The 56,979-nt window shown below is 58.6% G+C and carries 55 protein-coding genes, 1 tRNA gene and 4 pseudogenes (1 of these 60 running past the window's edge); 14 read left to right on the top strand and 46 right to left on the bottom strand.

Going from position 1 to position 56,979, the window contains the following annotated elements; translation table 11 throughout:
• From MN186_RS10405 to MN186_RS10275, 27 genes and pseudogenes are all read right to left on the bottom strand, one after another.
• Positions 1-175, bottom strand: partial view of a hypothetical protein gene (locus MN186_RS10405; RefSeq protein ID WP_242114297.1) — the 5' end (the start) only. The gene continues 257 nt to the left of window position 1, outside the view; 175 of the gene's 432 nt are visible here — the first part of the coding sequence; the start codon lies at positions 173-175; the stop codon falls past the left edge of the window.
• Positions 168-1,396, bottom strand: a pseudogene (locus MN186_RS10400) (IS3 family transposase). The gene MN186_RS10405 and the pseudogene MN186_RS10400 overlap by 8 nt, the downstream one beginning before the upstream one ends.
• A 166-nt stretch (positions 1,397-1,562) precedes the next feature.
• Positions 1,563-2,279: a phosphatase PAP2 family protein gene (locus tag MN186_RS10395; protein ID WP_242114296.1), complete on the bottom strand. Its 717-nt coding sequence runs from the start codon at positions 2,277-2,279 to the stop codon at positions 1,563-1,565.
• Positions 2,267-3,799 carry a phospholipase D family protein gene (locus tag MN186_RS10390; protein ID WP_242114295.1) on the bottom strand — a complete coding sequence of 511 codons (1,533 nt, stop codon included), beginning with the start codon at positions 3,797-3,799 and terminating at the stop codon, positions 2,267-2,269. The genes MN186_RS10395 and MN186_RS10390 overlap by 13 nt, the downstream gene beginning before the upstream one ends.
• A gap of 192 nt (positions 3,800-3,991) precedes the next feature.
• Positions 3,992-5,251 (bottom strand): TRAP transporter large permease, encoded by a 1,260-nt coding sequence (locus MN186_RS10385; RefSeq protein ID WP_242114294.1) that lies wholly within the window; start codon positions 5,249-5,251, stop codon positions 3,992-3,994.
• A 3-nt stretch (positions 5,252-5,254) separates the two neighbouring features.
• Positions 5,255-5,794 carry a TRAP transporter small permease gene (locus MN186_RS10380; protein WP_242114293.1) on the bottom strand — a complete coding sequence of 180 codons (540 nt, stop codon included), beginning with the start codon at positions 5,792-5,794 and terminating at the stop codon, positions 5,255-5,257.
• A gap of 121 nt (positions 5,795-5,915) precedes the next feature.
• Positions 5,916-6,899, bottom strand: a complete 984-nt coding sequence (locus MN186_RS10375) for a TRAP transporter substrate-binding protein (protein WP_242114292.1) — start codon at positions 6,897-6,899, stop codon at positions 5,916-5,918.
• 368 nt (positions 6,900-7,267) lie between these two features.
• Entirely contained in the window at positions 7,268-8,761 is a 1,494-nt protein-coding gene (locus MN186_RS10370) for a tripartite tricarboxylate transporter permease (protein ID WP_242114291.1), read from the bottom strand.
• Positions 8,762-8,765: 4 nt separating this feature from the next.
• On the bottom strand, positions 8,766-9,272 hold the full coding sequence (locus MN186_RS10365; RefSeq protein WP_242114290.1) for a tripartite tricarboxylate transporter TctB family protein: 507 nt from the start codon (positions 9,270-9,272) through the stop codon (positions 8,766-8,768).
• Between the two features lie 66 nt (positions 9,273-9,338).
• Positions 9,339-10,331, bottom strand: a complete 993-nt coding sequence (locus tag MN186_RS10360) for a Bug family tripartite tricarboxylate transporter substrate binding protein (RefSeq protein ID WP_242114289.1) — start codon at positions 10,329-10,331, stop codon at positions 9,339-9,341.
• A gap of 164 nt (positions 10,332-10,495) precedes the next feature.
• Positions 10,496-11,422 carry an electron transfer flavoprotein subunit alpha/FixB family protein gene (locus tag MN186_RS10355; RefSeq protein WP_242114288.1) on the bottom strand — a complete coding sequence of 309 codons (927 nt, stop codon included), beginning with the start codon at positions 11,420-11,422 and terminating at the stop codon, positions 10,496-10,498.
• Positions 11,422-12,180, bottom strand: a complete 759-nt coding sequence (locus tag MN186_RS10350; protein ID WP_242114287.1) for an electron transfer flavoprotein subunit beta/FixA family protein — start codon at positions 12,178-12,180, stop codon at positions 11,422-11,424. Before MN186_RS10350 ends, MN186_RS10355 begins: the two co-directional genes overlap by 1 nt.
• A gap of 102 nt (positions 12,181-12,282) precedes the next feature.
• Positions 12,283-13,215, bottom strand: coding sequence for a phosphate acyltransferase (locus MN186_RS10345; protein ID WP_242114286.1), 933 nt, complete (start codon positions 13,213-13,215; stop codon positions 12,283-12,285).
• Positions 13,212-14,312: a butyrate kinase gene (gene buk, locus MN186_RS10340; protein WP_242114285.1), complete on the bottom strand. Its 1,101-nt coding sequence runs from the start codon at positions 14,310-14,312 to the stop codon at positions 13,212-13,214. The genes MN186_RS10345 and buk overlap by 4 nt, the downstream gene beginning before the upstream one ends.
• A gap of 5 nt (positions 14,313-14,317) precedes the next feature.
• Positions 14,318-15,760, bottom strand: a complete 1,443-nt coding sequence (locus tag MN186_RS10335; RefSeq protein WP_242114284.1) for an aldehyde dehydrogenase family protein — start codon at positions 15,758-15,760, stop codon at positions 14,318-14,320.
• Positions 15,761-15,850: 90 nt separating this feature from the next.
• On the bottom strand, positions 15,851-17,062 hold the full coding sequence (locus MN186_RS10330; protein WP_242114283.1) for an acyl-CoA dehydrogenase: 1,212 nt from the start codon (positions 17,060-17,062) through the stop codon (positions 15,851-15,853).
• Between the two features lie 17 nt (positions 17,063-17,079).
• Positions 17,080-17,901 carry a ferredoxin--NADP reductase gene (locus MN186_RS10325; RefSeq protein ID WP_242114282.1) on the bottom strand — a complete coding sequence of 274 codons (822 nt, stop codon included), beginning with the start codon at positions 17,899-17,901 and terminating at the stop codon, positions 17,080-17,082.
• Between the two features lie 29 nt (positions 17,902-17,930).
• Entirely contained in the window at positions 17,931-18,260 is a 330-nt protein-coding gene (fdxA, locus tag MN186_RS10320; RefSeq protein ID WP_242114281.1) for a ferredoxin FdxA, read from the bottom strand.
• Between the two features lie 239 nt (positions 18,261-18,499).
• Positions 18,500-18,823, bottom strand: coding sequence for an antibiotic biosynthesis monooxygenase family protein (locus MN186_RS10315; protein WP_242114280.1), 324 nt, complete (start codon positions 18,821-18,823; stop codon positions 18,500-18,502).
• Positions 18,824-18,860: 37 nt separating this feature from the next.
• Entirely contained in the window at positions 18,861-20,504 is a 1,644-nt protein-coding gene (locus MN186_RS10310) for an electron transfer flavoprotein-ubiquinone oxidoreductase (protein WP_242114279.1), read from the bottom strand.
• Positions 20,505-20,530: 26 nt separating this feature from the next.
• Positions 20,531-21,115 (bottom strand): amino acid synthesis family protein, encoded by a 585-nt coding sequence (locus MN186_RS10305; RefSeq protein WP_242114278.1) that lies wholly within the window; start codon positions 21,113-21,115, stop codon positions 20,531-20,533.
• Entirely contained in the window at positions 21,112-21,693 is a 582-nt protein-coding gene (locus tag MN186_RS10300; RefSeq protein WP_242114277.1) for an amino acid synthesis family protein, read from the bottom strand. The genes MN186_RS10305 and MN186_RS10300 overlap by 4 nt, the downstream gene beginning before the upstream one ends.
• Complete coding sequence (locus MN186_RS10295; RefSeq protein ID WP_242114276.1) at positions 21,686-22,564, bottom strand: UPF0280 family protein; 879 nt, start codon at positions 22,562-22,564, stop codon at positions 21,686-21,688. The genes MN186_RS10300 and MN186_RS10295 overlap by 8 nt, the downstream gene beginning before the upstream one ends.
• A gap of 6 nt (positions 22,565-22,570) precedes the next feature.
• Positions 22,571-24,061 carry a 6-hydroxynicotinate reductase gene (locus MN186_RS10290; protein WP_242114275.1) on the bottom strand — a complete coding sequence of 497 codons (1,491 nt, stop codon included), beginning with the start codon at positions 24,059-24,061 and terminating at the stop codon, positions 22,571-22,573.
• Positions 24,054-26,795, bottom strand: coding sequence for a molybdopterin-dependent oxidoreductase (locus MN186_RS10285; RefSeq protein ID WP_242114274.1), 2,742 nt, complete (start codon positions 26,793-26,795; stop codon positions 24,054-24,056). Before MN186_RS10285 ends, MN186_RS10290 begins: the two co-directional genes overlap by 8 nt.
• A 3-nt stretch (positions 26,796-26,798) precedes the next feature.
• Positions 26,799-27,638 (bottom strand): FAD binding domain-containing protein, encoded by an 840-nt coding sequence (locus MN186_RS10280; protein WP_242114273.1) that lies wholly within the window; start codon positions 27,636-27,638, stop codon positions 26,799-26,801.
• A gap of 183 nt (positions 27,639-27,821) precedes the next feature.
• Positions 27,822-28,250, bottom strand: a complete 429-nt coding sequence (locus tag MN186_RS10275) for a MarR family winged helix-turn-helix transcriptional regulator (RefSeq protein ID WP_242114272.1) — start codon at positions 28,248-28,250, stop codon at positions 27,822-27,824.
• A 236-nt stretch (positions 28,251-28,486) separates the two neighbouring features.
• On the opposite strand from MN186_RS10275, the gene MN186_RS10270 reads away from it, so the two are divergent.
• Entirely contained in the window at positions 28,487-29,653 is a 1,167-nt protein-coding gene (locus tag MN186_RS10270; protein WP_242114271.1) for an amidohydrolase family protein, read from the top strand.
• 534 nt (positions 29,654-30,187) lie between these two features.
• Here MN186_RS10270 and MN186_RS10265 read toward each other — a convergent pair.
• Positions 30,188-30,673 (bottom strand): MarR family winged helix-turn-helix transcriptional regulator, encoded by a 486-nt coding sequence (locus MN186_RS10265; RefSeq protein WP_242114270.1) that lies wholly within the window; start codon positions 30,671-30,673, stop codon positions 30,188-30,190.
• Between the two features lie 126 nt (positions 30,674-30,799).
• Here MN186_RS10265 and MN186_RS10260 point away from each other — a divergent pair, with 126 nt between their 5' ends.
• From MN186_RS10260 to MN186_RS10255, 3 genes are all read left to right on the top strand, one after another.
• Positions 30,800-31,747: a DMT family transporter gene (locus MN186_RS10260; RefSeq protein ID WP_242114269.1), complete on the top strand. Its 948-nt coding sequence runs from the start codon at positions 30,800-30,802 to the stop codon at positions 31,745-31,747.
• A 33-nt stretch (positions 31,748-31,780) separates the two neighbouring features.
• Entirely contained in the window at positions 31,781-31,909 is a 129-nt protein-coding gene (locus tag MN186_RS16470) for a hypothetical protein (RefSeq protein WP_255744068.1), read from the top strand.
• 132 nt (positions 31,910-32,041) lie between these two features.
• Positions 32,042-32,413, top strand: coding sequence for a 4a-hydroxytetrahydrobiopterin dehydratase (locus MN186_RS10255; protein ID WP_338024988.1), 372 nt, complete (start codon positions 32,042-32,044; stop codon positions 32,411-32,413).
• A gap of 642 nt (positions 32,414-33,055) precedes the next feature.
• On the opposite strand, the gene MN186_RS10250 is transcribed toward MN186_RS10255, so the two are convergent.
• The 3 genes from MN186_RS10250 to MN186_RS10240 all read right to left on the bottom strand — a co-directional run bounded on the left by MN186_RS10250 (position 33,056) and on the right by MN186_RS10240 (position 36,783).
• The gene (locus MN186_RS10250) at positions 33,056-33,310 is read right to left on the bottom strand and encodes an MliC family protein (protein WP_289069363.1); all 255 of its coding nucleotides are present in this window, start codon (positions 33,308-33,310) and stop codon (positions 33,056-33,058) included.
• Between the two features lie 335 nt (positions 33,311-33,645).
• Entirely contained in the window at positions 33,646-35,214 is a 1,569-nt protein-coding gene (locus tag MN186_RS10245) for a phytoene desaturase family protein (RefSeq protein WP_242114267.1), read from the bottom strand.
• A 78-nt stretch (positions 35,215-35,292) separates the two neighbouring features.
• Positions 35,293-36,783, bottom strand: coding sequence for an MATE family efflux transporter (locus tag MN186_RS10240; RefSeq protein WP_242114266.1), 1,491 nt, complete (start codon positions 36,781-36,783; stop codon positions 35,293-35,295).
• 222 nt (positions 36,784-37,005) lie between these two features.
• Between MN186_RS10240 and MN186_RS10235 the strand changes: the two genes are divergently transcribed.
• From MN186_RS10235 to MN186_RS10225, 3 genes are all read left to right on the top strand, one after another.
• Entirely contained in the window at positions 37,006-37,806 is an 801-nt protein-coding gene (locus tag MN186_RS10235; protein ID WP_338024990.1) for a glutathione S-transferase family protein, read from the top strand.
• Between the two features lie 49 nt (positions 37,807-37,855).
• Entirely contained in the window at positions 37,856-38,725 is an 870-nt protein-coding gene (locus MN186_RS10230; protein WP_242114265.1) for a pirin family protein, read from the top strand.
• Positions 38,726-38,876: 151 nt separating this feature from the next.
• Positions 38,877-39,239 (top strand): MliC family protein, encoded by a 363-nt coding sequence (locus tag MN186_RS10225; protein ID WP_242114264.1) that lies wholly within the window; start codon positions 38,877-38,879, stop codon positions 39,237-39,239.
• Between the two features lie 15 nt (positions 39,240-39,254).
• On the opposite strand, the gene MN186_RS10220 is transcribed toward MN186_RS10225, so the two are convergent.
• The 6 genes from MN186_RS10220 to MN186_RS16695 all read right to left on the bottom strand — a co-directional run bounded on the left by MN186_RS10220 (position 39,255) and on the right by MN186_RS16695 (position 43,646).
• On the bottom strand, positions 39,255-40,352 hold the full coding sequence (locus MN186_RS10220; RefSeq protein WP_242114263.1) for an FUSC family protein: 1,098 nt from the start codon (positions 40,350-40,352) through the stop codon (positions 39,255-39,257).
• A 151-nt stretch (positions 40,353-40,503) separates the two neighbouring features.
• Positions 40,504-41,214: a GTP-binding protein gene (locus tag MN186_RS10215; protein ID WP_242114262.1), complete on the bottom strand. Its 711-nt coding sequence runs from the start codon at positions 41,212-41,214 to the stop codon at positions 40,504-40,506.
• A 48-nt stretch (positions 41,215-41,262) separates the two neighbouring features.
• Positions 41,263-41,451 carry an urease accessory protein UreD gene (locus MN186_RS10210; protein WP_242114261.1) on the bottom strand — a complete coding sequence of 63 codons (189 nt, stop codon included), beginning with the start codon at positions 41,449-41,451 and terminating at the stop codon, positions 41,263-41,265.
• Positions 41,452-41,576: 125 nt separating this feature from the next.
• Positions 41,577-42,503 carry an urease subunit alpha gene (locus MN186_RS10205; RefSeq protein WP_242114260.1) on the bottom strand — a complete coding sequence of 309 codons (927 nt, stop codon included), beginning with the start codon at positions 42,501-42,503 and terminating at the stop codon, positions 41,577-41,579.
• 39 nt (positions 42,504-42,542) lie between these two features.
• Entirely contained in the window at positions 42,543-42,833 is a 291-nt protein-coding gene (locus MN186_RS10200) for an urease subunit gamma (protein ID WP_420838925.1), read from the bottom strand.
• A gap of 414 nt (positions 42,834-43,247) precedes the next feature.
• Positions 43,248-43,646 carry a hypothetical protein gene (locus MN186_RS16695; protein ID WP_242114259.1) on the bottom strand — a complete coding sequence of 133 codons (399 nt, stop codon included), beginning with the start codon at positions 43,644-43,646 and terminating at the stop codon, positions 43,248-43,250.
• Positions 43,647-43,689: 43 nt separating this feature from the next.
• Here MN186_RS16695 and MN186_RS10190 point away from each other — a divergent pair, with 43 nt between their 5' ends.
• Entirely contained in the window at positions 43,690-44,184 is a 495-nt protein-coding gene (locus MN186_RS10190; RefSeq protein ID WP_242114258.1) for a Dps family protein, read from the top strand.
• A gap of 157 nt (positions 44,185-44,341) precedes the next feature.
• Positions 44,342-45,613 carry an MFS transporter gene (locus MN186_RS10185; RefSeq protein ID WP_242114257.1) on the top strand — a complete coding sequence of 424 codons (1,272 nt, stop codon included), beginning with the start codon at positions 44,342-44,344 and terminating at the stop codon, positions 45,611-45,613.
• 162 nt (positions 45,614-45,775) lie between these two features.
• On the opposite strand, the gene MN186_RS10180 is transcribed toward MN186_RS10185, so the two are convergent.
• The 4 genes from MN186_RS10180 to MN186_RS10165 form a co-directional block, all read right to left on the bottom strand.
• Entirely contained in the window at positions 45,776-46,309 is a 534-nt protein-coding gene (locus MN186_RS10180; protein WP_242114256.1) for an alpha/beta-hydrolase family protein, read from the bottom strand.
• Entirely contained in the window at positions 46,246-46,464 is a 219-nt protein-coding gene (locus tag MN186_RS10175) for an alpha/beta-hydrolase N-terminal domain-containing protein (protein WP_242114255.1), read from the bottom strand. The genes MN186_RS10180 and MN186_RS10175 overlap by 64 nt, the downstream gene beginning before the upstream one ends.
• 121 nt (positions 46,465-46,585) lie before the next feature.
• Positions 46,586-47,845 (bottom strand): cytosine deaminase, encoded by a 1,260-nt coding sequence (gene codA / locus MN186_RS10170; RefSeq protein WP_242114254.1) that lies wholly within the window; start codon positions 47,843-47,845, stop codon positions 46,586-46,588.
• A 31-nt stretch (positions 47,846-47,876) separates the two neighbouring features.
• On the bottom strand, positions 47,877-49,064 hold the full coding sequence (locus tag MN186_RS10165; protein ID WP_242114253.1) for an MFS transporter: 1,188 nt from the start codon (positions 49,062-49,064) through the stop codon (positions 47,877-47,879).
• A gap of 274 nt (positions 49,065-49,338) precedes the next feature.
• On the opposite strand from MN186_RS10165, the gene MN186_RS10160 reads away from it, so the two are divergent.
• From MN186_RS10160 to MN186_RS10150, 3 genes are all read left to right on the top strand, one after another.
• Positions 49,339-50,394, top strand: coding sequence for a 2,3-butanediol dehydrogenase (locus tag MN186_RS10160; protein WP_242114252.1), 1,056 nt, complete (start codon positions 49,339-49,341; stop codon positions 50,392-50,394).
• A gap of 86 nt (positions 50,395-50,480) precedes the next feature.
• The gene (locus tag MN186_RS10155; protein WP_242114251.1) at positions 50,481-51,629 is read left to right on the top strand and encodes a baeRF3 domain-containing protein; all 1,149 of its coding nucleotides are present in this window, start codon (positions 50,481-50,483) and stop codon (positions 51,627-51,629) included.
• A 268-nt stretch (positions 51,630-51,897) separates the two neighbouring features.
• Positions 51,898-52,377 (top strand): HupE/UreJ family protein, encoded by a 480-nt coding sequence (locus tag MN186_RS10150; RefSeq protein ID WP_338024989.1) that lies wholly within the window; start codon positions 51,898-51,900, stop codon positions 52,375-52,377.
• A gap of 48 nt (positions 52,378-52,425) precedes the next feature.
• On the opposite strand, the gene MN186_RS10145 is transcribed toward MN186_RS10150, so the two are convergent.
• Positions 52,426-52,758 (bottom strand): hypothetical protein, encoded by a 333-nt coding sequence (locus MN186_RS10145; protein ID WP_242114250.1) that lies wholly within the window; start codon positions 52,756-52,758, stop codon positions 52,426-52,428.
• 217 nt (positions 52,759-52,975) lie between these two features.
• On the opposite strand from MN186_RS10145, the pseudogene MN186_RS10140 reads away from it, so the two are divergent.
• Positions 52,976-53,146, top strand: a pseudogene (locus tag MN186_RS10140) (transposase); the annotation flags it as partial.
• Positions 53,147-53,187: 41 nt separating this feature from the next.
• Here MN186_RS10140 and MN186_RS10135 read toward each other — a convergent pair.
• The 3 genes and pseudogenes from MN186_RS10135 to MN186_RS10125 form a co-directional block, all read right to left on the bottom strand.
• Positions 53,188-53,614: pseudogene (locus tag MN186_RS10135) on the bottom strand (transposase); the annotation flags it as partial.
• A 63-nt stretch (positions 53,615-53,677) separates the two neighbouring features.
• Positions 53,678-54,121, bottom strand: a pseudogene (locus MN186_RS10130) (transposase); the annotation flags it as partial.
• Between the two features lie 189 nt (positions 54,122-54,310).
• Positions 54,311-54,387: transfer RNA gene (locus MN186_RS10125), tRNA-Met, on the bottom strand.
• 143 nt (positions 54,388-54,530) lie between these two features.
• Here MN186_RS10125 and MN186_RS10120 point away from each other — a divergent pair.
• Entirely contained in the window at positions 54,531-55,043 is a 513-nt protein-coding gene (locus MN186_RS10120; RefSeq protein WP_242114249.1) for an acyloxyacyl hydrolase, read from the top strand.
• A 110-nt stretch (positions 55,044-55,153) separates the two neighbouring features.
• Here the strand turns inward: MN186_RS10120 and MN186_RS10115 are convergent, their stop codons facing one another.
• The gene (locus MN186_RS10115; protein ID WP_242114248.1) at positions 55,154-56,956 is read right to left on the bottom strand and encodes a gamma-glutamyltransferase family protein; all 1,803 of its coding nucleotides are present in this window, start codon (positions 56,954-56,956) and stop codon (positions 55,154-55,156) included.
• Between the last annotated feature and the right edge of the window lie 23 nt (positions 56,957-56,979).

Below are 56,979 nucleotides of genomic sequence, written 5' to 3'. Positions count from 1 at the left end.
CGACTCGACGTTCAAATATCGAAGCAAGATCATCGCAATCGGAAGGATCGCAAAACATTGCTAGTTTCGTACCCGGCTCATCGCAAAGATGACTAGTAGTTAGTTCAATTCTCATCGCTTTGCTCTTCATTATCGCCATTTTTTTCTCGTGACCTGCCACTGAACTTTCATCCACCCGAAGCCGGAGCCCTTTGGGTTGATACGCCGATTGGCGCAGGCGGAGCAATCGACATACGCGCGGAGCTTTCAGATTGCGCAGCGCGGATGTCGGGTGCGGTGGACAGTCGCTCGGCAAACCCCTTGGGTGTCTGATAGCCGAGCGCGAAATGTGGCCTTGTTTCGTTGAAGTCAGCAGCCCATGTCCGGATCACGGCGCGAGCGTGCGCCATGTTCCGGAACATGGTCTCATTCAAAAGCGCATCCACTGCCCGGCAGGCGATTGCGAAGCAATCTGCCGAGAGGGGCGCATGCGGCCGTTGAAACTCTCGATGAAACCGTTCTGCATGGGCTTACCCGGCGCGATGTACTGCCATTCGATCTTGCGTTCGGTGACAAAGGTTAAGATCGCGTTGCTGGTCAGTTCGCTCCCATTGTCAGACACGATCATCCCCGGCCTGCCGCGCCTTTCGATCAGCGTCGCCAATTCCCGCGAGGCATTCCCGGGTCACGTCGTCCACGACGTTGAGGATGCGAAACCGCCGCCCGCAAGCAAGCTGGTCGTGAACAAAATCCAGCGATCCCGCCGACCGACAGCGGTTTGCATGCAAACCGCGAGAGGGCGCGCGCATTTGGCCGTGCCACGACCGGGATCGGGGCACGGGTTCCCACCGCCTTGCGTCTGGCCCGGCGTTTGCGCACCGTGAGCCCCTCTTCGCGATAGAGCCGGTAGATGCGATTGATCCCTGACATCTCACCCTCACGGCGCAAAAGTACGAATAGCCGCCGATAGCCAAACCGGCGACGTTCATTGGCCAGATCCCGCAACCGTTGGCGCAGCTCCGTCTTGGGCGGTCTCATGGACTGGTAGCGGATCATCTTGCGATCTGCCCCACCGAGGCGGCAGGCCCGCCGCTCCGACAGGCCAAGCTTGGCCTGCAGATGCGCAAGGGCTTCGCGCTTAACGGCGGGCCCTACCATTTTTTGCCAGCAGCTCCTTCATTGCTGCCGCATCAAGTATCTGCTCGGCCAACAGCTTCTTCAACTTGGCGGTCTCATCTTCCAGCGTCTTGAGCCGTTTGGCGTCCGACACCGTCATCCCGTCAAACTTCGCCTTCCAGGCATAAAAGGTGCCTTCCGACATCCCATGCTTGCGGCACAGGTCAGCACACTTCGCGCCCGCCTCATGCTCGGTCAGGATACCGATGATCTGTTCTTCTGTGCATCGCGTTCGCTTCATGGTCCGTCCAGATCTGGGTCAGACTCTAATTCCAAATGGAGGGAAAATCCCGGGGCCGGTCAAAAAGCACGGCTGGCGAGGCCTCGCGTCGGTCAACCCAAGCATCGCACGACGACTGCTCAGCCTGACGGAACTGATGCAACAGTCGTGGCAAAAACATCTGCCCTCACCTTTTTACTTCCGATTGCTCCGCTTCAGGTTCAATCACGCCGCGCTTTTGAAGCCATCTGGCAAGAACACCGCACAACAGCGCCCACCCCGTGCCAACAACCCAACCGGCGACAACATCAGACGGCCAGTGCACACCCAGAAAGATCCGACTGACCCCGATTGCCAAGACCAGCAAAATTGCAATCGAAGTCACGTAAACCTTTACCGCGCGGCGTTCAAGACCGCGCGCAAGCATGACCGCCAGCGTCAGGTACACGACCGCCGCCATCAGTGAATGACCACTGGGAAAGCTTGTTGTGTCGACATAGGATCCATGAGGGATGATATCCGGGCGCGGTCGCTCGAAAAAGCCTTTGAACATCTGGCTGATCAAAAGACCTATCAGAACCGACAGCAACAGATACACCATGGACCGGCGCTGTCCGATCAGCCAAAGAAAACCCGAGATTGCCAAAACCACGAACGTAAGGACCGCAACGCCGCCCAAGGCAGTCACATCCCGGATCACCTCTGTGAGCCAAGCGGGCACCCGGGAGTCCGCACCATATGTCAGGCTTCCAAATGATCGCAGGATATATTGGTCGAACCTGTGTGTGTCGCCGTCGGAAACCGCATCGGCAAGTTCGATGAAAATCCAAGCCAGCAAGGATACGACAATCAAGACAATAAGTTGCCGACTCTGCGCATTTCCGTTCCAGATCATAGCAGCCATTCCACCGGCAACCAGCCTATCACCTTCAGCAGGACTGACTTTATCCAAGTCGTGCCCGGCTCGGATATCGTGGTTTCGCTATTGTTTCTCCATGTCAGCGCATCGTCGCGCAGTTCTACCTGCCAAGCAACTCCGTCGAGCTTTCGGTCAAAACTGGCATGAATAATTCTGGCCATCGACGAAGACTCAATCAACAGACCCATTTCGGTGTTCAAACGGGTGGAGCGCGGGTCAAAATTGAACGATCCCACGAAAACCCTTTTGCCATCCACAGCAAAGGTCTTGGCATGAAGGCTCGTCCCCGACGACCCGAACGGGCCGACCCGTTCGGGCGGAATCCGGATGGTGAGTTGTTTTTGTAACTCGAACATCTCGACGCCGACGGCGAGCAGATCGCGGCGGCGTTTGGCATAGCCAGCATGAACGGGCAGCACGTCCGTTGCTTCAAGCGCATTGGTCAGCATGCGCACCTGGACCCCCTCCGATTCAAGCTTTGAAAAGGCCTTTACCCCGGCTGCACCCGGCACAAAATAAGGCGAGATGCCGTCAAACCGAGACTCTATCCGACCGACTGCCTTCCTCAACCGAACAGCCAAAAGATCTTCTGTCGGGACTGCGCCCAGCCCCTTGACCGGATCGTCACTGACCAAAAGTGCCTTCGTCCATTCAAGATCAAACGACCCCGCAGAAAGCGCAGCGACGATATCGGATGCTTCGATAATCTTGCGGTACTCGGCCATCTGAGGCGTGCTCTGGAACCGTTCGAGCCTGTCCGAAATCGGATCACCCCCGGAGGCTAACCCCAGAATGGGACCGGCTGGATGCACCGCCGGCGCGGCCCAGTATTTATCGAAGTCGGCGGCGACCTCCGGGACCACCTTGCCCACGGCCAACACATCCAAATCAAGATAGAGCGCGGTCGGCCCGGTTCCGAAATACTGGTCGCCGATATTGCGACCTCCAAGGATCGTCGCGGCCCCGTCCACTGTGAACGATTTGTTGTGCATTCGACGGTTTAATCTGAAGAAATCGAACCCGTAGGACAGCATCTTGAATCGACGCAGATTGAATGGATTGTAAAGCCGCACTTCGACATTGGGATGCGCATCAAGGCTGGCGAGTTCCGCATCCAATCCCGAAGTGCCATTGTCATCCAGCAGCAGTCGCACACGCACACCGCGCTGAGCCGCCCGCTGAAGCGCCTCCAGCAAAAGCGTGCCGGTCAGATCGTTCTGCCAGATATAATATTGTGCGTCGATGGATGAAACCGCAGCTTCGGCCAAGATCATCCGCGCTGCAAAAGCATTCGCGCCGTCATCCAGAGCGCCGATACCCGTTTGTCCGGTATGCGCATTCAAGCGGTTTCGTATGGCCCGAACAATTGGTGCACTGTCTGAAACTGGCAGCGCGGCGCTATCTATTCGTTCCGGCGTCTCCGGGAGCGGGAAGATGACACGCGCGACGATCACGAAGAAAAAGATACATGAAACGGCGATTGCAATTAGTTTTAAAACGAACACGCCAGTTCTCTTCCTCAACGCCTCTCGGATATCCCGGGACCGGTGCAACTCTAGCAAAGTGCGCGGATCGAAGCCATCCAAACAAAGTGATGAATTTGCCGCACTCTGTCAGCGAACTTCGGATGCCTTCGACATTGCCATATCCATCACCAGCACACCGGCGTCCAAGGTGAGATCCAGTCCATAAGCCTCTTACAAGAGAATAAGGCTGATGGATGGGACAAGCGCCAAAAGCAGCAGTGCGATGCAGGTCACCAAGAAGAAAGGAAGCGCGACCTTGAACACGGCCAATGGGCTGACATGCGCGACCGAGGCCGCCACATAAAGGCCAATTCCGACAGGTGGGGAAAGAAGGCCGAGAATGAGGTTGATCGACACAACGACACCAAAATGCACCGGATGGATACCGTAGACATCTGTCGCAATCGGTAAGAGGATCGGCACCACCATGATAAGGCCCGCGATCCCATCAATGACCGTGCCGACAAGGACCAACACAACCAAGACCAGCAGCATAAAGGCAGTCGGCGTTGTCGCCACAGTCTGAATCCAACCAGCAGCTGCCTGCGGGATTTGTCCATACACCAAGACCCAGGAGAACACGCTGGCAGAGGCCACAAGGAAAAGCACCAGCGCAGAGTTGAGCCCGGTTCTGAGCAAAATCGCGGGAAAGTCGGACAGGCGCAGCGACTTGGTAACAAACATGCCGATGATGGCAGCGGTCAATGCCCCAAGCGCCGCGGCCTCGGTCGGAGAGCCGACACCACCAAGGATCGTCCCGATGATGATCGCAGGGATAATCAGCATGGGCAGCGCCTTTTTCAGCGCGCCCCCCTTCTCGCGCCAAGACAGCTTTTCGCCAACCGGATAGTTATAGCGTAAGCCCATCAAAGCGATGGTGCCCAAGAACAACCCCGTCAAGAGCAATCCCGGCAGGAGCCCTGCCAGAAGCATGTCCCGAACAGCAAGCTGAGCGAGAACCGCATAGACCACAAACACGATGGAGGGCGGGATAATGGGGCCCAATAGTCCACCAAATGCGGTAACGGCAGTGGAAAAGTCACGGCGATAACCTGCACGTTCCATTTCGGGGACCATGACTTGCGTCATCATGGCGATCTGCGCGGTTGCAGACCCCAAGATCGACGCGACCATCATGTTCGCAATCAGGTTGATGTATGCCAAACCGCCACGAATCGCGCCTAGAAAAGCGGCAGCAAGCCTGACAAGTCGTTGCGTAATGCCCGCACCATTCATCAACTCGCCAATCAGAATGAACAGCGGGATCGCCAGAAGTCCGAAGTTGTTCAAAGATCCGAACAACTGAAGCGGATAGCTGTCCAAAAGCAAGGGGTTGCCAGACCCAATGATGAACACAAGCGCCGTGATGCAAAGCACCAGTCCGATTGAAACACCAAGAAAAAGTAGTACGAGGAATGCGATGGCTGCCATAGCTCAGTGCTCCGATAACCTGACACCGACGGGATCTGCGCCCCGTTCTACGAACCCAAAATCTTCCATCAGGTTTGCCGCCGCATGGATCGTGATCGTGATCGCAAACCAAGGTATGATCAGGTAGAACCAGTATGAAGACAGGCCCATGACAGGCGTGACGTCAGTGTAGATGAAGTTGAATGTTGTTGCTTCAAAGTCTGCAACATCAAGGTTGACCGCAAGAAGCCCCAAAGGGTTGAACCAGCGCCAGCACAGATAAAAAAGCGTTATGCCGAAAGCCAGGCTGATGAACGATATGATGACCTTGAGGACACCAACAGCCTTGGTCGGAAGAAGTTCATGAAGCAAGAAAACAGCCGGGTCTGTCCGTGCCCTCAGCATCAAAGATGCGCCGACGAAACCGGACAAGATCATGAAATGAATGGCAAGTTCATCGGCCCAGGCCAGCGTAATGCCGACCAATCGCAAAAGCACATTTGCAAGAACAAACCCGGCGATACCTGCAACCAAGAGGCCAAGTACAATTTTTTCAACAGCCACGACAGTCGCGGATACTTTCACAATGGCGCGGGGTATAAACAAATGCTTGGTCCATCCTTGCGAGAGTTTCGGAATTCAGGGGTGGCCACGCTGAGCCACCCCTGTCCATAGCTTTGCTACTTTAAAACTCAGCCACAACTGCACGCAGTTTTTCAACGTATTCCGTCTGCTCTTTCCATTGAGCATCCCAGTCGGCCACGGCACCCTCGAAGAAGTCCATGCCGACATTCTCGGTGATGTTCAGGCCCTCAACGCCCTTAAGCGTTTCAAACTTGCCGGCTTCACCTTCGACAAAGCGGTCGATTGTCGTGTCGCAGTGGGTCTGGACCCCCTCGCGCAGGATTTCCTGATCTTCGGGGGAAAGGCCTGCCCAAACACGGCCGGACACCAACGCCACCATGGGAAACATCTGATGGTTGGTTTCAAGCAGGTATTTCGCGTGGTCGTGATAACCGAAGTTGATAATGGATTCATAATCCATTGCAATCGCGTCGACCTGACCGTTCGCAAGCGAGTCATACACTTGTGTCAGCGGCATCGGCGCAGGCGCTGCGCCAATGATTTCAAAAAATGACCGCATGGGAGGTGCAGGTGTGATGCGGAAACGCTTACCTACCAAATCAGCTGCGCTGTTCAGCGGCTCGCGGCTCATCATCTGGCGCATCCCTGTCATCGCATAACAGACACCGATAGCTCCGAGCGCGCGTGGCATTTGGTCGAGGATCTCGCGGGCTTCCTCCGAGCGCAGCACCCGCGCCGCATCTTCGATGTTATCAACAAGGAACGGCGTGTGGAGTGCGCTGACGTCGGTGACGCGCGTCGTCACCTCCCCCGATGTCAGCCATGCCATATCCAGCGCCCCGGTTTGAAGCTGCTGCAACATTTCGCCTTCCGAACCCAATTGACCCGACGGGAACAGCGCGACAGAGAACCGCCCGCCTGAAAGTTCGCCCAGGGTGTCCCCCATGGCTGCGGCTTCTTTGTTCCAGACGTGGGCCGGCGGTGTGATAAGTCCCACGCTGAACTCGCGGTCCTGCGCAATAGTAGCGCTTGGCACAAAGGTGATGGCGGCACATATCGATGCAGCAATTCCTGTGAGTTTCATAAAGTTCCCCTCCTGCTTGACTGACCGTTCCGTTTATCGACCGGCCTTGTCCATTTCATTCGTATGCAAACTATTTATCAAGTCATTTAACAGGTCAAGGTTTTCCTTTTGTCACTGTCGCCGAACCCCGAGCATTTTTGAAAGCTATAGATTAGTTGGTGCCTAAGGCCGTGACTGCGGCTTCACCTGTCGACACGGCTTTTTCTGGCATTTGCGACCCCTCGAACTCATGGCATACTGACTGCCTTTGGTCGAAGCTGAGGGAGAGTGATTGACCCATCAAATAGGGTTGCGGTGGTCCATGAAGCACATGTTCTGATCGCTTTGATAACATCTGCAAGACAGAATGCCGCACCCCTCTCGTAAGATTATGCATCGGGTTTACGCTTTTTGCGCGGCCAAAGCGACGACCCGATGACCAGAATTATCAGCGCAATGATTGCCAGAGATACCGGTCGCTCAAGAAAGACGCTCCATGATCCACGGCTGATAATTAGCGAACGGCGCATATTTTCTTCCATCAATGGGCCAAGAATCAGCCCGAACACCAACGGCGCAACGGGGATGCGCAGCACCGTCATCACATACCCCATACCGCCCAGCACCAACATCATGACCAGATCCGAGATACTGTTGCGGATCGCGAAAGCGCCGACCATGCAAAGCAAGGTGATCAGCACCATCATGACATGCGTCGGTAATTTCATGACCTGCACGATACCTCGCAGGCAGACCATACCGACAGCAAAGGTCAACAGAACCGCCAACATGATCGACCCGTAGATCGCACCGATTATTTCGGGGTTCTCGGTGAACATCATCGGCCCTGGCTGCAGTCCGTGAATGATCAGCGCGCCGATCAAGATGGCAGTCATCGGATCACCAGGAATGCCCAACGTGATCATAGGTATCGTTGCGCCCCCTGTCAGCGCACTGTTGGCCGCTTCCGGCGCAGCGACCCCGCGCGGCTCGCCTTTGCCGAAGATATACTTGGTCCCGCGCGATAGCCTTTGTTCGACCGTATAGGCCACAGCAACGGCAATGGCCGAACCCGCCGCTGGGATCGCGCCGATAAACGTCCCGATGACGCTGCCCCGGACCCATGTGGGCGCAACACGGGCCAGATCGGCGACAGTGGGAAATAGCTTGCCAATCGGAGGCACTTTGGGAAGTGGACCAGAGCGGGACGCAGCCAGCGTTCCCAGCACTTCGGTTATACCGAAAATGCCAATCGTCACCGGGATGATGTGGATGCCGTTCTGAAGCACAGCAGTTCCGAAATCGAACCGCGCAACACCAGTGACAGTATCAAATCCGACCATGCCAAAAATCAGGCCGATCGCGCCGGAAAGCAGCCCAGCCAACATCGTCCCATTCGCGGCGTAGGCAAGCAGGACCAAGCCAAAAAGCGCAAGCAGGGCAAACTCTGGGCTGCGGAAATTCATCGCCGATTTTGCAATAAGCGGCGCGATCAGCATCAACGCAAAAACCCCCAGCACGCCGCCAACCGTCGAAGCAATCAGCGCATGGCCCAGTGCACGCCCTGCCTTGCCTTGTTGCGCCATCGGATAGCCGTCGAACTGTGTCACGATGGCGCCGGGCGTGCCCGGAATATTAAGCAAGATCGCCGACACCGATCCGCCGAAAACGCTTGCCACAAGCACCATCAACAACAACATGATCGCCACTTCTGGTTCCATCCCGAAGGTCAGCGGCAATAGGATAGCCAGCGCCATAGTCGAACTGACGCCAGGCAGCGCACCCAGCACGATCCCGACGGCCACCGCGACGACCGCGACACCGAACAGCACGGGGTTCTGAAAGAAAATATCGAATGATTGAAGAACAACATCAAGAAGCATTTGGTTATCCTTGGGGCAGTGGCACGCGCAGAAGCTGCACGAAAACGATCTCGATCAACGCAATAGCAATCGCGGCCAGTACCAGTGCCGTGACCCCGCGGCGCCAGCGCACGGGTTGGCGGCTGTCCAATTGATAAAGCCAAACGGCCGCGAAAAGGAAACCAGCGATCCGAAACCCGATAATGCCCGACAAAAAGGCAGCGACCAACGAACTGAACAGAAAGGCGACCGGAATCACCAGACTTTGGACAGAGAGATCCTCCAGCCCCGGGTTCGAGCGGATGAACCCGTCGACAAGCATCCACAGACTGCCCACAGTTAATGCTGTGCAGACCATTACAGGCAAAACCCCTGGTCCCGGATCAAGCCCCGGCACGCTGAAAGATTCGAGGATCGGCGCATTTGACAGAATGCCGTACCATCCAAGCCCGGCCCATAGAAGGAAAAACAGACCGGCCCCGATCCCCGGCCTGTGCGGTGCAGGAGTTTGGTTGCTTTGCGTATCCGGCATGGCGTCGCTCCTTTGTTGCGGTAAGAATAAGGGGGCCAGTCGGCCCCCTTTCTATGACTGGCAGACCTATTTTGCGTTTGCCGTAACAAGACCGCCGTCATCCAGAACAGGGTACACTTTCTCGTCCTGTTCGGCCAAAAACGCACCGAACGCCTCGCTGTCGCCGGGCGAGATGATCAGACCGGCTTTCTGGGTTGCCGCCAGAAAGTCTTCATCCTTCATCACGTTCATCAGCGCGCTTTCAAGAATTTCAACGCGGTCCTGCGGGACGCCCTGGGGCAGGAAGAAGCCCACAAAATCGCTGAACACGAAATCGACACCGCTTTCCTTGAACGTTGGCACATCCGGTGCGCGGAAATGACGTTCGTCACCCGCGACGGCGATGATCTTGACCTCGCCGCCACCAGCGAGGCCGATCATCAGCGCGGTCGGGATCGTTGTTGCGTTGGTTTCGCCCGAGGCAATCGCAGCAACCGCTGGTGCGTAGCCCTGATAGGGGATCGTTGCGAACTGGGTGCCGATGGCTTTTTGGGTCAACAGCGCCGAGATGTTGGCAAATCCGCCGGGGCCATCATTGGAATTAAGGATAAAGTCCGGCTCATTCTTGGCCTTGTCAATGAAGCCCGCAAGATCTTCGATCCCGCTGTCCGTCCGAACGCTCAGCGAAGCAGGTGATTTTTCGATCAGTGCCAGCGGCTTGATCGCATTCCACGGCGTCGCGTTTTCATTCATATAGGTTTGCGCGATGACATGCAGACCCATCACGCCGACTGTATACCCGTCAGGGTCCGCATTCGCGGCTGCCCGCACGCCCGTTGTTCCGGCTGCACCCGGCTGGTTGGAAATGACGACCGGTTGCGACAGTTCGTTAGACAAGTAGTCCCCGACAAGACGCGCAACCGTGTCATGCGCGCCACCGGCGGGCCATGCGACAACGACATTGATCGGCTTGTCTGGAAAATCCTGTGCCAGAAGGGCGGTGCCGGAAAAGGTCCCAAGCACCGCAGCGCAAAGCCCGGCAGCAGTGTGTTTGATCATTGAGCGGCGAAAGATGTTCATGTGTCGTCTCCTCTGATGGTTGGGAATATTATTTTTGTTCCCTTGGTTCGTTTTACCTGCACAGTCACGCTCTGCGACAGGTTAACACTTAATAAGATACGCACGTGAAGGTCACATACTTTTTTCCGCGGCCGGCCCTATTGCCGCCCGCAAGAACAGATACTTCAAAGCTTGCCGGTTAGTTCGGGCACGGCATCGAAAAGGTCCGCAACCAGTCCGAAGTCGGCAACCTGAAAGATCGGCGCTTCTTCGTCCTTGTTGATTGCGACGATGATCTTGCTGTCCTTCATTCCTGCAAGGTGCTGGATCGCGCCGGAAATGCCCACGGCGATGTAAAGTTCGGGCGCCACCACCTTGCCGGTCTGACCAACTTGCCAGTCATTCGGCGCATAACCGGAATCTACCGCGGCACGGGACGCCCCGACGGCAGCCCCCAGCTTGTCCGCTAGCGCTTCAATCATCTTGAAATCGTCTTCCGACCCGACGCCGCGCCCGCCGGACACGACCACACCGGCCGAGGTAAGTTCCGGTCGGTCGCTTTGTGCCAGCGTGTCCTCGACCCACGAACTCAGGCCAGGGTCCTGAGCCGCCGAGATTGTCTCGACAGGGGCGTCGTTGCCGTCGGCCGCTGCATCGAACCCTGTCGTTCGTATCGTCATGACCACTTTGGGATCAGCCGTCTTGACGGTCTGGACCGCATTGCCCGCATAGATTGGGCGTTCAAACGTCTTGGCGTCGACGACCCCTGATGCATCAGAGATGATCATCACATCCAGCAATGCGGCCACCCGTGGCATCACATTCTTCGCGTCCGTCGTGGCAGGAGCAACGATGTGGTCAAATTGATCCGCAAGGCTGACGATCAAAGCCGCAGTGGTTTCGGCAAGGCGGTGCCCCAGCGATGCATCTTCTGCGACCAGAACTTTCGCAACGCCGTCGATTTTCGCCGCCGCATCGCCAGCCACCGCCGCACGTTCACCGGCGCACAAAACAGTGACGTCGCCAATCAGCTTTGCCGCTGTCACGGCCTTTGCCGTGGCGTCCAGCGCAAGTTCGCCATTATTGACTTCTGCAAGTAGAAGAACGCCCATTAGACTGCCCCCGCTTCTTTGAGTTTCGACACAAGTTCATCCACCGATCCGACAATAATGCCCGCAGCGCGTTCCGCCGGTTCAGCAGTCGACAAGACTTCAAGCCGCGGGGTCGGGTCAATCCCGTAGTCGGCCGCCGTCTTTTCCTCTAACGGCTTCTTCTTTGCCTTCATGATGTTGGGCAGTGACGCATAGCGCGGTTCGTTCAGACGCAGATCAACGGTGATGACACTTGGCAGCGACACCTTGATCGTCTGCAGGCCGCCATCAACTTCGCGGCTGACGATGGCGGCATCATCTTTCAGCTCCAGTTCCGAGGCGAAGGTGCCTTGCGACCACCCCAGCAGAGCCGAAAGCATCTGCCCGGTCGCGTTCATGTCGTTGTCGATGGCTTGCTTGCCACACAGCACAATGCCGGGCTGCTCTTCCTCGACGACCTTGGCGAGAATTTTCGCCACGGCCAGCGGCTCGATATCGGTTTCGACATTATCGGCGGCAACGACAAGCAGCGCACGATCCGCACCCATCGCCATTGCCGTGCGCAGCGTTTCCTGCGATTGTTTCACGCCGATCGACACAACGACGACTTCGTCGGCGGTGCCGGCCTCTTTAAGCCGGATCGCCTGCTCGACCGCGATTTCGTCAAATGGGTTCATCGACATTTTCACATTCGCCAGATCGACACCGCTCTGATCTGCTTTGACGCGCACCTTGACGTTGTAGTCAATTACGCGCTTGACGGGCACGAGGACTTTCATGAGGTTAGGCTCCTTCTTGCACTGTTCTTGAAGATCAACATGACGTTTTCAGCCACCATCGTGGGTGCGCAGACGTCCGGGTCGACCTGATGTTCATGGCTTTCAAGCTGCATTTTCTTCACCCTTACCAACTGATCCGGCGACGATGGCCAGCATCAGGGCGTTGAGGCGCCGCGCCACACCATCAGAGCGTGAGTTCAGCAAGACCGGCACGCGCGCGCCCAGCACGATTGAGCCTGTTTCGGCATCTCCGTGAAACTTCCATGCCTTTGCGACCGCATTGGCCGCATCGATTGTGGGAAACACGATCAGGTCGGCCTCTCCGGCGACGACCGATTCAGATAGCCCTTTCTTGTCAGCCGATGCCTTGCTGACGGCCACATCATAGCCAAAGGGCCCTTCAACGACGAAACCAGGCAATAGCCCCGCCGCGCTTTCTTCGGTCAGGGTTCGGGCGTCCAGCGTCGCTGGCAGTGCTTGCGACACCTTTTCAGTCGCAGCGACAGCCGCTGTCTTGACCGTATCAATACCAAGGCCCCGAAACAGGTCGCGCGTGTTCAAAATGATTTGTCGTTTCTGATCGAGGTCGGGTTGCGGGACAATGCCATTGTCCGTCGCAACCAGCAGCTTGGGATAGCTTTTCATCGCCGCAACCGTAACATTGGACAGAACACCGCCCTTGCGAATGCCGGTTTCGCGGTTCACGACAGCGCGCAGATATGACGTGCTGTCGATATGTCCTTTCATAAGGATATTTGCCGCGCCTTCGCGCACGGCCCTCACAGCCTCTGTGGCGCAGTCCGCAGGGTTGCCAGCTTCGATTATATCGACATTCCGGCGGGCCGCGTCAGGCAGGCTGGCCTCAATCGTGGGTTTGGCGCCAGAGATGATCGCACGCGAGATCATGTTCGCCTTCAGCGCTGCGACCACGGCCTTGATGACAGCCGGATCATCGCCTCCGGCAACGGCCAGCCGCGCGGGCGGCAGTTCTGCCACCCTTTCGCGGAGCGCATCGAAAGAGCGCACAAGCGTCATGACACCACCCCGTCGCCTTTCCAGCGCATTGGGTCTTCGATGCCGTGCATGGCCCGTGCGACACCTTCTGCAAGCGCGCGGCACTCGTTGCTGCCGGGATAGACGGTCACGGGTGCAATCCGTGACAGCTTGCGCGTCAGCGTGTCCGCAATCGTGGGCGAATTGGCCAGCCCCCCGGTAAGGATGATGCCATCCAGATCGAATTCCGCGACCGATGCCATCGCGCCGATGGCTTTTGCAATCTGATAGATCATCGCGTCATAGATCAAGCGGGCGTGTTCGTCGCCATCGGCGATCATCTGTTCGACCTTGCGAATATCCTTGGTGCCCAAAAGGCTTGCAACACCGCCATTGCCGTAGAGTTTCCTGAGCAGTTCTTCCTTGGCGTATTTTCCCGAATAGCAAAGTTCGATCAGCGGAAGCGGCGGCAGACCGCCCGCGCGTTCGGGTGTAAACGGCGAAATCTCCATCCGGTTCGAACTGTCGACCAATCGGCCACCCAGCAGCGTGGCGATGGAAAATCCGGCGCCCAGATGGGCCACGACCGTGCGCAGCGTGTCAAACGGCTTGTCAAGCTCACGGGCCAGCTGACGCGCACAGGCGCGAATGTTGAGGGCGTGCACAAAGCTGAACCGCGGAATTTCGGCAAAGCCGGACACCCGCGCGATATCGGGCAGTTCGTCCACACTGACCGGGTCGACCACAAAAGCCGGAATACCCAGCGGTTGTGCAATCCCCTTGGCAAGCGGCGCGCCCAGGTTGCTGGCGTGCCGGTAAACAGGTCGGTGCAGCGCAAAATCGACAAGATCGTCATTGACGCGGATCACACCTGCCGGAACGGGCGTCAGCATACCGCCACGCCCACCGCACCCCACCAGGTTTCTGCCGTCAAGATGTTCATCTAGAAACGCATTCACGCAGGCAGTCCGGTAATCCAACTGATCCGCAATGGTGGCAAACCCGACCATCTGGGTTTCGTCGTGGTCAAGACCCTGCTCCGCGATCAGGTCGACGGACCCGTTCCCCTGATCGGCAAACAAGGCACAGCGTGTCGTCGTTGTGCCGGGGTTGATCGCCAGAATGCAGCCGTCCGCCATGTTCATTATCCCGCAAAGCTGTAGGACGTTTTGACAGCGGTGTAGAACTCGGCGGCATAGCGGCCCTGTTCGCGCGCGCCGTAGGACGATCCACGCCTGCCGCCAAAGGGCACATGATAGTCAACGCCTGCCGTGGGCAGGTTGACCATCACCATTCCCGCACCCGAGTGGCGGCGGAATTCGCGGGCATATTTCAGCGATGTCGTACAAATGCCAGACGCCAGGCCGAAATCCGTGTCGTTGGCAACTGCCAGGGCCTCGTCGAAATCATCGACCTTGATCACGCTTGCGCAGGGACCGAAGATTTCCTCGCGGCTGCTGCGCATCTCGTTTGTGGCATCCAGAAAGACCGCCGGACGCTGGAAGAAACCTTCGGTCCGATCTTCCAGCCGTTCGCCGCCGACTACGGTGGCCCCGTCTTGCCGCGCGATATCCACGTAAGACAGGTTTCCCTTCAATTGCGACTGCGAGGCGACCGGTCCCATTTGCGTGGCAGGGTCCAGCGCATCGCCAACCACCAGAGCCTGCGCGGCATCCACCAGCTTTTCAACGAATGCGTCGTGAATGTCCTTGTGCACGACAAGCCGCGAAGATGCGGTGCATCGCTGCCCCGTCGAGAAATAGGCGCCGTTCACACAGGCACCCACCGCGACATCAAGATCAGCGTCCTCCATCACGACCATCGGGTTCTTCCCGCCCATTTCAAGCTGCACTTTTTTGAGCCCCTTTGCCGCCTCGACCGCCAACGCGCGGCCCACGGGCACCGAACCGGTAAAGGATACTGCGTCAACATCGGGGCTGTGAACGATCGCATCACCCACCACGGACCCCCTGCCCATCACAAGGTTGAATACCCCTGACGGAACGCCGGCTTCGTGCAAGATAACGCTCAGCATATGGGCTGTGCCGGGCACCAGATCGGCCGGCTTGAAAACAACCGTGTTACCGTAAGCAAGTGCAGGCGCGATTTTCCACGCGGGGATTGCGATCGGAAAGTTCCAGGGCGTGATCAACCCAACAACGCCGACCGGCTCGCGCGTTACATCGACATCGATATGGGGTCGAACCGATTCCATCGCCTCGCCGGCTATGCGCACGGCTTCACCCGCGAAGAATTTGAAAATCTGGCCCGCGCGCACCGCTTCGCCCGTGGCTTCAGCGATTGTCTTGCCTTCCTCGCGGGCAAGCATACGGCCCAGCTCGTCCTTGCGGTCGATAATCAGCCGTCCGACTTTTTCAAGCAGGTCCGCGCGTGGCTGCGGCCCTGCCGCCCGCCACGCAGGCAAGGCACGACGCGCTGCATTTGCGGCTTCGGCGACTTGGTCTGCCGACGCGCGAGTGTAACGGCCGATCACATCGGAAGTATCAGACGGGTTGATGTTTTCCGTTACATCGGGGCCAGTGACCCACGCTCCGTCAATTAGGTTCTTGTTCAGATCAGATGTCATCGGCCCCTCGTCCAAATTTCTCTTGTCCACCGGATTGCAGCGTCCGCCGGCACCTTGGTGACTTTAATTGTTCGGTCTTGGACAGACGTTCTAGAAAAACGCCTGTAGACCGGTCTGCGCGCGGCCAAGGATCAGGGCATGGATGTCATGCGTTCCCTCGTAAGTGTTCACCGTTTCCAGGTTCACCATGTGGCGGATCACCTGAAACTCGCCCGAAATCCCGTTACCGCCGTGCATGTCGCGTGCCATTCGCGCAACATCCAGCGCCTTGCCGCAGTTGTTGCGTTTGACCATGCTGATCATCTCGGGTGCTGCGCTGGCCGCATCCATAAGGCGGCCCACCTGCAACGACGCCTGAAGACCGAGTGTGATTTCTGTCATCATGTCCGCCAGCTTTTTCTGGAACAGCTGCGTCTGCGCCAAAGGCTTGCCGAACTGCTTGCGATCAAGCCCATATTGCCGTGATGCGTGCCAGCAGAATTCAGCTGCACCCAACACACCCCAAGAAATACCATAGCGCGCACGGTTCAAACAGCCGAACGGCCCTTTCAGACCTTCGACATTAGGCAGAAGGGCATCGTCACCGACTTCGACACCGTCCATCACGATTTCGCCCGTGATTGACGCGCGCAGGCTGATCTTTTGCCCGATTTTCGGCGCGCTCAGCCCTTTCATGCCCTTTTCCAGAACGAAGCCGCGGATCTTGCCGCCATGCGCGTCGGACTTGGCCCAAACGATGAAAACATCCGCGATCGGCGCGTTCGAGATCCACATCTTCGAGCCAGTGATCTTGTAGCCATTGGCCGTCTTGACCGCTTTGGTCTTCATCCCACCGGGGTCAGATCCGGCATCTGGCTCGGTAAGACCGAAGCAGCCGATCCATTCGCCGCTGGCCAGCTTGGGCAGGTACTTTTCACGCTGCGCTTCCGAGCCATAGGCGTAGATGGGATACATCACCAGCGACGCCTGAACCGACATCATCGACCGATATCCACTGTCCACCCGCTCGACTTCGCGCGCGACAAGCCCGTAGGACACATAGTTGCCCCCCAAGCCGCCGTATTGTTCGGGGATCGTGACGCCCAACAGGCCCATGTCACCCATTTCGCGGAAAATGGCTGCATCCGTATGCTCGTTCTCGAACGCCTCAATCACGCGAGGCTGCAGTTTTTCCTGTGCATAGGCGCGCGCGCTGTCCTGGATCATGCGCTCGTCTTCGGTCAGTTGATCCGACACGCGCAGCGGATCGGACCATTCAAAACGGCCCAGTTCAGGGCGCGAAGCAGGGGGGAGTTCAGACATTTCTTGACCTTTCGAGTTCAATCGACAAATGCACGTTCGACGACGAATGTGGCGGGCTTGTTATTGGCACCTTCGACCAGGCCAAACCCTTCGAGTGTTTCTTTGGTGTCATTCAACATCGCCATCGACCCACAGATCATCCCGCGATCTTCTTCAGGGTTGATTGGCGGAACACCCAGATCGGAAAAGAGCTTTCCGGACTCCATCAGGTCAGTGATACGACCCTTGAATTCATAATCTTCTCGCGTCACCGAGCAGTAGTGGCGCAGCCGCCCATTGGCCATCTCGCCCACCAGTGGATCATTCAGGATTTCCGCCACAAGTTCCTGGCCATACTTCAGTTCGCACACTTCGCGGCAGGTATGGGTCAGGATCACCTCGTCGAATTTTTCATATGTTTCGGGATCACGAATAAGGGATGCAAACGGCGCAATGCCCGTGCCGGTCGAAAACATGTATACCCGCTTGCCCGGCAACAAGGCATCATTGACCAAGGTGCCTGTCGGCTTTTTACGCATCAGGATCGTATCTCCGACCTGAATTTTCTGCAGATGTTCAGTCAGCGGACCATCCTGAACCTTGATCGAGAAAAACTCGATCTCTTCGTCCCAAGACGGGCTGGCGATGGAATAGGCACGATAAACCGGCTTTTCCGCATTCGGCAGACCGATCATCACAAATTCGCCAGACCGAAACCGGAAGCTGGCCGGACGGGTGATCCGGAATTTGAAAAGGCGATCAGTATAGTGTTCGACCGAGGTGACGGTTTCGGCAAAAACGCCCGTGGGTACGGCGAATTCGCTCTCTTTTCCTTGGACGATGGCGGCGGCATCAGACATAGATTTATGTTCCTGTTTTCAAAGGGCGGCTATGCACCGGGTTCTGCGGACAAAAATTCCAGCTTGCCGGTCTTTTCGGCCCACTCCTCGTTGTCGGGCAGAGGGTCTTTCCTCTCGGTAATGTTGGGCCAGAGCTCTGCGTATTTCCCGTTCAAGGTGACCCAGTCAGCCGTGTTCGGTTCCGTGTCGGCCCTGATCGCGTCGACCGGGCATTCCGGTTCGCAAACCCCGCAGTCGATACATTCATCCGGGTGGATGACCAGAAAGTTTTCGCCTTCGTAGAAACAATCCACTGGGCAAACCTCGACGCAGTCTGTGAATTTGCAGTTGATGCAGCTGTCTGTAACGACGTAGGTCACTGATCCTCCTCCCATATCATTTGTATACAAACAATAATCGCAACGATGCTTCTGTCAACCTTGATCTGCGCGTCAGCCTAAATCATTGATATGGCCTGCACTATCTGATGTGACTCTGTCGCAAATCCGATGATCTTCGAATCAAACCTTTCACGAAGCGCCCCAGAGCCGGACAGCCACGTCGCGATTGTCGATTGCCCGAACATGTGCGTGTGCGCCCCACGACCTGCGTTTGAAAATCAGTCGCCAAAGACCGTCTGAACATCATAGAGGACCGGTTCGAAAGCCTTGCTGATATCCCCGAGTTGACGGTTTACTTTCTGCATGTGTTCAGACCTTAGAACCGCCAGGAAATCATCCCGCGATGCCCACTGCGAATAGCTGGCCACGCGGGTTTGCGCTTCGTTTGAATGGATCGCCGCGCCGATGAAGCCCTTTTGTTTTGACAAGAAATCTTCGTAGGCAGCGGTCAAGATTCCGTGCAGTTCATCATATGCGCCAAGGGGCACCTCATATGTCAACATGACTGTCTGGCAGGTCTGGTTTTCGGTTATCTTGACCATCTTTCTCTCCACTGTTTTTTACGTTCAGGTGCCGTGTTCACATGTTTGGATAGTTAGGCCCGTCGCCGCCCTGAGGGGTTGTCCAGTTGATGTTCTGGGAGGGGTCCTTGATGTCACACGTCTTGCAATGCACGCAGTTCTGGAAGTTGATGACGAACTGCTCGTTGCCGTCCTTCTCGACAAACTCATAAACCCCGGCGGGGCAGTAGCGCACCGATGGCCCTGCGTATTTCGGCAGGTTCACCGAAACAGGCAAGCTTGGGTCTTTCAGCTTCAAGTGCGCAGGCTGGCTCTCTTCGTGGTTGGTGAAAGAGAAGGCTACATTCGTGAGCCGATCAAAACTCAACTTGCCGTCCGGCTTGGGGTAGTCGATCTTTTTGTGCTTGCTGGCCTCTTCCGTCGCCTCAGCATCGGTCTTGCCATGCTTTTGCGTGCCGAACAGTGAAAAGCCAAACGTGTTCGTCCACATATCAAGGCCGCCCAACACAAGGCTTGGCCAAAGCCCCCATTTTGACCACATCGGCTTGACGTTGCGCACTTTCTTGAGGTCTTTGCTGATCGCACCCGTGCGGACTTCGTCCTCATAGGCAGTCAAAGCGTCGCCCTCACGGCCCGCCTTGATCGCCTCATGCGCTGCCTCTGCGGCAGCCATGCCCGAAAGCATCGCATTGTGGTTGCCCTTGATACGCGGCACGTTGACCATCCCGACCGCGCAGCCCAGCATCGCAGCCCCCGGCACGACCATCTTGGGCATCGACTGATAGCCGCCTTCGGTGATCGCCCGCGCGCCGTAAGCCACGCGTTTGCCGCCTTCAAGAAGGTCCGCCACCATCGGATGATGCTTGAATCGCTGGAACTCCATATAGGGGAAAAGATGCGGGTTGCGGTAGTTCAGATGCACAACAAACCCGACATAAACCTGATTATTATCAAGGTGATAGATAAACGAGCCACCCCCTGCATTACCACCCAAAGGCCAGCCCATCGTATGCGTGACGCTGCCTTCGCGGTGCTTGTCGGGGTCGATCTCCCAGATCTCTTTCATGCCGATGCCAAACTTCTGGGGCTCATGCCCGTCCGACAGGTTGTATTTCTCGATCAGCTCTTTCGACAGGCTTCCGCGGACGCCTTCGCTCAGGAAGACATATTTGCCGTGCAACTCCATACCCGGCTCGGTGTTCTCTCCGATCGAGCCATCTTCCTCCAACCCGAAAACGCCCGCCACGACGCCCTTTACCCGCTCGCCGTCATAGACAAGTTCCGAACAGGCCATGCCGGGGAAGATCTCGACGCCCAACGCCTCGGCCTGTTCGGCCATCCATCGGCAGACATTGCCCATGCTCACGATGTAATTGCCGTGGTTGTTCATCAAGGGCGGCATGGGGAAGTTGGGAATACGGATCTTGCCCGCCTGGCCCAGCATGTAGAAGTGATCTTCCTTCACCGGCACATCCAGCGGCGCACCCTTGTCTTTCCAATCGGGGATAAGCTTGTCTAAACCGACGGGGTCAAGCACCGCGCCCGACAGGATATGCGCACCGACTTCCGAGCCTTTTTCAAGCACCACGACCTGACAGTCAGGATCCAGCTGCTTCAGCCGGATCGCCGCCGAAAGGCCCGCAGGCCCCGCGCCGACGATCACAACGTCGTATTCCATCGCTTCGCGTTCGATGTCGGCCATATCCGGCGCTCCCTTCATGGCAGGCTTCAGCGCAGCCCGTCTTCGCCCTTGGCGTCTTCGTGTTTCAGTCCGCCCACGCGGGGCAGCGGCCTGCCGCTGTCGGTCACTGCGATCGCCACAAGTATCTCGTTCGGACGCGGTGCGTCATTGAAGCGGATTTCGACACCATCGAAATGCGACCTGACATATGCGGCGTCCTTATGGCCAAGCGGGATATCCAAATCCTGTCCCAGACCACCGCGTTTTTTTGACGACGGCACCAGTGCTGCCCCCTTTTCGACGGCCACGCGCAGCGGCGCGCCCATCTTGGGGTGCAAGATCGCGGCGGCGTGCTCCAGTTCGCCGTTTTCGCCAACCATTGCCGCCTTGCCATAGCTTTCGGCGTCAGACGGCTTGATACCAAGCGCCGCCACAGCCTTGTCGCCAAGCAGGCCGCCAAGCTCTGCGCCGATCTCCATCAGATCGTCCAGATCCTCGACATATTGTCCGGCAAAGGGGTTTTCGATCACTGCCGACGCAACAGCCTTGCGCGTCGGCGGATTGATGGCTTTGCCGACTTCGATATGGGTTTCTTCCACCCAGACCCCGATTTTTCTGATCTTCGCCTTCATTTCAGTCCATCCTCCCCTTTGATGTCCTTGGCCTCCAACCCGCCAGAGCGGGAATGAACACGCGGCCCCGTTGTCATCACAAGCGCGAACAGCAGCTCGTTGGCCCGCGGTGCATCGTTCAGCCCGACTTCCATGCTATCGAAGTGACTGCGCACGTAGGACGCATTGATATGAGTGATCGGAACATCCAGACGGCTGCCCATCCCGCCGACCTTCTTGGCAGAAGGGACAATTGCCTTGGTGCCGCCGATAACTTCGCGCATCGCATAGCCACCGGGCGCGTGCCAAAGTGCACCGTGCTCCAACTCGCCTGCCGCACCGACCAGCGACCCCTTGCCGTAGCCTTCGACCTTGTCCGCACCGCCAAGGGCCTTCGCCAGTCGCTCGGCCAGTTGCAGACCCATTGGCCTCAGATCGTCCATGAAGCTCTGAATTTCGGGCTCAAAACGCCCCGCGAAGGGGTTGGTGATCACCGCGAAGCAGGCACCGCGAAGCAAGGGTTCGTCCGCGACGGGCCCGCCTTCGTGATATATCTCTTCGACGGTCAGGACAGTTTTTCTGACTTCCAATTTAGACATTTTCGAACTCCGTTAGTTGTTGTCGCCGGTCAAAACCCTGACCAAGCGTGATGTGTCGATTTTGCAAGAACAGGGCAGCACCCTTGATCAGCCCTCTGTCCAGCATACCTTCTGCAATCTGCCGCCCGGCGCCAAGTGCAATAACGCAGTCGGCTGTTCCAAGAACGGGAACGCCTGTGACAACGGGCCTGTCGCCCAGATCACTATCTGGCTGCAAGTCGCTTGCCGGCTGCCGCACGATGTCCAGCCGGTCCGGCAGATCGACAGCGTTTGCGATAAGCGTCGCGGCCACATCGGCTTCGGCTGCATTTGCCGCCAACACGGTCACGCTGTCGGCGATCCCCAAGGAGTGACTGCGCCCTTGCGCCCCGCTGGTCGCAATTCCGCGCACGCCATCGGCGCTGCCAAACCGGATGCGGCCCAGATCGGTGCCATCCGGCTGCGCCATAGCAACCTTGTATTCTGCGCCGCATTCAAGATGAACAGCAATGTCACCGCCGTTGTTAACATAAGCCCGGCCAAGCTGCACCTCGGCCAGCATCGCGGCCAGCACCTCATCCGCGACAGACCCCGCCACCGCGATCATCGGGGTCACGAAGGTCTGCGCGCAATGCAAACCGGCGGCGCGGTACATCCTCTGCGCGACCGGATCGGCAGGCAGCTTTGTCTGCGGGGTCAGTTGGCTGCGATGCTGCGCCAGATCTTCAACCAGCCCGTCCAGAACAGACCCGAACCGCGCGAACGCCGCGCGAAACGCGCGCTTACGTGCGTCGGGCTCGTCACCTTCCGCGCCGATGATCAGATCAATCGGCCCGTGATGTAGGTGCAGGCGATCACCCGACCCCAATATGGCTGCTTGTGCCCCTTGCATTTGGGGTCAGCTGCCCTTCTTCCAGCGATAGTTGTGCTTGGCTGTCGGGTCCGCCTCGGGGTCGATCTGCCCCACGCGGCGCACATCGGGCGAAATCACATCCTCGATCGGTTTCACATGGTCGGCATGACCGCCCAAAGCCACATAATCGGACAGACGCATGGTGAATTCGATTGGTGCCACCAGCGCAGGCGTCGGCACATAGCCAAAAGAGTTCGTCGGCATATCCAGCACATCGGCCATGACCGTAATCCCGCCACCGGGCCAGACATAAGCGTTGGCACCGCCACACGAGACATGGGTCAGCGAATCCTTGACCGAATTGGTCAGCTTGACGGGGTTTTCCGTCACCCCGGCGCGCAATGACCCGCCAGCACCACCCATGAACAGGACCGAGCAGACCGAAGGCTCGCAGTTCTCAGCGATCCGCTCAACCGACTGCTGCAAGGCTTCGGGCAGTGGCTCGGGCTTGGGTTCAAGGTTCTCGTCCAGCTCGAAATAGGCGTATTGCTCGCCGGTGGTCGACACCATCAACAACCGCAGACCCTGCCAGGCGACCTTATCATCCGCCGGTTTCAGGATCGTCAGTGGATCGTCCACATCCGTGCCGCCCCAGCCTGTGCCGGGTTCCGCAACCTGAAAGTAACGTCCAGGGGTCGAACGGCGACCGTTGATCTTGATCCCTGTGGGAGGCACGTTCAGCATCTTGCCGGCCTGGTGCTCGGACAGAACACCGGTGATGTGGTCATCAACCACGATCACTTCGTCCACATGCTGCGCCCATTGCGATGCAAACATCCCGATGGTCGCCGACCCGCAGCCAACGCGCATCAGCTTTTCGGGGTTGCCGTTCACAATCGGCGCCTTGCCCGCCTGAACCACGACGGTCGCGCCGTCATCCACGGTCAACTCCACAGCTTCGCCGTTGCACAGCTTGAGCAGTGTATCGCAGGTCACGCGGCCTTCTTTCTTGGTGCCGCCGGTCAAGTGTTCAACCCCACCCAGCGACAACATCTTTGATCCGTATTCGCTGGTCATGACATGGCCGACAGGCTCGCCCTGACAGCGCACGATGTCGCGCTCGTGGCCGATATGCCGGTCGGTGTCGATCTTCACTTTGACGCCGCAGTAGCTGAAGATGCCCTCGGTCACGATCGTGACCATTTCGGCATCATCAACGGTCTGGCTGACGATAAAGGGCGCAGGCTTGTAATCCGGATATGTCGTACCGGCACCGACTGCGGTGATGAATGGCCGGTTGCTTTGAACCAGATCGCCATCCCAGTCATTGCCGTCGTTGTCCTTCATGAACGGCACGGCCTTGACCCCGCTTTCAATGGAATTCTCGATGATCGTCAGTGGATCAAGCCGAACAAGCTCTCCGCCATGGTTAGCGTATCTGTCACAGGCGCCGGATTTCCCATCAGCGATGTAACACAAGACAGGGCAGGCATCGCAGCGGATTTTTTCGGGTTTGGGCGTGGCTTGATCAGACATTTTTCCTACCTTTGATGGCCTCATACATTTTCGGGGGTGTCACTGGAACAGAGTGTATTCGCACGCCGGTCGCGTGTTTGATCGCATTCAACAAAGCAGGCGCAGTCGGAATCAAGACATGCTCGCCCAGCCCTTTCGCGCCGTAAGGGCCGTGTTCATCCGGCACCTCGATGATCAGTGTTTCGATGGGTGGGATATCCCCGATTGTCGGGATCAGGTAATCATGCAGGTTTTCGGTGCGTCCCGGCAGATATTCTTCCATCAACGCCATGCCCAGCCCTTGCGCGATACCGCCCTGAACCTGACCTTCGACCAGCATCGGGTTGATCGCCTTGCCGACATCATGCGCTGCGACGAACTTGATCGGTTTGACCGTTCCAAGCGCCTCGTCCACCTCGACAACAGCCAACTGCGCCGCATAGCCGAACTGGGCGTAAGGCACCCCCTGACCGCTATCGTCCAGCGGTTTGGTCGGTGGATCATACGTGCCTTCGGACACAAAGACGTAGCCTTCCGCATCTGCCAACATCTCGGACAAGTCGATTTTATGGGTTTTGTCGCCGTCGGCCACCGTGATCGCGCCATCGCCGAATGTCAGTGTCGCGTCGTCGGACACGTTCAAATGGCGCAGGATCTTCTTGCGCATGGCCTCGCCTGACAGGCGGGCCGCATTGCCCGACACAAACGTCTGACGTGAAGCCGATGTTTTGCCCGCATCAGGGGTCACATCCGTATCGGCGCCAACCAAGGCCAGATCGGTTGCGGACACACCCAGAGCGGTCGAGAATATCTGCGAAATAACCGTGTTGGCACCCTGTCCGATGTCCATTGCGCCTTGATGCAACACAACGGTCCCGTCAGCCTTGATACCGGCTTTGATGGTCGAGGGGTTGGGCAGCGAAGTGTTGCCGCAACCATACCAGCCTGCCGCAATGCCGACCCCGCGGCGCTTGCTTCCTGTCGCCTGCGCGTTGAAGGCGTTTGCGGCCTTGCGTTCATCGTCCCAGGATGGGCGGAGCGCCTCTAGGCATGCCTTGGCACCAACCCCCTGCTTGAAGACCTGGCCGCACACCGTGGGCACACCATCTTCCAGCACGTTGCGAATACGGAATTCAAGCGGGTCGATATCCAGCTTTTGCGCCAGATCGTCAAAAAGGCTTTCCTGCGCGATCCCCGACTGCGGAACGCCGAATCCACGAAACGCGCCTGCCGGGGGACAATTGGTATGCACCCCGTTTGCAACGGCCGTGTAGTCCGCGATGCGGTAAGGCCCCGACGCGTGAACCGGAACGCGGTTGGCCACCGTCGGCCCCCATGACGCATAAGCACCTGTGTTGAAGTCGCCGTCAAAGCGGAAGCCCGACAACCGACCGTCTTTCGTTGCCCCGATCTTGAGCTTGATCCGGGACGGGTGCCGCTTTGTCGTAGATTGCATGGATTCCGTGCGCGTGTAGGTGATGCGCACAGGCTGCCCCGTCTTAAGCGCCGCAAGCGCAAGATAAGGCTGCACCGAAATATCGAGCTTCGAGCCGAACCCACCGCCAACGCCCGTTGGCTTCATTCTGATCTTACTGCGATCCATCCCAAGGATGATCTCCATCGCATCAAGGTCCATTCCGGGTGCTTGCGTGCAGGCATGTATTTCGACGCGGCCATCGACGACCTCGGCAAAACCGGCTTCGGGTTCGATATAGCCATGCTCGACAAACCCGGTTGAGAAGGTTCCTTCGACAGTCACATCAGCCGACGCCAGCGCAGCATCCGCATCACCACATTTTACAAACCCGCGGCACATGACGTTGCCTTTGCGTGTCTCGTGCAACAACGGCGCATCTGCGGCCTGCGCCTGCACGGGATCGGCCGAATCCTTGTGCGCCGTCCATGTGACTGGAAAATCTTTGGGCTGGAACGTGCGGATCGCATCGGGCGTCCCCACAACTGCGGCAACGGCCTCGCCGCGGAACCTTGCGGTACCCTCGGCAAAAACAGGTTGATCGGCAAATTCGGGAATGACCCCAAAGCAATTTTGGCCCTTGATGTCAGCGGCTGTCAAAACAGCTTCCATACCCGCCGTCTGCGCGCACCATGCGTCAAGATCGCCAAACTCGAACGAGGCGTGCGGCAGATGGGATCTGACCACCTTGATTTCAAGCGTGCCGGAGGGCGCCACATCGTCGCCGAAGCGCTCGGTGCCGCTGACCTTGCCAACGCCGTCCAACCTGCGAAGCGTGCGTCCCGCGCCGCCGCGATCGTCCATCGTCGCGGGTGCGTCAAGAACCGCGTCGATGATCTTGCGATAGCCCGTGCAACGGCACAACACGCCGCCCAGTGCATCCTTGACCTGCTGTTCATCCGGCGCGTCGTTCGTGCGCAGAAGACCGACCGCGGCCACCATCATCCCCGGCGTGCAGATACCGCACTGTGCGGCCCCGTGGTCCTGAAACCGCTCCATCAATGCTTTGGCATGATCATCGCGGCCCACCAGCCCGGATACCGTTTCGACGGCCTGGCCAGCCGCCTGCTGTGCGGGCATCAGACAAGCGCAAACCGGCTCGCCGTTGATCAGAACTGAACATGCGCCGCAATCGCCAGCGTTACATCCGATCTTGACGTCGCGGGCATCCAGCCGCTCGCGCAAGGTTTCGGAAAGCCGCTCTCCGGGCATGGCGGTGATGCGGACATCTTCGCCGTTAAGGTTAAATTCGATGCGGGCGTTGGGGTTGGTTGCGTCCACGGCTCAATCTCCCTTGCAAGCTTGCATTATGACCCGGCGACACATCTCGGTCACAACGTCCAGCCGGTATTCGGCGGACCCGCGCACGTCCGATATCGGCGACAGTGGCGCAAATGTCCGTTCGGCCTTAAAATCCATCTCGGCCAGGTCCGCGACGCTTTTGCCTTTCAGCAGCGCCTCAAGGTCGGGCAACCGCTGCGCGACCGGCGAGCAACTGCCAATTGCAACACGCACATCGGTCAGATGACCATCTTCGACCTGAACCACAGCAGCCACCATCGCGATAGAGATCACAAGGTATTCACGGCTTCCAAGCTTCGAAAACGAGCTGGTGGCTTCATTCACGACATCGGGCACGTGAATGGCGACGACCATTTCACCGGGCCCCAGATCAACCTTGCGCACGCCTTGAATGAACTCGGACAATGCCACCGTTCTGCTGCCCCGGACCGAGCCGATTTCGACCTCGGCATCAAGCACCAGAAGCGGCGGCACACCGTCCGCCGCAGGCGACGCATTGCAGATGTTCCCTGCGACCGTTCCCTGGTTCTGGATCTGCAACGATCCGACCTCGACCGCCGCCAGCTTCAGTGCATCAAACGCCCGCGGCAGGTCCGCACGCACGACATCCGTCCAAGTTGTTGCGGCGCCGATCCTCCACCCACGGTCGGTTCTATTGATCCCGCGCAAACCGCTGATACGGCTTATGTCCAAAAGGTCTTGATGGGTTTCCCCCTGCTGCAAGCTTGGAAAATAATCCGTGCAGCCTGCAATGATCTTGGGCCTGTTCCTGTCAAGAAAGCGAAACGCTTCTTCAGCATTTTGTGGAGCCAGATAGGGCAACGCAGACCTCCCAGTACAAGTCGTTAGTATACTAACGTTAGCAGCGGTGTTGGACTTGAGTCAAACGCTAATTTTCAAGCGCCAGGGCAATAACAGCGGAGTTTCAAATCGAACTCAAATGGCTCAAAGCGGTAATTTTTTGGCGCACATGTCGCCTCGGGGCGAGTCACCAAAACAACCGTGTCAGGTAAGTTTTTTCAGCAACCTCAACAAGGTCTTCTGTTCCGATGCCGATATCGGAGACAATGTGACCTTCGACACCTCTTTGCCGTCTTTTCTGAGCTGAGGCACGATATCAGTCTTGTCTTTACAGATGGATATGATCGTGCGGCGCCTGTCATTCAGGTCGGGGTTTACCTCGACCAGACCTTTTTTGCGCAGGCGTTCAATCACACCTTTGATCGTGGCGACATCCATCGCCGTACGACGCCCCAATTCGTTCTGCGAACACTTCCCAAGCTCGCCAAGCTTGATCAACGCTGCAAACTGTGTGGGCGTCAGATCCATGGAAACCACTTCGTTGAAAAGAGTGGTATGGCGCTGGTTTGCCAGCCGCAACAAATGGCCGACCTGACTTTCTAATTCGTAAGCGCTTTTTTCTTTGATATCCATCGATGTGCTCCGCAAATCGGCTCTAATTACTGACAGCCCGTGCCCCAAAACAGTATTCCACGACAAAGCAACACTCTACAACTGTTAAGCGACGAGCCTCGCGTCACGGCTGAAAGGTTCTTGGCATGCGTCTGGGTGCGATGCTGCTTTCCGAAGCGTTCAGCCACTAAATTAAAAGTGGACAGCCATATTGAATCTATTAGTATACTAACGGAATAGTTTTGCAAGGAGCGGTCATGAACAAGCTGGTCATCAAGAATATCGGATTGATCCTAACGGGTAAGATTGAAGCGCCGATTGCCGACGGGGATTGTGTCATTGCCATCGACGGCAAGATTTCTGCCTTCGGATATGAAAAAGACTTGGATACCGAGGGCGCCACCACAACGATCAACGCCCATGGCACCACGATCGCACCGGGGTTAATCGACAGCCATGTGCACCCGGTCGTCGGCGATTACACCCCGCGCCAACAGCAGTTGCATTGGATTGAATCAACGTTGCACGGCGGCGTCACCACGATGATTTCGGCCGGCGAGGTGCATATGCCCGGCCGCCCCAAGGACATTGTCGGACTGAAGGCGATGGCGATCGCCGCACAACGCTGGTATGAGAACTTCCGCCCCTCGGGCGTGAAGGTTCTGGCCGGTGCGCCGGTCATTGAACACGGGATGGAAGAGCACGACTTCAAGGAATTGGCCGATGCAGGTGTCAAATTCCTTGGTGAAGTTGGTCTTGGCACTGTCAAGGATGGCAAGACCGCCAACCAGATGGTGAACTGGGCACGCAAATACGGTATCCAATCCACCATTCACACCGGCGGCCCGTCAATCCCCGGCTCTGGCCTCATTGATGCGGACATGGTTCTGGAAACCGGAACAGACGTTGTCGGCCATATCAATGGCGGTCACTCGGCATTGCCTGACGATCAGATCGTTTGCCTGTGCGAAGGCTGCACCAAGGGGTTGGAAATCGTTCACAACGGCAACGAGCGTGCCGCCCTGCTGACCCTGAACACCACCCGAGAGATGGATAAGCTTGATCAGGTCATCCTGGGCACCGATGGTCCTGCGGGTTCCGGTGTGCAGCCGCTGGGCATCTTGCGCATGGTGGCGATGCTGTCCAGCCTTGGCAACGTTTCCGCCGAGACGGCATTCTGCTTTGCCAACGGCAATACCGCCCGACAGCGCGAACTGGACGTGGGATTGATGGAAGAAGGCTACTCGGCCGACTTCGTGTTAATGGATCAGGCACAACATGCCCCCGGAAAAAACATGCTGGAATCGGTTCAGCTTGGCAACTTGCCTGGGATCGGAATGACGATCATCGACGGTGAGGTTTGCAGCCATCGCAGCCGGAACACGCCCCCCGCACAGAATCTTCCAGAAGTTGAAAACGGATAATCCGCTCAGCATCCTCGTATCAAACGGAACGGTTGCATCAAACGAAGAGTTGTCGGCCGCGTTTTGATATTGGAGATTTGGCATACTGCGGCAGTTGCCGATCAAACATCATCGCGTTCCGCGTGAAATATTGCTGTGCGCTGTGCGAGCCAGGATTGAAACGTGGATGAACCTAGATCCGCGCCGGAGGTAAACGGCGACCGGGCGACGGTTGTGATAACCCCGTTGGCTTGGCCATGCTAAAGTCGGCACAACACCACGTCCGCGGACGCTACCATCGCCTAGAACAGCTGTGGCTTCTCCACGTTTTGATAACCCACACGGAAGCACCGGCTGTCCCGATCCGGAAATGGCACAATCGCGCACCTCTGGCGGATCGAGAGGAATAGCTGGCAACCTTGATGTTGATAGTCGATAGGGCAATTATCGACCATCGCTGCGCCTGATATTACGGGCTGCTATGCAGGGTTTTTGGACCTTCGCTGCAAGTGGATAAAGGCTGGCTTCAGTGAAACGAGCAGAAAAAAGGTAGGTTCAGCCTTCGAGCGCCTTCAACAGCGTCCTGAGCAAATCGTCCAAATGCGTCCGCTCATCCAGTGAAAGATGCGCGGCCAGCCTGGCTTGCGCCGCAACGTGATCGGTCACAGCCGCATCAATGATCTCAAAGCCTTTGTCTGACAGTGACACAAGAAAGCTACAGCCATCGTTCGGGTTTCTGACGCGCGTCACCAACCTTGCCTTTTCAAGCTGGTCGACCCGATGGGTCATCGTGCCGGAGATAACCATAGTCGAAGCCATCAAATCGCCGGGCGACAGCGCGTAAGGCGGACCGGCTCGGCGCAACGCTGCCAGCATGTCGAAGCTGGCAGCGTTCAGCCCATGTTCGGCCCACGTCTTGCGCATGTGTTGCAAAAGACATTGATTGAGGCGTTTCATCCGTCCAAACCTGCCCATTGGCGCGACGTCCAGATCGGCGCGCTCCTGATGCCAGTGCTCCAGAATCCTGTCGACATGATCCATGGGCATTGCCCTAGCGACCCAGATGCCTCGACATCAAGGTTAATGTATTTATCTTGATGTCGAGGCAAATAGCATCACAGACTCGGAATCATGACGCAAAAGGCGGATATCGGCACTTCCCACCACATGTCGACGTGGCTCATCCCATTGGCGTGCCTTCTTGGTGGAGGTGCGTTGCTTGGACTTTCGACCAATTTGGCGAAATTCGCGGGCGAGATCGGACTGACACCATTGGCGTTTCTTTTCTGGTCAATCTCCGGGGCCGCTATCATCCTGCTAGCTGTTGCGCTGCTGCGCCGGAAGCGACCGCCCCTTACCGCCCGCAGCATGGAGTACTACCTTGTCGCCGCTCTTGTCGGCGTTGCCGGATCGAACCTGATCTTTTTCTCGACCATTCCGCATGTCGGTGCGGGTTTTGTCGCCATGATCATCGCTCTGCCGCCCTTGCTGACCTACCTCGGCGCGCTGGCGTTGCGGATGGAACGGTTTCAACCCTTGCGCGCCCTTGGCGTGGCGGCGGCACTTGCCGGGGCCACAGTTCTGGCTGCCCGCAAGTTCTCTGCACCGGATGCCAACATATTCTGGATCGCTCTGGCCCTCTGCGGGCCGGTCCTGCTGGCCATCGGCAACATCTATCGGACCTTGCGCTGGCCGGGCAATGCGTCACCTGACGCGCTTGCACCGGGCATGCTGATCGCGGCAGCGATAATGCTGGGGCTAACGGGGTTTCTGCCGGGCTTCAGTTTCGCGGTTCCGCCAGGTCAAATCATGCCCATTGTTCTAATCGCCGTGCAGGCCTGCGTCTTTGCGGGTCAGTTCCTGCTGCTTTTCATGCTGCAAAAAACCGGCGGACCTGTGCTGTTGAGCTTGCTGGGGTCGGTCGGCGCCGTTGTTGGCGTTCCCGTTGCGGTCTTTCTGCAGGGAGAGGCGCCGCCGGACGGTCTGGTTCTTGGCGCATCTCTTATCGCTCTGGGCGTAGCTTGCGTCACGTTGGGCGGGGTGCGCGGCTTGCAAACAAAAAGTGGCGCTGGCGCTGTGAGGCATCCCCGGAACTATCAAGGTGCGGATCTATGACTGTAAACGGGGGCAGAGGTGGGGGCAGAGGTGATGAGCGTTATCTCCGCGACCTTCGTCAGCGATCCTGCGCACGGGGCGCTGGGCCTGCTCTTGGCTGCCAGATTCTGGACGCCGTCAACCGGCGGTCCGCTGATCGCGATGCTTTGGCTGACCGCCTGAGCCACTTAAGTCGGCAATATAGACTGAACTGCATCCCTGCGGTGCCGCGAAGCGGCAGTAAGCCCGGAGCGGACACAGATTTCCGTCCGCTGTTAGGCAGGCTATACTCTTTCGCGTGGAGGAAAGCTGAAAATGACAGATATTTTAACACCCGAAGAGCGTCAGGAACATCTCATCCCGTTGGGAGAAGTCGGTTGGGGGGCGGTCTCGGACCGAGATGCAATCCGGAAGGTATATGTCTTCCCAAATTTTGTAGAGGCTTGGGGTTGGATGTCCCGCGTAGCAATTTGGTGTGAAAAGTGGAACCATCACCCAGAATGGCTTAATGTCTATCGAACTGTCGACGTCACGTTGGCGACACACGATGCCAACGGTCTAACGAATCTGGATATTAAGCTGGCGAAGAAAATGGACGCACTTGCGGACGCTTCGACCAATGTGAGCTATCAATCGGACCTTTCGGAGCCGATCGCCTGTCTGTGCAGTCTGGACTCGCGCAGTTGAGAACAGATCGCTTAAGGAGAGATGGCGCTAAGCTGGATCGGGATTGCACTTGATATTCAGGACAGCGGCTCCGGTCCGCTGCGTGAATTCAAATGGGTCTCGCTCTCGCTGGCGCAGCAAAGGGCAGATTGATGCGGCATTCTCTGACCAACTCTATGTAGTTTGAACATCAGACCTTGGATTCGCATCCGGTGGCTTCCACAAGAGAATACCCAAACAAAAAGCCACCCGAAGGTGGCTTTTTTGTGTCCGATATATACCAGACATTTTGGTTGCGAGAGTAGGATTTGGACACTGTTTCACCGGCCTGAGCAAAGTCCAAATTAGACGATAACTGCGTCGTTACTTTGATAAGAAACATTTAGCCAATTCCAGCCGACCATGATCGAGCCAGAACACCGCCACTGCGTTCACGCGATATGGTAGGAATATTTATGGGGTTAGCCCAGCATATGCTTGAAGCTGTGGCCCATATTTGAGCACGGCGCAGACGTCGTTTTTAGTCTTGCCACATCATGAAAAATCACCACCGGTCAGCCGTCACCGGAATGCCGAATCTACCGCCAACCCGGTCCCATGCGCATAGCACAATTGTCTATTGAGTGACGCGATTGGAATAGGCCGGCGTTCCAGTGTGGCACATCATTCCGGCGCTGCGGCACCCCGAACTTGGCATTCCTCAATCTCTGTCGTTTCCAGCGTGTTTTTCAATGTCGCAGTATCACCCTTGCTCCACCAGACATGTACGCCCGATACGTATTGCGCCCCGGACGCCGATACCACGGCGACGACCATCCGATCTTGCCCGTCAACCGGGACAATCGCGAGCGTGTTTGCGCCTGTGTTCACGCATTGCACGGCATGTTGCGTTCCGTCATTGCAAGAGTAGCTTTGCACATGAACGCTGCCGGTCTGCCCAAGATCGAGGGGGAATGGACAGCGTTACGTCCGCGGTAGCTGATCCGGCAACCACGAGACCTGCAATGGTTGTCAGAGTAGTTCGCACGGTTTGATCTCCTGTAAAAATTATCGATGGGATGTCTTGAGGGTAGGTTCAAAGAGGCGTTTTTCCTTACTTGAGACCTCCTCGGGCACACGATGTTGGAAAGGCTATGAAAAATGAAGCGCCCGTCGCATTTGGTGCGGTGCCATCCATCCAACGCGCGGACGCGTCCAGACAGATCAGGTTCCGTGTCCTTGAACAGAGCCCGTCACATAGCCACACCTTCAAATCACGTCAGCATCTGCCCAAGCAGCGTGCCCGGTCCCGCGCCAGTGCTCGCACCCGGCCAGACGGCTGCGCCGGTGTGGTAAAGCCCTTTAAGCGGGGTGCTGCCATCTGAATAACCCCGAACCGGGCGGAATACCGCATTCTGGGACAGATGATGGCTGCCGCAGACCTGATCGCCGCCCACGAGATTGGGGTTGTCGGCCTCCAGATCGCGCGGCGAGACGGCACGCATCCCAAGGACCCGACCCCTCAAGCCGGGCGCGTGGCGCTCGACGATATCCAGCACACGCTCGGCGAAGGGCGGCAGGGCAGTCTCCCAATCCGTCGCGTCAATCTGGTCGGCAGCATCGCCCTTGATCTCGCCCGGCACCATACGTACTTGCAGCCACAGCGTGTGCTTGCCGTCGGGCGCGCGGCTGGGGTCAATCGCAGTCGGCTGCCCGACGACGATCATCGGCTCTTCTGGCAAGAGCCCCGCCACCGGCTGCTGATAGGCCAGCGCCATCACATCGAGCGTCGGGGCAATCGTGACATAAGCATAATCGCGCAACTCCGGCCCCGCGCGCCAGTCGGGAAGGTCCGACATGGCGAGGTGGATCATCACCGTACCGGGCGCGTGGCGGAAGGTATCAAGCCCCTCGTCGTAACCTGTATCGCCCGTCCCGCCGGTCAGACGCGCCAGCGCCTTGGGCGCGACGTTGGCGATGATGGCCTTGCCGGCGGTGATCCGTGCGCCGCCCGCAATTTCGACCGCCTGCGCCTTGCGGTCCTCATGCAGGATGCGCGTGACCTCGGTGCCGCATTCGACGGATCCGCCTTGCGCCTCAATCTCGGCTACCATCGCGCGGATGATGGTATCCGCGCCGCCTTTGCCAATGGACAGCCCGCCAGCCTGATCGCCGAAGGCTTCGAGATAGGGAAAGATGGCACCCGTCGCAATGTCGGGTGCGTAGTCGACATGCATCCCCCAAGGTGCAAGCGCGGCGCGGACCTTCTCGCTCTCGAAGGTGCGGCCCAGCCAGTCGCGTGGTGAGGACAGCGCGAAGCGGGCCAGGTCCAACGTGCCGGCCCAGCCATGCTGGCGCAAGGCGCTAAACCCAAGGCCAGCGAGCGCCGACCAATTCATCGGGCTGGACATCAGTCCGCCGACGGTGGCTGCACGCGACGGGAAATCGTCGGTCAGGGTTTTCCAGGTCTCGGCGTCGCGTTCGGAAAGCGCCGCGATACGGGCGATGTTGGCATCTGTGTCGGTGCCGACACCGAACCATGTACCGTCGTCATACACGGAGGCAAAGCAGTTTTCCGCGGTCACGAATTCCACGCCCTGCCGTTCCAGCGCCGCGCCGAAATCCGCGTAAAACGCGGAGTTGCGGAAGTTCGAGACGTTCATCGCCGCCCAGTCATGGCGAAACCCCGGCTCGGTCAGATCCACCGTCTTGACAGCGCCGCCGGGCGTATCCGCACGTTCAAGAACCCGGACTGTCCATCCGGCGCGCAGCAGGTAGAGCGCACAAACAAGGCTGTTGTGTCCTGATCCGATAATGATCGCGTCGTGGTCTGCGTTGCTCATGGGATGCTCCGTTTGTCAAATACGTCTGCACCCAGAGGTATGCCTGAACCGCAAAAAAACAAGCTTGGCGCCGTGCCGTCACGCGTGTTGACGCTTCCACGCCGTCGTCGGGGCCAGATCACTGCAGGACGCGCAGGTGCCGCCATGCGCCCGATACCCTTCCGAGCGCTGCGCCGCTTCCTCCGAAGGCATCATCCGGCCCCTGCGCCATCTGCCGCGCATGTAAAGGCCGGCCCCCATCAGCGCCGTCGTCACCATGCCAGCTGGAAACGACAGCCAGAGCGCATCGGTTCCCAGCACCGGATACATCCCGAAGGCAAAGCCAAGGCGCACCGGATACATCGAAATCACCATTACGATCAGCGGCCCGATAACATAGCCATTGGCGCGCATGGTCCCGAACAGAACCTGCGCAACCCCGAAGAACAGGTAGCCCCAGGTCGCCATGATCAGGATACGGCGCCCGATCGGCACCGCCGCGCTGTCGCTGCCGAGAAAGAGGCCAAGAAAGGTCTCGTCGAATACCGTCAGAAGCGTGATGACAGCCCCCGTCAGCGCAAGGTTGAATACCAGCCCCCACCGCGTGATCGCCGATACCCGGCCCCACTGACCCGCCCCGATGTTCTGCGCGGCCATTGCGCTGGCGGCGGCACTCAGTGCCATTGCGGGCATCTGCACATAAGTCCAGAGTTGTTGCGTCGCGCCATAGGCCGCTGTGGTCTGCACCCCCTCGCGGTTTATCAGCGACAACATGGTCAGCGCCGCCGTCGAGATGACGATCATCTGAAGGCCCATCGGCAGGCCTTTTGAGATCATCGAAGTCAGGATCGTGCGGTCCGCCTTCAGATAACGCAACTCCGCACCCCGAAGGGCCAACACCGATCCGCGCAGGTAGATAGTCACGCCCATCCCGATCAGCGCCACGGTATTGGCGATGGCCGTTGCAAATGCCGACCCGAATATGCCCCAATCGGGAAACGGGCCCAGCCCGAGGATAAGCACCGGCGTCAGCAGCAGATCAATGCCCACAGACAGAAACATGAACCGGAGCGGCGTCACAGAATCACCCGTGCCGCGCAGGGCCATCATCAGCAGCGTAAATGTCAGCGTCGCGGGCATCGCGACAAAGATCATGCGCAGATAGATCAGCGCAAGCTCGGCCGCGCTTGCCGGGGTGCCAAGCAGATCAAGCAGCAAAGGCGCGAACAGCCAGCCGCCGACGGCAATCAGCACACTCAGCGGTATCATGCTGCCCAGCGCCGTTCCCATCGTGCGTTTGGCCATGTCCGTGTCCCGGCGCCCCACCGCCTGACCGATCAGGATCGTGGAGGCCATGCCAAAGCCGAAGACGAAGGAGACCAACAGAAACATCAGGATGTTGCCGTTCGCCGTCGCCGCCAGCGCCTCTTCGCCGATGAACCGGCCCACCCAGACGGCATTGATCGACCCGTTCAGCGATTGCAGCGCCGAAGACCCGAGAGTCGGCAGCGCGAAGAGGATCATGGTGATCGCGATCGAGCCTGTCGTCAGGTCGTGGCGGGTTTTGCGGGGGATGGTTGCGTCGCTCACTGTCGGCCCTTTTTCTTGCCAGGCTGGCGTAGGGGCAGCACCTTGCGCGCAGTTTCCCGGCTGCCGTCTTGCCATCCCTGTTAAGCCTTGGCGGGCGCCGCGAACAAGCGCAAAGCCAGTCAACCGAAGTTATTACGCCAATCTCAATAGTGAATGAAGGATTATGGCTATTAACGTGCTCGATCAACTCTTCTATGTAAAGAACAGGCGGGGCGCTATCATCTGTACGTCTCGCTCGCCTGCCCGTGGGCCAACCGCACGCTGATCCTGCGCAGCCTCAAGGGGCTTGAGGACATGATCGGCCTGTCGGTCGTCAACCCCTATATGGGCGAGCATGGGTGGATCTTTGCCTCCGGCCCCGGCGCCATTCCCGACCCCGGCGGCGCGGATTACATGTATCAGGTCTATCTGCGCGCCGATCCGAATTATTCGGGCCGCGTGACCGTGCCCGTCCTATGGGATCTGGAGCGGAACACCATCATCTCTAACGAGTCTGCCGACATCATCCGCATGCTGAATGCGGCCTTAGACGACGTCGGGGCCAATGACACCGATTACAGCCCGGACGCGCTGATGGGCGAGATCGATGAGATCAACGCACTGACCTATGACGCCATCAATAACGGCGTCTACAAGGCCGGCTTTGCCACCGATCAGACCGTCTATGAGGGCGAGGTGCGCAAGCTCTTCGATGCGCTGGACACGCTGGAGGACCGGCTGGGCAAGCAGCGCTACCGTGTCGGCGACCGCATCACCGAGGCCGATTGGCGGCTCGTCACCACGCTCATCCGCTTCGATCCGGTCTATCACGGGCATTTCAAGTGCAACCTGAAGATGCTGAAGGATTACGAGAATCTCTGGGGCTACACCCGCGAGCTATACCAGCATCCCGGCGTCGCCGAGACGGTGGATTTCGATCACATCCAGCAGCACTATTATCGCAGCCACGGCACCATCAATCCCAACGGTATCGTGCCTGCCGATCCGGTGCTGGATCTGGATCGCCCGCCGAACCGCAGATAACGGGCGGTCGGACGCGTCCGAGCCGGGGTTTCGCCATGACTGGGCGGCGATGAACGTCTCGAACGTCCGCAACTCCGCGTTTTACGGGGATTTCGGCACGGCGCTGGAACGGCAGGGCGCGGAATTCCTGACCGATGAGGGTATCGACGTGCGGCCCCATCCGCATATCAACCTCGCCACGCTGACCTATCTTTTCGAGGGGCAGATTCACCACCGCGACTCCCTCGGCACCGATATGGCGATCGAACCGGGCGCGGTGAACTGGATGAAGGCGGGCCAGGGCATCGTTCATTCCGAGCGCACCGCGCCCGAACGTTTGAAGACCGGGCAGCGCCTCTTTGGTATCCAGACATGGATGGCCTTGCCCGAAAACGAGGAAGAATCCGATCCCGCCTTCATGCATCACGGCAAGACGGACCTGCCCGTGGTCAAGGCCGAAGGGCTGAAGGCGCGGCTGATCGCCGGGTCTGCCTTTGGCGGCACCTCCCCGCTGAAAACCGCGTCCGATACGCTTTGCGGCGACATCACGCTTGCGCCGGGTGCGCGCGCCCCCATCGCCGCCAATACCGAGGAACGCGCGCTTTATACCATCCGCGGGCAGATCGAGGTGGCGGGCGATGCGTTCAAGCCCGGCCAGCTTCTGGTGCTGCGCCCCGGCGACGAGATCACCGTCAAGGCGCTGGACGACGGCACCGGCGATCACGCGCGCTTTATGCTGTTCGGCGGCGCGCCGATGGAAGGCCCGCGCTATATCTGGTGGAATTTCGTGTCGTCCCGCGCCGAGCGCATCGAGCAGGCCAAGGAGGAATGGGCCCGCGGTCGTTTCGAGACGGTGCCCGGCGATGAGGAGGATTTCATCCCTCTGCCCCAGGACAGCACCAAACCGCGCCGCGCCGAAGGCGGCGTTCACTATCCCTGAAACTCGCAACGGAAAGATGCAGTCGTGGCGCAGGCGATGCCCGGCGCCGATCACATAACCGTCAAGGATGAAATCAGCGCCTTGCGGCCCATTCTCAACACGTCCGGTCAATCATACATGCCGGTCAGACAAACACACAGGAGATCATACCATGCGAACCACTCTATTGGCGCTCGCCAGCCTTGCAATCGCCGGAACGGCAACCGCGGAAGTTTCGCTGTCCATCCCGGTGGACCTTGGCACCCAGGGAAGTGTCCACGCACAAAGCTATGCCTGCGGCGAAGATGAGGCATTTTCGGTCCATTATGTGAACACGGATGCAAACACCCTTGCGATTGTCCCGCTCGACGGGGAGGACCGTATTTTCGTCAATGTGGTATCGGCATCCGGCGCAAAATATGTGTCCGGCGCCAATGTGTGGTGGACCAAGGGGGACACGGCGACACTGGAAAATACGTTGGATGAGGCCAACGTCAGTGAATGTCAGGCACAGAACGGTGCAGCGTCCGAGTGATGCCGGTGCCAAGCCTCAAGCGCGCGGTGACCACCAAGCTTTCACAGCCGCGACAGGACTGGGCCTCGGCTTCGGCACACCCCGCGCGATCTCGATCATGTCCGCCGCGTCCCGCCGGAACTGATCCAGAGTGAACCCAATCCCGAACATGCGACGAAGGACGGCAGGCGGCAATGTCGTCGCCTCGCCGCTTTTGCGGATATCCTCAAGAGCGTTGAGGTAATTTCGCACCGCCGGCGTAAGCGTGTCGAAATTTTCGGGGACTCCCTCACCGGCCAGAAGCCGTTCAATACCGCGCAAGGTTTTGGCCGCGCTTTCGGCGGCTTCGCACCAAGGTGCGGCGACGCTAGGCGGTAGCGGGTCCCTGCTGATATCGCGGCCCGCCCGCCGCAGCATGTCCGTATCGTGGCGCAACCGGCGCAATGTCCGCAGCAGGCGCGGAGTGCCGGAATAGCGCGTGGATCTTCCCCGCCGCTCCTGCTCGGCTTCTTCCACCAGATTACCCAGCCGCACGAGATTTTCGCGCACCTGCGCCGCGAGCGCTCCATGCTCGCCGCGGGGCGATGGCTCGTTCCTAGACAGGAGTTGCATCTGCCGGGCCAGCAAAGCGGCGACCCTGCCAGCGGTTTCAACGGCGGCCGACAATGCACGGGCCGGAAACACTGTCAGGGACACTACCACGCCTGTTGCGCAGCCAAGCGCGACACCCAGCACTCGGTCAAGGGCAAGCGTGAGCGTGTCGAGTTCGAATCCCGGCCCTTCCAGCAGGATGATCACCGCACTGATCGGCGCCACCCGGAAGCCGGGCGAACGGGCACCAAGCAGGGCCAGCGGCGTCAGGGCGATGACCAGCGCAATGGCGGTCGACACGGGATCCTGCGGGAGGATCAGCGCCGCGGCCCCCGTGCCGCAGATCGCGCCGGCAATCGCCGCGAAAAACTGCTCGATTGCCACGCGATACGATCCGCCGACGTTGCTTTGGGTGACGAAAATGGCGGTTATAACGGCAGAAAAGTCCACCTGAAGACCAAGCGCGAAAACCAGCAGATAAGCACCCGAGCCGGACACGACCATGCGCAGCGCATGCCTTAACTGCCAGCTCAGATTGTCCATAGGCACCTTTCAGATTGCGCACGGTTCATTCGTCTGATGCTAAAGGCTTTTGGGTTTTTCCTAAATCAGGGAAAATGGAAAACGCCCACACCCCATCATTGTTGTGGGCGTTTTGCATCAAATCTGTAGCTCAGATTAAATGCAAAACACTTTAGCCGTTAATCGTGGCTGTGGGTATGGCCGTCGTCATGCGCATGATGATGCGGCGCCATCGGGCCCGGATCAATCGGCACGTGCCCGCCGTCCGCATAGGATTTATGCATCCCGCGCACCCAGTCGCACAGTGTTTCCACGGTGTCGGGACGCGTGCGATCCCCGGCCCGCCCTTGCGCGCCACATCGCCGCCGCCGGCCACGTCCAGCACGAATAGCTGCGCATCCACCAGCGCGGGCGAGAATGTCGCGGTCAGGTTGTCGCCGCCGCTTTCCACCAGCACGATGTCAAGCGGGGCAAAGTCGCGCTCCATGTCCTCGACCGCCATCAGATTCATGGTCACGTCGTCGCGGATCGCGGTATGCGGGCACGATCCCGTCTCGACCGCGCGAATGCGCTCTTCGGGCAGCACACCTTCGGATTTCAGGAACTGCGCATCCTCGTCCGTGTAGATGTCATTGGTGATGACACCGATGGCGACACCGGGTCCGGCAAGCGGCGTTAACGCAGCGTTCCGGTCGAACGGCACAGCGGGCGGCGGCGGGTCATCGCTCCACGACGGATCAACCGCAATGATCGAACCGGCGGCGCGGTCGCCGTGCGTGACGCGCAGCCGACTGGTGAAATCGCCGGGGCGTTCACCGTGACGGCCCAAGAGCATCTCCTCGCGCAGGACCATCCGCGCACCCGGTACCAGTGCTATCCGCACATCATGTTGGTGATTGCAGCGATGCGCGGCGATGATCGGCTCGGCCCATCAGATAAAACTCGCGCCCTCTTCGACGGTGATGCGGATCGTCATCTTTGAGGGCTCGGCACTGAGGCCCGGCAGGACGAGCATCATCGCGACCTCCTGCAGCACCAGAGTGCTGCCCGCGCCCACATGCACATCCAGAGCGTAATTGTCACCGCCCAGCGGCCCCGCCCTGCCCGCCGCCAGCGCCACCCGCGCGACGTCGTGCCGAGAACGGCAGGCTCCAGCCCGCCGGAATGGGCATAGCCACCGGCTGGCAAACGTCCGTCTGCCAGCAACAAAAGTGCCGCCTGCCTGTTCATCCCTCGGGTTTCCATTCAGAACAGGAAGTAGCGCTGCGCCATCGGCACTTCATCCGCAGGTTCGTGATCGGCATTCTCGCCGTCGATCTTTACTGAACAAGCATCGGGATCAACCTCGATCTTTGGCAGCGCGGTGTTTTCCGGCATGTCCTCCTTGCCGCGGCCCCGGGTGTTTTCAATGGCGATGAACTTGCGGTTCGTGTTGATCCGGTCCGGCAAGCCGTCGTCGATTGCCGCCTGAGAAACAAAGGCCAGCGAGGTCGCGCCGGAGGCGGGCGAATGGACGTTGAAACCCGTCCGCTCCATCACCGGCTGCGGCGTCGGGATGGATGCGTTGGGATCACCCAGCGCGGCCGTGGCCACCATCCCGCCGGTGAACACCGTATGCGGGCGCACACCGAACAGCGCCGGTTGCCACATCACGATATCCGCCTTCTTGCCCACTTCGATCGAGCCGATCTCGCCCTCCATCCCATGAGCGACGGCGGGGCAGATCGTGTATTTCGCCACATAGCGCCGCGCGCGGTGGTTGTCGGCGCGGTCGTCACCGGGAAGCGATCCGCGCAGTTTCTTCATCTGGTGCGCGGTCTGCCAACTCCGCATCACCGTCTCGCCGATCCGTCCCATTGCCTGCGCGTCCGAGGACATGATCGAAATCGCGCCCATGTCCTGCAGGATATCCTCGGCGGCGATGGTGCCTGCGCGCACGCGGCTTTCGGCAAAGGCCAGATCGTTGGGCACCTGCGGGTTCAGGTGGTTGGCGACCATGACCATGTCCAGATGCTCGGTCACCGTACTGCGTGTGAAGGGCCGCGTCGGGTTGGTCGAGGCGGGCAGCACGTTGCGTTCGCCCGCGACGGAGATGATGTCGGGGGCATGCCCGCGCCCTCGGTATGGAAGGCGTGGAATGCGCGGCCCGCGCACCGTCAGCCTTGCCTGCATTGTCCGCGGCAAGCTGCGCAAAAGGGTTAAGCTCGTTGGTCACCGGATCGGCTCCATCACTGTGACAAGCTTGGTGCCGTCGGGAAATGTCGCCTCGACCTGAATCTGCGCGATCATTTCGGGCACGCCCTCCATCACATCATCGCGGCTCAGGACGTTGCGCCCGGATTCCATCAGATCGGTCACTGTTTCGCCGTCGCGTGCGCCCTCCAGCAGATAGGAGGTGAGCAGCGCCGTCGCTTCCGGCAGGTTGAGCTTCAGCCCCCGCCCCTTGCGCTCCAGCGCCAGCTTGCCGGCGGTATAGACCATAGATAAGCCGTTGCTGCTCATGCATGCTAAGTAACATCAAGGCCCTCCGAGTTTCTCATCCGCAGTCTGAATATGTTCGCTCAAGAACTGCCTGTGTCACCCGGAAATTATGCGCCGGTATTTCCTGCACAACAGTTGCCAAAAATCAATTGGTGCCCGAAAGGTCACACCCTTGGACTGCAGGCTTGAAACCGGTCTCGGCGGTGGCCATATCGAAGGTATGATGATGTTCAGCTTTCATAGAAGGTTTCTGCAGGGCGCAGGAAGTCTACTGAACCGCCGGTAACCCCGGGCGGACAGGCCGCAGCGCCGGTTCACGCCTCGGGGGGGTTTCCGATCCATCTGGATCACATGAACACAGAGATGACGCATGGCAGCGTTGCGGAACAAGCACGTCCGGCACGCGATCACGGTCATCGTTACTGCAACAGTCGTCTATGAACTGGAGAAAAAATGTCCGTCTACATTACCCGCGAAATGCTTCACCACACCGCTCACGAAAACAAGCGCGATGATACCGTCGGCCTCATCGGGCAATTGGGTCGATCCCTCGCGCGCTGGTGGCAACGACGCCGCGCGATCGCCCAACTCGAAGCGATGGACGATGCGCTTTTGCGGGATATGGGCATCTACCGGTCCGATATCCGGCGTGTCGTGAATGGTTTCAGTGATCGCGACCTCGGGTTGACCCGCTCCGCGCGGGTCTCGGAAAAGGTTGATCGGCGGGGTCCGGCCGACGATCAGCGCAACCGAGGCGCTATTGCCGCATAGGGTGAAATCCCTTTCAACGGTCGGCAGGTTCCGATCCCGAACGGTGCCGACGTTTCGGTCCATATTTTGCGCAGCACAAGTCAATTGCCAGAAAGAGGAGACATCGATGACAATCTCTACGAAGAAGAACCAAACCAACGAAAACACTGAATCCGGCATTTCGAACGTCGGGTCCGTGGCAGAAGCGCTGAGCGAGGTCTTGGCGGCCACATATCGCCTCGTCCTGAAGTCGCACATCTACCACTGGAACGTGACGGGCCCCCTATTCGTCTCGATTCACGACATGACGGAAGAGCATTACACCGACATGTTTACAGCCGCTGACGTGCTGGCCGAACGTATCAGAGCCTTGGGCAAACCCGCTCTCATCAGCCCGGCAGATCTGGCCGCAGGACCGGATGCACAGGATCCGGATGCAAGCCTCAGCGCCCAGGACATGGTCAATGATTTGTTGTCCGACCACGAAAAACTGGCGGCACGCATGCGTGCGCTGGTCGGGACCGCCGAGGCCGCCGACGACCCGGTGACGGCGGATCTGGCCACGGCACGCGCTGATTTTCACGAGAAAAGCGCCTGGATGTTGCGCGCCATTGCAGCGTAAACATATCCGTTCCACGCGTTCCGCTTTCTATCAGCCCCGGCATCAGCCGGGGCTTTTGCGTTTGCAGGTTATCGGCAGCCTTGATTTCGACTATATGAATTCGGACGTCCCTCGGGCTTTGGTAAAATCAATACGGATCAATAATAAGGCCCAGAACATGCGCGAAACCATCCGCCTCATAAGATCCCTGCTCGGCGGGGCTGCGGCCTTTACGGCTGGCAACAGCCTGCTCGGTGTGGTGCTTCCGTTGCGCATGGAGCAGGCGGGCTACCCCGTGGCGCTGACCGGTGCGATCATGGCGTCGTACTATCTGGGGCTGGCCCTTGGCGGGTTCAAAGCGAAACACGTGATCCTGCGGATCGGACATATCCGCGCATTTTCGGCCTTTGCCGCGCTGACGGCGGCGATCTGTCTGGCCTATGACGCCTTCTTTTCTCCAGCGGCATGGGTGATCCTGCGGGTGATCAACGGATTTTGCATCGCCGGGATGACAACCTCGATCGAAAGCTGGATGAACGAACGCAGCTGCAACGAGACCCGCGGTCGCGTTCTTGGCTTCTACATGCTGGCCTTCTATATTGCGGTTGCATTGGGTCAGACATTGGTAAACGTCGCACCCGTCGGCGGCAGCGATCATCTCATGCTGGCCTCGGCGCTGATCGGGCTGTCGCTCATCCCCATCGCGATGACACGTCTGGGGGAGCCGGATCTTCAAGAAATTCAAATTCTGGGCGTAAGAGAAATTTACGTTGCCTCGAAGGTGGGCGTGATCGGCGCAGGCGTCGGCGGGATACTGATCGGTTCCTTCTATGCGCTGGCTGTCGTCTTTGCCCGCCAGATCGGCCTCAGCGTGTCCGAAGCCGCGATGTTCATGAGCGTCGTGGTTCTGGGCGGGCTTGCCTTTCAGGTGCCTGTCGGAATGCTGGCGGACAGGTTTGACCGGCGCATCGTGATGGCGGCCATGCTGATCGCGGTCGGGGCATCCTGGGGGCTGTTGTCACTTTCCATAGCGAACGGTATCCCGATTGTCCTGCTCTTCATTATGGCGCTGGCCTTCGGCGGCGCGATCAGCAGCGTCTATCCACTCTGCGTCGCGCAGACCTTCGACTGTCTGGACCGAAGGTATTATGTGGCCGCGTCGGGCCGTCTGCTCATGGTCTATTCCATCGGCGCGACCATCGGCCCGCTGCTGACTTCGGCGCTGATGGCAGCATTCGGGCCGTCATCGTTCTTTGTGTTCGAATCCTTGATCGCGATAGCCTACGCGATCTTCGTCCTATCGAGCCTCCGGTCGGTCCCGCAACTGCCCGAGCCGGAGCGCGAGAAATTCGTCCCGCTTCCCGACACCTCGCCAACCGCACTGGCGCTTGATCCGCGCGCCGAGCCGGAACCGGAAGACCCCACATCCGAGCCGAACGCGCCAGGCTGAGGGGGATCACCGGTTCCACCCGGAAGCTGGAAGCATGTCAGGGCCTTTCGGAAATTGTGGTCGCCGCGCTGTGGCGGGAAGTATCGCAGCCGTTCAGAAAACCGGTATCGCAAAATGCGATCAGACGCGCTGTGTCTTGCGTTGTCCAGTTCTCCGGATTCGTCACTGCGACCCAGGGCCCGATATAATCGGCGGCGTAACAGGCATGCCCGTGCCTTCCGGTGCGGTATTGGCCAGCAGCATGTCGACCAGAAGCTGCAATTGCGTGACCAGCCGACCGTCGCCAAGCACCGGCGCGACATAGGGGCTGCCCGGATTGCGTGATGCGACCACGTTCTGCCACCGGACGGAGGGGAACGGCGGCTCGGCCTGATCAAGACCCGAGCGCGTTTCCAGAACCAGGGCGAGCGGTGATTGCAGATAGGAATACTGCACCGCAACCGTCGCGATATCGCCGCCATGCATGTATTCAACCGGATCCATCGCGCCCGGGTCCATCCATCCGGTGCCGGTGGGCATGGCGACGATCAGCACCTCACGGTCGAACCCGCCCTGCCGGATCAACTCGGCCAGCGCGATGATCACGCGGTTCATCACGCCGTCACGCGCCAGAAAGATCAACGCAAGCGCCGTCAGGATGAAACCGGCGACATTGGCCGTGCGCGCCGGCATGTAGCGATACAGACGAAACCGCACCCGATCAGGTATCCCACGCCCATGACAATCCCGCCAAGGACACCCTGAACCAGCCAGTCGCGCGGAATGAGCGACGGCGTCAGCGATGCCGCGAGAGCCAGACACGCGAGATAAAGGGGCAAGACATATAAACCGGTTCGGTTCGAGGGGCGCATGTGTCTGTCTTGAGAAAGCGCAACCGCAAGTCAAGCGGGAAGAAAGCAGGCGATACCGCGTCGCGCATATCGCCTGCATCGACCCTATATTCGGGTGAGTTATTTTGCCAAAGCCGCGTGGTCAGCGCGTCTTTCGGAACAGGTCCAGTTCGATATCAAAGCTCGGCTCGGGCCGCTTGAACAGATATTCACCGTTGCGGATCGAGGCCAGCACATCGGCGCGTGTGCGCACCGCCTCGAACGGGCTGTCAGCGTCAAGCACAAGGAAGTTGGCCGGTTTGCCTTCTTCGATCCCGTATTGGTCGTCGACATTCAACGTCTTGGCACCGTTGTAGGTGATCAGGTCCAGCACGCGGTCCAGATCCTCGAAGGACATGGTTTGTGCCAGATGGATGCCGTTGTCGAGGATGTTCATCAGGTTGCCGTTGCCCACCGGATACCACGGGTCGTTGATCGAATCCTGCCCGAAACAGACGTTGATGCCGCTGTCGAAAAACTCTTTCACGCGGGTCAGGCCGCGACGCTTGGGATAGCTGTCCTGTCGTCCCTGAAGATAGGCGTTTTCGGTCGGCAGGGAAATAAAGTTCATCCCCGATTTTTCAAACAGACCCATCATGCGGAAGGCATAGGCGTTGTCGGCAGACCCGAACGAACAGGTATGGCTGGCGGCGGTGCGGGTGCCGATCCCTTCGCTCATCACCAGCGCGTTGAGCAATTCGACGAAGCGGCTCATCACGTCGTCGGTCTCGTCGCAATGCACGTCGATCAGCTTGTCGTATTTGGTGGCAAGCTCCACCGTGCGGTGGATGGATTTCTCGCCGATCTCGCGCGCCCACTCAAAGTGCGGGATGGACCCGACGCAATCGGCGCCCATCTTCAGCGCTTCCTCGACCATCTCGTCGCCGCCCTTGTAGGCATACATCCCCTCCTGCGGAAAGGCGACGATCTGGATGGTGACGTTGTCGGCCAGTTCCTCGCGCAGCTCCAGCATCGCCTTGAGGCCGGTCAGATCAGGGTCGTCCACATCCACATGGGTGCGGATGAACTGCACGCCCTTGGACACTTCCTCGCGGATACCTTTCAGGGCGCGTTCGCGGGCGTCTTCCTTGGTCTGGGATTTCTTCACATCGTGCCAGCGGGCGATCCCCTCGAACAGGGTGCCGCTGGTGTTGGTGGCCTCGTCGCCACTGCCAGTAAAGACATAATCCAGATGCAGGTGCGCATCGACATAGGGCGGGACGACCAGCCGGCCCTTGAGGTCGACCACCTCGTCCGTGTCGGGCAGGTTGGTGCCGATCTGCTTGATCTTGCCCTTCTCGACCAGAATCTCGCTGGGGCCGTTCTGGCCCCTGTAAATGCGGGCATTGGTGAACTTTTTCATGGTTTTTCTCCTTTTCGGTTTCAAACCGCGCTCAGGCCGAGCGCAAGGTACGTTTGGACATGCTCGCCACGATGGTGGCGAGGATAAAGCAGCCAAGCGACAGGTAGACGACGCCCCTGACATCGAAAGAGCCAAGGAACCCTTCCAGCAACAGGCCGCCGATGAAAGTCGCGATCATGATCGAGAAGTTGAACACGCTCGATTGCACCGATGTCGCCACATCCTTGGCCTCATCGATCTGGCGGCTGACAGCGGTTTGATACATCGTGACCAGCGGGCCGAATGCCAGACCCCACAGAAAGAACCCGATGACCGAGACGATCAGACTGCCGGGGAACGTCAGGAACAGCACCATCGCGATACCGCCCGTCGTCAGCGCCGTGATGATCAGCGGTTGCAGGTAGGCGTCGATGAACCGCGCCGACAGGATCACCGAGGCGACCGAGCCGATGCCAAAGATCAGCAGGGCAAATCCGATGCCGCCCACGAGGTCAAGCATCTGCACCAGCAGCGTGATGTAGGTATAGATTCCGTAATGCGCCACGACCGACAGAAATGTCAGCAGCAGCACGATCAGGATGGCGGGCATCCTTATGATTGCCAATGGCGAGTTGGTCTTGCTCATCCGCTCGCCCTTCACGGACGGGATGTAGAAATAGGCCAGAACCGCGATGGCCACGACGATCAGGCCAAGCACTGCAAAGGCAGCACGCCAGTCGAAGGTGACGCCGATCATCGTCATTACCGGCAACCCGATGCTGATGCCCAGCGTGTTACCAGACATGATGACGGTGATCGCACGCCCATGCATGTGTTCGGGCACAAGCCGCGTTCCATAAGCGGCGATCATCGGCCACATCACACCCGCGCAGAGGCCGCCGAGAACACGGAACGCGACCATGATCTGATAGGACGACGTCACCGCGACAACGAAGTTTGAAACCGCAAACCCCGCCAGCAGAAGCAGCAGCAGCAACTTGCGGTTCATGGTCAATGTGACGCTGACCAGCGGAATCGCGAAAATGGCGGAGGCCAGCGCGTAGACACCCACCAGAAACCCCACATCGCCCTCGTCAATGCCAAGGTCGGCGGCCATCTGCGGCAGGATCCCCGATGGCACCAGTTCCGACAGGATGCCGACAAAAGTGACGCTGGACATCAGGCCAAGGACGAACCACGAAAAGGTTTGCTTGGCGCCTGCACCATCGGTTCTGGTCACTGGGTTTACCTCCTCCCGGGCGACATCCTCGTCGCCAATTGCACGCAAGGACGCGCCCGCCCCCCGGCCGCTTGGCCGGGATTCGTTGCGCACATCCTATTCTTGTCTTCCTGCCAAAATTGGCCCCTTGCCGCACTCGCCACATTAACCCAGATCAATGACTTATAAAAATAGTAGGACATACTACATGTGAACAGAAGGGAGGGCGTGTCTTTTCCGACCGTACCCACCCGATTTCAGGCATTTCCGCCCACACAACACAGGAGCATGACCCATGAAAGCCGCACGCTGGCACGCCGCCAAAGACATCCGCGTCGAAGAGATCGACGAGCCGCAAGTTACCCCCGGAGATGTCAAGATCAAGGTCGCCTGGACCGGCATCTGCGGCAGCGACCTGCATGAATATCTGGCCGGTCCGATTTTCGTTCCCGTCGGCGAAAACCACCCGCTCAGCCACGACAAGGCGCCGATCACGATGGGGCATGAGTATGCCGGAGAGATCACCGAACTGGGCGAAGGCGTCGAAGGGTTTGAGATCGGCGACCGGGTTGCGGTCGAACCGATATACAGCTGCGGTGAATGCGATGCCTGCGTCGAGGGCAAATACAACCTGTGCAAGGATCTGGGCTTTGTCGGGCTGTCCGGTGGCGCGGGCGGGTTTGCCGCCTATTCCGTGGTGCCTGCGCATATGGTCCACAAGATGCCCGAAGGGCTGTCGATGGAGCAGGGTGCGCTGGTCGAGCCTGCCGCCGTGGCGCTTCATGCGGTGCGGATGAGCAAGATCAAGGCGGGTGACACAGCCGCCGTGTTCGGCGCCGGTCCCATCGGCCTGTTGGTGGTCGAGGCGCTGCGCGCGGCCGGTGCCGCAAAGGTCTATGTCGTCGAGCCGTCAGAGGAACGTCGCGCCAAGGCGATGGAACTGGGCGCGACCCGCGCGATGGACCCGACCGACACCGATGTCGTCGCCGAAATCCGCGATGCGACCGGCAGCGGCGTCGATGTCGCCTTCGAGGTGACGGGCGTACCGGCGGTTCTGGCGCAGACGATTGACTGCACCCGCCACGAAGGTCAGGCGCTGGTCGTGTCGATCTGGGAAACCGAGGCATCTTTCCAGCCCAACACAGTCGTGTTGAGCGAACGCACGATCAAGGGCACCATCGGCTATCGCAACATCTATCCGGCGGTGATGGAGCTGATGACGCGCGGCTATTTTCAGGCCGACACCCTTGTGACCAAACGGATCGAGATTGACGATATCGTCGCCGAGGGCTTTGATACGCTGACCGCTGAGAAAAGCCAGGTCAAGATTCTCGTCAAGGCGCCGGCCTGACGCCTTCTGAACGGAGCTTGTGAAGCCGGAGAGCCTGACCCGCTGGTCAGGTTCTTTTAACGCTGAATGACGTTAGGAGACATAACATGAATGAACTTGAACACGACTACAAAGATATATTGCTGGCCGATCACGATGGCCCCTGTATTTCGCTTTACCAACCGACGCACCGCACCTTTCCGGATCGCAAGCAGGATCCAATCCGCTTTGGCAATCTGCTGAAAGAAGTAAAGACATCGCTGGAGCGTCAATACGGCGACCGCGATATCGACGCGCTGCTGCGACCCTTCCACGCGCTGGAAGACGACGCGCAATTCTGGAACCACACGCTTGACGGGATCGCCGTTTTCGCGACGCCTGCGATGTTCAAGGTTTACAACCTGCGACGCACGGTCAAGGAAAAGACCATCGTTGCCAGCAGTTTCCACACCAAGCCGCTGGTGCGCATCCTGCAATCGGCGGATCGCTTCAACGTCTTGGGTATCAGCCGCCATTCGGCAACCCTGTTCGAGGGCAATCGCTATGCGCTGGACGAGGTGACGCTGAACGCCGATTTTCCGGCGGAACTGGAGGATGTGATCCTCGCCGACCAGGACGACCCCGAGCGCACGAAGCGCGCGCATGGGCGTGACGGATCGGGACACACGACCCGCCACGGCATGAACGTGCGCCGCGAGTTAACCGAGAACGAAACGCGCCAGTTTTTCCGCGCCGTGGACGAGGCAGTGGCCAAGACCTATTCCAAGCCGTCAAGCATGCCACTTGTGCTGGCCGCATTGTCCGAACATCACCACATGTTTCGTGACGTCAGTGACAATCCGGCCCTGCTGGAACAGGCCGTGGACGTGGACCCCGCGTCAGTCACCGCCGAGGATCTGCGCGCGCGTGCGTGGGATATCGTGCTTCCTCGCTACCTTGAGCGTCTGGACGGACTGGTTGAACAGTTCGGCACGGCACAAGCAAACGACCGTGGCAGCGCGGATCTGACCGAGATCGGCAAGGCCGTTTCCGCTGGCCGCATCGCCACCCTGCTGATTGACGCCGATCGGGTCGTGCCGGGGCGCTTCGATCCTGAAACCGGTCACATCACCTTCGCCCGCCTTGAAGACCCGGATGTCGATGACCTGCTCGACGATCTGGGGGAGCATACGCTGCGGTCCGGTGGCGAGGTCGTCATCGTTCCGCCCGAGCGGATGCCCTCCGAAACCGGCATCGCCGCGATTTTCAGGTTCTAGAGAAAATGACGGTCACCCTGTCGTTTCAGGCAAAGCCGGGGTGGCCGCCTTTTATCCAGTTGTTATTCCAGTTGCACCACACACATGATTTGGCCATTCTCATCAGCAGGTGATTGGAACGCGGAGCAGCCGCTTGAATTCGCCTCCGCAGACAAATGACGAGGAGCGATCAATAAACGGATTTTTACCGCCGCAGCACTGGCGATGTCGGCTACCCCCGCACTTGCGCATCTGAACCCCCGCTGAGCACGGGTCATTTGCCGCCGGCCTGTCGCATCCGGTTTTCGGCCTCGATCATATTCTTGCAATGGTTGCAGTCGGTCTGTGGGCCGCGGTTCTTGGCGGGCGTGCGATCTGGGCTCTCCCCTTGTCCTTCGTTGGCGTGATGATGGTCGGGTTTATGTCGGCCGTCGCCGGTCTGGCGCTTCCGTTTGTCGAACCCATGATCCTCGTCTCGGTTCTCGCGCTCGGTCTCGCGGTGGCGCTTTCGCTGCGGTTGCCGGTGTCCGCTGCTGCTGGCATCGTGGGGGTGTTTGCCCTGTTTCACGGTCATGCCCATGGCGATGAACTTGGGTCGGCGGGTGCGCTTGCCTTCGGTGCAGGCTTCGCGGTTTCCACGGCGCTCCTTCATGCGGTCGGTGTCGGTCTTGCACTTGCAGCGGGCCGCATTACTGCCAGTTCAAAGGTTCTTCAGGGTTTGGGATGGGCCACAGCGCTTGGCGGTCTTTGGGTGATCGTCGCCGGCTGAACCTTCCTGCCTGCCGTTCGCTGTTGGCCTGTGCCACGGCGCCGGCGGTCAGGCACCCATCCATGCGTTGGTGATCCAGTCGCGCAGGTCATCATCGTCGAGCGACGCCACGAACCTTGCATCGGCAGGATCTTCGAGGTGATAGAAAAAGACGATGCGTTCGTCAGCGGTATACACCGCCCTCACATATTCCCCGTCTTCGGATCCCGCACCGCCAACTGCGGGACTGAACCCCATATCTCTCAGAACTGAGAATAGCCGTTCCAACTGCGCCTCGTAGGCGGGGGAAAACCTCTCCCAGATTTCGACAGGTTCGGGGCCGGACAGACCCCAGGCCCAGGCTTCGTTATCTCTGCGTCGTGGAAATGTGATCTGATCCAAGCTGTCGCGCGCCTTTTTGCCACGCCCTGTCGCAGAGGACGTTGAAATTCGATGCGACGATAGGGCCAGTTTCGACGGTTTGCAAAACGAGCATGCACCAGGATACCAAAATGATACCAAAGCGCCAGATACGCCAAAAGCACCCCTGCGCCGATTGACCTGCCCCGGGATTTTCCCTCCATTTGGAATTAGAGTCCGACACAGCTTTGGACGGACCATGAAGCGAACGAGATACAGCGAAGAACAGATCATCGGCATTCTGACTGAGCATGAGGCCGGCGCGAAGTGTGCTGACCTGTGCCGCAAGCACGGCATTTCGGAAGGCACCTTTTATGCTTGGAAGTCGAAGTTTGACGGGATGACGGTGTCGGACGCCAAACGGCTCAAGATGAGGTGCCCCTAGCTGCCCAGGCTGAGACGAGACTGTTATTTGATATGTGCCAGCGTCACCAGATCAGACCGCTGTCTGCGGTTGGCTGGCCGACTGCGGAACGCACGCAAACCGCGCATGCTGACATCCATAACCTGACACAGGCGCGCTGCCGGAAACGCATCCCGCTGTTCTTCCACGAACCTAAACCTCACGGCTTTTGGCTCGCGAAGAACTGCGGTGCTTTTTTAGGATGTCCCGCTCCTCCTTGAGAATGCGGTTCTCACGCCGAAGCCGGTCATTCTCTTGAGCAAGGCTCAAATCTTCTTTCGACACCACGTCTGTGTCTCTGTGCGCGGTGATCCATTTGTTCAGCGTCGACATACCGACGCCAAGATCATCCGCCACCTGCTTACGAGTTAGCCCGCTGGTTAACGCAATCCGCACCGCATCTTGCCGGAATTCGTCCGTCCGTTTCAGTCCCATAGTCAGTCTCCTTTGTTGCAGTAAATGCCATCAAAGGAGCGGCATCAAACCACGACAGGTCCAACTTGCATCAATCGCCATGCGCTGGCCGCTGACGAGACCTTCCTCAATGCAGCGAGCAACGGTCGTCTCGAACAGATGACGCAGCAGCTCGCTCTCGCGGAATCGGCCAAGACGGTTCTTGGAGAACGTGGAATGGTCGGGAATGCGGTCGTTCAGATCGAGACGGCAGAACCACCTGTAAGCCAGGTTCAGATGCACTTCCTCGCAGAGCCGCCGCTCAGAGCGGATGCCGAAGCAGTAGACCACCAGCAGCATGCGGATCAAAAGTTCTGGATCGACCGACGGACGGCCCGTGTGGCTGTAAAACTCCGCCAGAAAGGCGCGAATGCTGCCCAGATCGGCGAACCGATCAATCGAGCGAAGCAAATGATCTTGAGGCACATGATCCTCGAGTGAGAACTCGTAAAACAGCGCCGCTTGCGCTTCCTGCTTCGGTCCCATCATCGCCAATCCCTCCCTACAGAAGGAATTGAATCAGCGATCTATCATTCGATCAAGGAAGAGTTTTTCAACAAAATAATCCCCGACTCACATAATGCTTTTTTAGAGTCCTAAATGTAGCACCGCCCAAACCGCCAACGCAAAAAGCCACCCGAAGGTGGCCATTAGCGCATTGATATTAAAGGCTTTTGTTGGTTGCGGGAGTAGGATTTGAACCTACGACCTTCAGGTTATGAGCCTGACGAGCTACCGGGCTGCTCCATCCCGCGCCAATGAGGGGTATATAAGCGCGTGCTTTGTGAACCACAAGCGCATTTCGCAAAAAAGCCTTATAAAATGACGGCGCTATTATCTGCGGCGTGACATTGTTGGACTGATTGGATAACCAACTGACAACGCGAAAGGTTATTTCATGGATGGCACACTGGCGGTCTTGTTTCTGCTGACCGGCTTGATCGACATGTGGGTCAATTACTGTCCTGCGGGCTGTGTCAAACCAGCCGCAACCGTCGCACGCCACGTCTTGTCCGCGGGCAAGGTGATATTCGAAGCCGATTCCATCGGGGCCGAGGTCTATTACCGCCACGATCTACCCATAGATTTCGGACCATTCCAGCCTACAATTGGGGCATCTGTGGACAGTTTAGGAGATTTCTGGATCGGGTTTGGTGCCGTGAACACCTTTCATCTTTGGGGCGACCGCGCGTTTGCGCAACTATCTTTTATGCCGGGCCTTTGGATGCGCGGTAGCGGCCCGGTCATGGGTCACCCGGTCGAGTTCCGCTCGGGCATCGACGCAGGGTATGAGGGGCCCAATGGGATGCGATACAGCCTGTCACTGGACCACCGCTCGAACGGAGATATTGCGGCCATCAATCCGGGGCTGGAAACGCTACAGCTTCGGCTCTCTGTCCCCGTTGATTGACCACGACCTGCCACGGGATTTTTCATTTACGATGGCTAGGGGTCCGAACCATCGAAGGGACGGATGATGAAGTGGCAGGTCAATACTGTTAAGCCGCACACAGTTTCTTGTCAGCGTATCAGGGCATATGCTTGGCAAGACGCTGGTGTAGCCGCTGCGCGGATCATACCATCAGGTTCACGCATTGCTGCGGTAATTCGGCCCAAGCTATGTGGTGGCACGAGTTCCAATTCATGACCGCGCCGCCGCAATTCATTAATCGTGGCTTCCGGAAAACGCGCATCTATTACCAAACGTCCGGGCTGTGACGTACGCGGTGCAAAGCTTGATGGCGCGTGCATGTTGTGAAACAGCGGGGCATCAAGAGCTTCTTGCAATCCCATACCATGGTGTAGAATCCGCAAGAAGAAGGGCAGTTGCCATTGATCCTGTTGATCTCCACCCGGTGTGCCGAATGAAAAACGGCGTCCATCACGGTGACGCGCAAAGCTAGGGGTCAGGGTTGTACGTGGCCGCCGACCCGGAACAAGCGAACTGGGCATCCCTGGTGTCAGCCAGAACATCTGCGCGCGCGTCGAAAGTGCGAAGCCCAAGCCAGGAATGGTCGGCGAGCTTTGTAGCCAGCCACCTGACGGCGTTACCGAGATCGTGTTGCCCCATTGGTCGACAACATCCAAATGGCAGGTGTCGCCTTTACCCGATTTTTCCTGTTCGGCAAGATGCGCCATTGTTGGTTCATAGACGGCGCCTTTGCCCAGCAAACCGGAAAGCACTTCAGCGCAAACAGCCAGCTGGCCTTCAAAACCGGCCACGGTGCCCGGACGAAAATCAAAATTGGCTCTGTCACTGATCTGTGCCCAGCGTGCTGCCGCGTAGTCACCAGATAGCAAAGTTCCCATGGGAGCGCCGCCGTCCTGAGGATCGCCATAATACGCTTCGCGGTCCGCTTGGGCGAGCTTCAGAGCTTCCGTAATCACATGAACAAATTCCGGGCCAAGCGGATCCATCGCACCGATATCATACTTTTCCAAAATGCGCAGCGCCTGAAGGAAGGCTGGTCCCTGTCCCCACGGGCCGGTTTTTGAAACCGTCCAACCCTCGTATTCCAGATCCAGCGGCGCTTCGTAGCTTGCCTGCCAACTTGTCAGATCATCGGCGGTCAACACACCACTATGCGCATGGCCACTTTCATCCATCACAGGCCCTTCGGCAATGAAAGCGAGTATCTTTTCAGCGATAAACCCGTTGTAGAAAATGTCACGTGCCGCATCAATCTGACTATCGCGGTCGTCGCTGGCTGCCTCAGCCTCAGCCAACAGTCGTGTCCATGTTTCGGCCAGATCAGGGTTGCGAAACAAGCTCCACGGCTCTGGTGCTTTGCCGTCAGGTAGCCATGTGGAAAACGAAGACGGCCAGTGCTCGCAGAAATAGTCACCCAACCCGGCGATCGTCCGCGAAACACGGGGCAGAATAGGATGCCCGCCTCCGGCATACTCGATTGCAGGTTCGATGACCTCGCGCAGAGTCAGCGTGCCATAATCGCGTAGCATCAGCATCCAGCCATCGAACGCACCGGGCACAACAACCGACAATAAGCCATTGCCGGGTATCAACTCTAGCCCTTCAGCGCGGCAATGCTGGATCGTTGTGGCTTTTGGCACAACACCTTGGGCGCAGACCACACGGGTTCTATCACTTTCCGCATGATGGAAGATTGCAGGGAATTCACCACCCGGGCCATTCAGATGCGGTTCGACCACTTGCAAAACAAAGCCAGCCGCGACAGCTGCATCAAACGCATTTCCGCCTTTATCCAACATCCGCATGCCAGCAGCCGAAGCAAGCCAGTGGGTGGAGGTCACCGCTCCGAACTGCCCGCGCAATTCTGGCCGTGTTGTGAAAATATCAGGCATGCATCACTCCTGTCTTCAAAAAT

The sequence above is a fragment of the Aliiroseovarius sediminis genome (genome assembly GCF_022678485.1).
Lineage (GTDB): Bacteria > Pseudomonadota > Alphaproteobacteria > Rhodobacterales > Rhodobacteraceae > Aliiroseovarius > Aliiroseovarius sediminis.
Note: the sequence above shows the minus strand (reverse complement) of the source record. Positions and strands in the feature narration are given on the sequence as shown.

Excerpts from the sequence above, each read along its gene's own strand:
- MN186_RS10395 (WP_242114296.1), bottom strand. The coding sequence starts at position 2,279 with ATGGCTGCTATGATCTGGAACGGAAATGCGCAGAGTCGGCAACTTATT.
- MN186_RS10385 (WP_242114294.1), bottom strand. The coding sequence starts at position 5,251 with ATGGCAGCCATCGCATTCCTCGTACTACTTTTTCTTGGTGTTTCAATC.
- MN186_RS10375 (WP_242114292.1), bottom strand. The coding sequence starts at position 6,899 with ATGAAACTCACAGGAATTGCTGCATCGATATGTGCCGCCATCACCTTT.
- MN186_RS10370 (WP_242114291.1), bottom strand. The coding sequence starts at position 8,761 with ATGCTTCTTGATGTTGTTCTTCAATCATTCGATATTTTCTTTCAGAAC.
- MN186_RS10365 (WP_242114290.1), bottom strand. The coding sequence starts at position 9,272 with ATGCCGGATACGCAAAGCAACCAAACTCCTGCACCGCACAGGCCGGGG.
- MN186_RS10360 (WP_242114289.1), bottom strand. The coding sequence starts at position 10,331 with ATGAACATCTTTCGCCGCTCAATGATCAAACACACTGCTGCCGGGCTT.
- MN186_RS10355 (WP_242114288.1), bottom strand. The coding sequence starts at position 11,422 with ATGGGCGTTCTTCTACTTGCAGAAGTCAATAATGGCGAACTTGCGCTG.
- MN186_RS10350 (WP_242114287.1), bottom strand. The coding sequence starts at position 12,180 with ATGAAAGTCCTCGTGCCCGTCAAGCGCGTAATTGACTACAACGTCAAG.
- MN186_RS10345 (WP_242114286.1), bottom strand. The coding sequence starts at position 13,215 with ATGACGCTTGTGCGCTCTTTCGATGCGCTCCGCGAAAGGGTGGCAGAA.
- buk (WP_242114285.1), bottom strand. The coding sequence starts at position 14,312 with ATGGCGGACGGCTGCATTCTGGCGATCAACCCCGGCACAACGACGACA.
- MN186_RS10335 (WP_242114284.1), bottom strand. The coding sequence starts at position 15,760 with ATGACATCTGATCTGAACAAGAACCTAATTGACGGAGCGTGGGTCACT.
- MN186_RS10330 (WP_242114283.1), bottom strand. The coding sequence starts at position 17,062 with ATGTCTGAACTCCCCCCTGCTTCGCGCCCTGAACTGGGCCGTTTTGAA.
- MN186_RS10325 (WP_242114282.1), bottom strand. The coding sequence starts at position 17,901 with ATGTCTGATGCCGCCGCCATCGTCCAAGGAAAAGAGAGCGAATTCGCC.
- MN186_RS10315 (WP_242114280.1), bottom strand. The coding sequence starts at position 18,823 with ATGGTCAAGATAACCGAAAACCAGACCTGCCAGACAGTCATGTTGACA.
- MN186_RS10310 (WP_242114279.1), bottom strand. The coding sequence starts at position 20,504 with ATGGCCGACATCGAACGCGAAGCGATGGAATACGACGTTGTGATCGTC.
- MN186_RS10305 (WP_242114278.1), bottom strand. The coding sequence starts at position 21,115 with ATGAAGGCGAAGATCAGAAAAATCGGGGTCTGGGTGGAAGAAACCCAT.
- MN186_RS10300 (WP_242114277.1), bottom strand. The coding sequence starts at position 21,693 with ATGTCTAAATTGGAAGTCAGAAAAACTGTCCTGACCGTCGAAGAGATA.
- MN186_RS10295 (WP_242114276.1), bottom strand. The coding sequence starts at position 22,564 with ATGCAAGGGGCACAAGCAGCCATATTGGGGTCGGGTGATCGCCTGCAC.
- MN186_RS10290 (WP_242114275.1), bottom strand. The coding sequence starts at position 24,061 with ATGTCTGATCAAGCCACGCCCAAACCCGAAAAAATCCGCTGCGATGCC.
- MN186_RS10275 (WP_242114272.1), bottom strand. The coding sequence starts at position 28,250 with ATGGATATCAAAGAAAAAAGCGCTTACGAATTAGAAAGTCAGGTCGGC.
- MN186_RS10270 (WP_242114271.1), top strand. The coding sequence starts at position 28,487 with ATGAACAAGCTGGTCATCAAGAATATCGGATTGATCCTAACGGGTAAG.
- MN186_RS10265 (WP_242114270.1), bottom strand. The coding sequence starts at position 30,673 with ATGGATCATGTCGACAGGATTCTGGAGCACTGGCATCAGGAGCGCGCC.
- MN186_RS10260 (WP_242114269.1), top strand. The coding sequence starts at position 30,800 with ATGTCGACGTGGCTCATCCCATTGGCGTGCCTTCTTGGTGGAGGTGCG.
- MN186_RS16470 (WP_255744068.1), top strand. The coding sequence starts at position 31,781 with ATGAGCGTTATCTCCGCGACCTTCGTCAGCGATCCTGCGCACGGGGCG.
- MN186_RS10255 (WP_338024988.1), top strand. The coding sequence starts at position 32,042 with ATGACAGATATTTTAACACCCGAAGAGCGTCAGGAACATCTCATCCCG.
- MN186_RS10245 (WP_242114267.1), bottom strand. The coding sequence starts at position 35,214 with ATGAGCAACGCAGACCACGACGCGATCATTATCGGATCAGGACACAAC.
- MN186_RS10230 (WP_242114265.1), top strand. The coding sequence starts at position 37,856 with ATGAACGTCTCGAACGTCCGCAACTCCGCGTTTTACGGGGATTTCGGC.
- MN186_RS10225 (WP_242114264.1), top strand. The coding sequence starts at position 38,877 with ATGCGAACCACTCTATTGGCGCTCGCCAGCCTTGCAATCGCCGGAACG.
- MN186_RS10220 (WP_242114263.1), bottom strand. The coding sequence starts at position 40,352 with ATGGACAATCTGAGCTGGCAGTTAAGGCATGCGCTGCGCATGGTCGTG.
- MN186_RS10205 (WP_242114260.1), bottom strand. The coding sequence starts at position 42,503 with ATGCAGGCAAGGCTGACGGTGCGCGGGCCGCGCATTCCACGCCTTCCA.
- MN186_RS10200 (WP_420838925.1), bottom strand. The coding sequence starts at position 42,833 with ATGAGCAGCAACGGCTTATCTATGGTCTATACCGCCGGCAAGCTGGCG.
- MN186_RS16695 (WP_242114259.1), bottom strand. The coding sequence starts at position 43,646 with ATGGACCGAAACGTCGGCACCGTTCGGGATCGGAACCTGCCGACCGTT.
- MN186_RS10190 (WP_242114258.1), top strand. The coding sequence starts at position 43,690 with ATGACAATCTCTACGAAGAAGAACCAAACCAACGAAAACACTGAATCC.
- MN186_RS10185 (WP_242114257.1), top strand. The coding sequence starts at position 44,342 with ATGCGCGAAACCATCCGCCTCATAAGATCCCTGCTCGGCGGGGCTGCG.
- MN186_RS10175 (WP_242114255.1), bottom strand. The coding sequence starts at position 46,464 with ATGCGCCCCTCGAACCGAACCGGTTTATATGTCTTGCCCCTTTATCTC.
- codA (WP_242114254.1), bottom strand. The coding sequence starts at position 47,845 with ATGAAAAAGTTCACCAATGCCCGCATTTACAGGGGCCAGAACGGCCCC.
- MN186_RS10160 (WP_242114252.1), top strand. The coding sequence starts at position 49,339 with ATGAAAGCCGCACGCTGGCACGCCGCCAAAGACATCCGCGTCGAAGAG.
- MN186_RS10155 (WP_242114251.1), top strand. The coding sequence starts at position 50,481 with ATGAATGAACTTGAACACGACTACAAAGATATATTGCTGGCCGATCAC.
- MN186_RS10120 (WP_242114249.1), top strand. The coding sequence starts at position 54,531 with ATGGATGGCACACTGGCGGTCTTGTTTCTGCTGACCGGCTTGATCGAC.
- MN186_RS10115 (WP_242114248.1), bottom strand. The coding sequence starts at position 56,956 with ATGCCTGATATTTTCACAACACGGCCAGAATTGCGCGGGCAGTTCGGA.